Genomic DNA, 57671 nt, shown 5'->3' with positions numbered 1-57671 from the left:
TGCTGCGCTGATCGTCCTCAGGCATCTTCACGCGCAGGGCGATGCTGTTGATGAACAGGCCGACGGTGCGTTGCATTTCCGGCATCTCCACCGGCCGCCCGGCCACAGTCACGCCGAAGAGCACGTCGCGATCACCGCTCAGGCGCCGCAAAACCAGAGCCCACGCAGCCTGGGCGAAAGTGTTGACGGTCAGTTGATGGGCCTGCGCCAGTTCCCGCAGCCGTGCGCCGTCCTCGACATTGAGGCGGGTGTAGCGGTCGCCGACGATCATGCCGCCGCTTTCACCGGCGTGCTCGCGCAGGAACGGCCGGTCGCTCGGGATCGGCGTGGTGCGCTCGAACCCTTGCAGATTCTGCCGCCACCACTGCCGCGCCTCGGCCAGACTCTGGCGTTGCAGCCAGCCGATGTAATCGCGATAACGCGGCGGCACGCTCAACTGCGCTTCACGACCTTCACCGAGGGCGGTGTAGATCTCGAAAAAGTCGTTCATCAGCAGCGAACGGCACCAGGCGTCGATGAGAATGTGGTGGTTGCTCATCATGAACCAGTAACGCGCCGCGCCGACCTTGATCAGGCGCAGGTGGAATGGCGCCTGATTGAGCAGATCGAACCCGGCCTCGCGCTCGCTTTTCAGCAGCGCTTGCAGCTTCGGTTCCTGCTCGGTCTCGGCGACGGCGCTCCAGTCCAGATACTCGATCGGCGTGCGCCCCGGCGTGTGAATCACTTGCAGCATGTCTTCGCCGACGTTCCAGCAGAACGACGCGCGCAGTGCTTCATGACGGGCGATCACCGCTTGCCAGGCCTGGGCGAAACGCTCGGGATCGAGCTCGCTGTTGATGCGGTAACGATCCTGCATGTAGTACAGGCCGGTACCCGGCTCGAGCAGGGTGTGCAGCAACATGCCTTCCTGCATCGGCGTCAGCGGGTAGACATCTTCGATGTGCGCGGCCGGCACCGGCAGCGCATCGAGTTGCGCCTGAGTCAGTTTCGCCAGCGGGAAGTCCGATGGCGTCAGGCCGCCGGCTTCGTCTTGCAGACAATGGGCGATCAGGCTTTGCAACTCAACGAGGTAGGCGGCGGCCAGATCGTTAATGGTTTGCGCCTCGTAACGCTCGGCACTGAAAGTCCAGCGCAGCAGCAGTTCACCACCGTAAACCTGACTGTCGACACTCAGCTCGTTGGGCAACGGCGCCTGCGGATCGTGGGCGGCACCGACCGCTTCATCCAGCGGACGGAACAGCGCATCGCTGCCGAAGCTCTGGTCGAACTGGCCGAGGTAGTTGAAGGTGACCTGCGCCTGCGGCAGCGCGGCCATGTTCTGGCGGCAGCCGTCATCAGCCAGATAACGCAACACGCCATAACCGAGACCTTTATGCGGAACGGCGCGCAATTGTTCTTTGATCGCCTTGATCGAAGCGCCCTGCCCGGCGGCCTCTTCGACATTGTGCGGAGTCAGGCGCAGCGGATAAGCGCTGGTGAACCAACCGACGGTGCGGGTCAGATCAATCTCGTCGAACAGGGTTTCGCGACCGTGTCCTTCCAGTTGAATCAGCGCCGAGGGCTGGCCGCTCCAGCGGCACAGCACACGGGCCAGCGCGGTCAGCAGCAGGTCGTTGACCTGAGTGCGATAAGCGCTCGGTGCCTGTTGCAGCAACTGCCGGGTGCGCTCGGCATCGAGGCGTACGCTGACGGTTTGTGCATGGCGATTCTGCCTGCCGCCCTGCGGGTTTTCGCAAGGTAGATCGGCGCTTGGCCCGGCCAGTTGCGTTTGCCACCAACCGAGTTCTTCACGCAGGGATTCGCTGCCGGCGTAGGCCTGCAAACGCGCGGCCCAGTCCTTGAAGGCGCTGGTTTTCGCCAGCAGTTTCAGCGGCTGCGCAGCGTCGAGTTGGCGATAGGCGGTTTGCAGATCATCCAGCAGCACGCGCCAGGAAACGCCGTCGACCACCAAGTGGTGGATGGCGATGAACAGGCGTTGCTGATCATTCGCTACATCGACCAGCACTGCGCGCAGTAACGGGCCGTTTTGCAGATTCAGGCTGCGTTGCGCGTCGGCGAACAGGGCTTCGCACCGGTCCAGCGAATCGACGTTGAATTGCCAGAGCAGATCATCACTCGACAGCACTTGATGAGTCGCTTGCCATGCATCATCGGTTTCAGTGAAACGCAGACGCAGCGCATCGTGCTGCTCAATCACCGCCAGCAAGGCTTGCTGCAATCGTTGCGGTTCGAAGCGCACAGTCGGCTCCAGCAACAGCGCCTGATTCCAGTGCTGACGCTGGGGAATGTCCGTATCGAAGAACCAGTGCTGAATCGGCGTCAGGCGCGATTCACCGACCACCAGGCCTTGCTCGGCAGTCACTTGCTGAGTGCGACTGGCAACGGCGGCGAGCGTCTGCACGGTCTGATGCTGGAACAGGTCGCGCGGGCTGAAGTGGATGCCCTGCTGACGCGCGCGGCTGACCACCTGAATCGACAGAATCGAGTCGCCACCGAGTTCGAAGAAGTTATCGTTGAGGCCGACCTGCCTGACGTTGAGCACATCGCACCAGATCTGCGCCAGGGTCTGTTCCAGCTCGTTGCTCGGCGCGACATAGTCCTGACGATTGAGCTGCGGGTCCGGCGCCGGCAAGGCGCGACGGTCGAGTTTGCCGTTGGCGGTCAGCGGCATGCTTGCCAGCAGCATCAGGTGGGTCGGCACCATGTAGTCCGGCAGTTGCGCCTTGAGGTGCGACTTGAGCGCTTCGCGCAGTTCAGCCTGTTGCGCTTCGCCGTGTCCGGCGACCTCCGTAACGAGGTAACCCACCAACTGCTTGCCACTCGGCGCATCCAGCGCCAGCACCACTGCTTCGCGGATCGAAGGGTGATCGAGCAGGCGCGTTTCGATTTCGCCCAGTTCGATGCGGAAACCACGGATTTTTACTTGATGGTCGATCCGGCCCAGATACTCGACCAGACCATCGGCACGCTGGCGCACCAGGTCGCCGGTGCGGTACATGCGCCCGCCATCAGCGGCAAACGGGTCAGCGACAAAACGCTCGGCGCTGATGCCCGGACGGTCGTGATAGGCCTGAGCCAGACCGGCGCCACCGACGAACAATTCACCGGTCGCGCCCTGCGGCACCAAGGCCAGATCGGCATCAAGAATGTACGCGACCCGCGCACCGATCACGCTGCCGATCGGCACACTGCCAGCGCCCTCTTCCAGTACCTGCGGCGCCAGACTGGCCAGCGGCATGACCACGGCTTCAGTCGGGCCATAGGCGTTGAAGAACTGCGCTGGCTGGAACGCCGCGCGGATGCGCTGTAGATGCTCGCCAGTCAGCGCTTCGCCGCCGGTGATGATCATCCGCACCGGGAGGACTTCATTCTGCGTGGCAAGGAACTGCGCCAACTGGCTGCCGTAGCTCGGCGTGAAGCCGAGGACGTTGATCCGATGCGCACGAATCAAGCCGCAGATTTCTTCCGCGTCCCACTGCCCTTGCGCCCGCAGCACCACCTGCGCACCGCTGAGCAGCGGCACCAGCAAACGTTCGGTGGCGGCGTCGAAGTTGATCGAATAGAAATGCAGTTCACAGTCGTCCGGGCGCATGCCGAAGCGTTCGATCACGGCCTGGCAGTGCATGGCAATTTCGCCGTGGGAGACCACCACGCCTTTTGGTTTGCCGGTCGAGCCCGAGGTGTAAATCAGGTAGGCCTGATGCTGCGGCAGGCTGATAAACGGCAACTCGCTGGCCGGGTAGTCGGCCAGTGCCGGGCTGTCATCTTCCATACACCAGCGCGCCACGTCTGACGGCAAGTCACCCAGGGCCTGGAGCATCGCCCGATCGCTGAGCAGCAGACCGATGCGGCTGTCTTCGATCATGTAATGCAGACGGTCGAGCGGGTACTCCGGATCCAGCGGCACATAGGCGCCGCCAGCCTTGAGAATCGCGAGCAGGCCGATGACCATTTCCAGCGAACGCTCCAGCGCCAGACCGACCCGCACTTGCGGGCCGACGCCGCGCTCACGCAGCGCCCAGGCCAGACGATTGGCACGGGCATCAAGTTCGGCGTAGCTCAGGGTCTGCCCGGCGAAGGTCAGCGCCGGCGCGTCTTTGCGCGCCAGTGCCTGTTCGGCAAACAGATGATGGATGCACTGGTCGAGACGATGTTCGCCCGGCTCGACGCCAAGGCTGTCGAGCAGGTGCTGTTGCTCGGTGTTGTCGAGCAACGGCAGTTCGCTGAGGCGTTGCTGCGGATCAGCGATCAACGCTTCAAGCAGGTTGCGCCAATGCCTGGCCATGCGTTCGATGGTCGGCTCGTCGAACAGATCGGTGCTGTAAGTCAGGCAGCAGCCGAGGCGATGGTCGAGGTCGGTGACTTCCAGATTGAGATCGAACTTGGTCGCCCGCGCATCGTTGGCCAGATACTCGACAGTCATCCCAGCGAGGGTGCGGCTCTGCTGGAATTCCCAGCGCTGCACGTTGCACATCACCTGGAACAGCGGGTTGTAGGCCGCACTGCGTGGCGGCTGAAAGGCTTCGACCAAATGATCGAACGGCAGATCCTGATGGGACTGGCCTTCGATCACGGTGTGGCGCACCTGCTCGAACAGTTCGCCGACCGACATCTGCCCGTCGAGCTGGCAACGCAGCACCTGAGTGTTGAGGAACGCGCCGATCAGCCCTTCGCTTTCCGGGCGGATGCGGTTGGCCACCGGCGCACCGATGCGCAGGTCGGTCTGGCCGCTGTAGCGGTAGAGCAGCGTGGCGAGCGCGGCGGTCATGGTCATGAACAGGGTCAGGCCGTTTTGCGCATTGAACGCCCGCACCCGCGCAGCGAGATCGTCACTCAGATCGAAACGGAACAGCTCGCCCTGATGGCTCTGTACCGGTGGACGCGGACGGTCGCCGGGCAGTTCCAGCAGCGGATGTTCGCGACCGAGCTGCGCGGTCCAGTAATCGAGCTGGCGCTGGCGCTCGCCGGACTCCAGCCACTGACGCTGCCAGACGCTGTAGTCGAGGTATTGCACCGGCAGCGGCTCGAGCGGCGAGGCGCGCTCATCGACGAACGCTTCATACAGCGCACTGAGTTCACGGGCAAAGATGTCCATCGCCCAGCCTTCGGTGACGATGTGGTGCAGGGTCAGAACGAAGTAATGCTCGTGCTCGGCAGTCTTGACCAGACAGGCACGCAGCAACGGGCCGGTTTCCAGATCGAACGGCTGGTGCGCTTCTGCATCAGCCAGTTGCTGGACTTGTAGCTCCCGGACTTCTGCCGGCAGGCTGGAGAAATCCTTCCAGCCCATGCGCACGCCGGTCTCGGCATGCACCTGTTGGCGGGCGACGCCGTCAACGCTAGGGAAGGTAGTGCGCAGGGTTTCATGGCGCAGGATCAGCGCCTGCAACGCCGCCTCGAAATGCTCGACATGCAGCACGCCGCGCAAGCGCGCCATGCCGCCGACGTTGTAAGCCGGGCTGTCCGGTTCCATCTGCCAGAGGAACCACATGCGCTGCTGTGAATAGGACAGCGGCACCGCTTGGCTGCGGTCGATTTTTGCAATCGGCAACTGTTGATTGGTGCGGCCGCTGGCCTGGATCAGGCGAATCTGTTCGGCGTAATCGCCCAGTTCGCTGTGCTCGAACAAGGTGCGCAGCGGCAGTTCGACGTCACAGGCCTGACGTGTGCGCGAAATGATTTGCGTGGCCAGCAGCGAATGACCGCCGAGGGCGAAGAAATCATCGCGCAGGCCGATCTGCTTCAGACCCAGCACTTCGCGCCAGATCGCGGCGATTTGTTGCTCCAGTTCGCTGACCGGTTCGATGTGTTCACGCACTTGCCATTGCGGCTCGGGCAAGGCGCGGCGATCGAGTTTGCCGCTGGGGCTCAGCGGCATCGCATCAAGGCGCAAAAGTTGCGCCGGGACCATGTATTCCGGCAGCTCAGCGACCAAGGCGTTGTTCAGTCGAGCGATTTGTTGCTCGGCATTTTCCTGCGGATCGCTCGCCGTGAAGTAGCCGATCAGTTGTCCACCGGCAGCGGTTTCGCGCACCAGCACCACGGCCTGGGCGACGCCATTTTGCGCCAGCAGTCGCGCCTGGATTTCTTCCGGTTCCACGCGAAAGCCGCGCAGTTTGACCTGCTGATCGAGGCGACCGAGGTATTCGATCACGCCATCCGAGGACCAGCGCGCACGGTCGCCGGTGCGGTACAAGCGGGCGCCATGCTCGCCCAGTGGATCGACGACAAAACGCTCGGCGGTCAACGCCGGACGCCCGAGATAACCACGCGCCAGACCGATGCCGCTGATGCACAGCTCACCCGCCACACCCGCCGGCACTGGATTGAGATCGACATCGAGAATGCGGCAGACCACATTGCCCAGCGGCCGGCCAATCGGCGAGCGCGCACCATCGGCGGCACTGCAATGCCAATGGGTGACGTTGATTGCGGTTTCAGTCGGGCCATAACGGTTGTGCAATTGCACCGCTGGCAATTGCGCGAGTACCCGGTTGCGCAACTCGGCGGGCAAGGCTTCACCGCCGGAAAACACCCGGCGCAGGCTCGTGCACTCGGCACGCAGCGGCTCGTCGACGAACAACGCCAGCAGTGGCGGGACGAAGTGCAGCGTGGTCACGCCGTATTGCTGGACCCGTTGCGCGATGCGATGCGGGTCACGGTGTTCGCCGGGGGCGGCAAGCAGCAGACGCGCGCCGCTGATCAGCGGCCAGAAGCATTCCCACACCGAGACGTCGAAACTGATCGGCGCTTTTTGCATCAGCACGTCGGTTTCGTCGAGGCGGTAAGTGTCCTGCATCCATTGCAGGCGCTCGGCCAGCGCGGCGTGGGTGTTGCCGACGCCTTTCGGTTGCCCGGTGGAACCCGAGGTGTAAATCACGTAGGCGAGGTTGTCGCCGTGCAGTCGCAGTCCCGGTGCCTGGCTCGGCCATTTATCCAGGTGCAGCGCATCCATGGCGATCACGCTGACGCCATCGCTGGCCGGCAGACGCTCGAGCAATTGCGTCTGGGTCAGGAGCAGTTCGACGCCGCTGTCGCGGAGCATGTACGTAAGACGCTCGGCCGGATAATCCGGATCAAGCGGCACATAGGCGCCGCCGGCCTTGATGATCGCCAGCAGACCGATCAGCAGTTGCGGCGAACGCTCGGCAGCAATGGCCACGCACACGTCCGGGCCAACGCCTTTGTCGCGCAGGTAATGGGCGAGCCGGTTGGCTTGCGCGTGCAGCTCGGCAAAATCCAGACTACCGCCGTCCCACAGCAGTGCGGTGCGTTGCGGGGTGTTGCGCAATTGTTGCTCGAGCAGTTCCGGCAGCCATTGTTGCGCCGGGGTGCACGGAGCGACGCTCCAGTCTTTCTGCTGATTCTGCTCGTTGACCGTCAGCAATCGCAGATCGCCGATGGCCTGCTGCGGCCGTTCGCAGACTTCGCTGAGCAGATTGTGGAAATGCTCGGCCAGGCGCTCGATGGTCGCGGCGTCGAACAGTTCGCTGGCGTAGTCGAACGACAAGCTCAGGCGACCGTTGCGATCCTCTTCGCTGTGCAATTGCAGATCGAACTTGGCCTCGCGGCTGTGCCACGGCAGTTCTTCGGCGAGCAGACCGGGCAGACGCTTGAGTGCACTGAGGTCGCGCTGCTGATGGTTGAACATGACCTGGAACAAGCCCTGATCGCGGGCCTGCGGGAACGCTTCGAGCAATTGTTCGAAGGGCAGATCCTGATGGGCCTGGGCGCCGAGTGCGGCCTGGCGGGTCTGGTTCAGCAACTCGGCAAATGTCAGGCGCGAATCGATTTGCGCACGCAACACCTGGGTATTGATGAAGAAGCCGATCAGGCTTTGGGTTTCCAGGCGCGGACGGTTGGCGTTGGGCACGCCGATGCGAATGTCGCGCTGACCGCTGTAGCGGTGCAGCAAACTTTGCAACGCAGCGAGCAGAAGCATGAACGGCGTGGCCTGGTGGGCCTGCGCAGTCTGGCGGATCGCCTCGCTGAGTTCGGTACTCAAGCGCACGCTGTGGCGCGTGGCGCTGTGGTTGTGTCTGGCCGAGCGCGGGTGATCGGTGGCCAGTTCCAGTGGCGGATGTTCTTCGCCCAGTTGCGCTTTCCAGTACGCCAGTTGCCGCTCGCCCTCGCCTTGCGCCAGCCATTGCCGCTGCCAGTTGCCGTAATCGGCGTATTGCGTGGGCAGCGCTGCCAGTGTCGCCGTTCCACCTTGGGTAGCGGCGGCATATAAGCGCGAGAATTCGTCGAGCAGGATATTCAGCGACCAGCCGTCAGCGATGATGTGGTGCAGGGTCACCAGCAGTTGATGTTCTTCGTCATCGAGACGCACCAGTGTCACCGCCAGCAACGGGCCTTTTTCCAGATCGAACCGAGTGCGCGCCTCGTCTTCGCGAATCTGCTCGGCACGGGTTTCACGCTCGGGAATTGGCAGGTCGCTGATGTCGATCAGTTGCAGATTGAGTTCGGCAGCGGCGAGCACTTGCTGCAATGCCACGCCGTCGCGCTCGAAGAAACGCGTGCGCAAGGATTCGTGGCGTTCGATCAGATGCTGAAAGCTGTTGCGCACGGCGTTTACGTCGAGTTCGCCACGCAGGCGCAGACCACCGGGAATGTTGTAGGCGCTGCTCTGTGGATCGAGTTGCCAAGTGATCCACAGACGATTTTGTGCCAGCGACTGCGGCATCGGCTCGCTGCGCGACAAGGTGCTGATCGGACCTGGAGCGCTCCCGCCGTCCTGTTTTAGCTGCGCCACAGCGGCAGCGAAGGTGGACAGGGTTGGCGCTTCGAACAGCAGGCGCAGGCTCAGCTCCACATCGAGTGCTTCGCGAACCCGCGCAACCACTTGCGTGGCGGCGATCGAGTTACCGCCGAGCAGAAAGAAATGGTCGTCGCCACTGACCTGCTTGACGTTGAGTTGCTCGGCCCAGATTTGCCCGATCAACGCTTCAAGGTCCGAAGTGCTGCTGGTCGCATTTTCCGTTGCCGCTGTAATCGAAGGGAACAGCGCGTAACTGTCGAGACTGCCATCAGCCAGACGATTGCGGCACGCCGAGCGCTGCAGTTTGCCGCTGGAGGTTTTCGGCAACGCGCCCGGATTGAGCAGCACCACCACGCTTGGCGCCTCCTGATACGCCTCGGCCACGGCTTGGCGAATGGCTTTGATCAGCGCATCTGGCGCAAGGATTTTCTGCACGCTGCGGCTGATTTCCGCAGCGATGCCGATGCCCTCTTCGCCGTTGTGAGTGACCGCGAACGCCGCCACGCGGCCCTTGCGCACCACTTCGACTTCGCGCTCGACGGTCTGCTCGATGTCCTGCGGATAGAGGTTGTGTCCGCGGACGATGAGCATGTCTTTCAGGCGCCCGGTGACGAACAACTCGCCCGCACGGATAAAACCCAGGTCGCCGGTGCGCAACCAGGTGCGGCCGGCGTGCTGGACAAAAGCCTTGGCGCTGGCTTCGGGGTTGCGCCAATAACCGTGGGCGATGCTCGGGCCGGCGGCCCAGACTTCGCCGACGGCGTTGTCGGCGAGTTTTTCGAGGGTATTCGGTTCGACGATCAGCACCGCGTGCTCAGGCTGGCTGATGCCGCAGCTCATGATCGCGCTACCATCGCCCGGCTCGGCGCGGTTTTGCGCCAGCGCCTGATCGTCCACGCGCAGCGCCGGGATGCCGGTGCCGCGCGGTGTTCCGGCGACAAACAGGGTGGCCTCGGCCAGACCGTACGAAGCCATGAAGCTGTTGTCGCTGAAACCGCAGGCGGCGAATTTTTCGGCGAAGCGCTCGAGGGTATCGAGACGGATCGGCTCGGAACCGGAATAGGCCACGCGCCAGCGGCTCAGATCGAGGCGCTCAAGGGCCGATTCGCTGACCCGCTCACTGCACAAACGGTAGGCGAAATCCGGGCCGCCGCTGATGGTGCCGCCGTATTCGGCGATCGCTTCCAGCCAGCGCAACGGCCGGCCGAGGAAGTAGGCCGGCGACATCAGAATGCACGGCACGCCGCTGAATATCGGTTGCAGCAGACCACCGATCAAACCCATGTCGTGGTACAGCGGCAACCAGCTGACGATGACGTCGTCCGGATTGACGTCGATGCCGAAACCGTGACGGATCAACAGTTCATTGGCGACCAGATTGCCATGGCTGACCTGCACGCCCTTGGGCAGCGCGGTGGAGCCGGAAGTGTATTGCAGAAAAGCGATGTGCTCGGCTGGCAGGCTCGGTTCAACCCACTGTTCGGCCAGTGCGCTGTCGAGGGTGTCGACACACAATAGCGGCGGCGCGCCGTCGATTTGTTGCAAGGCATCGCGCAGGTCGGCGCTGGTCAGCAATAGCGTGGGCTCGGCGTCGGCGATGATCGACAGCAAACGCTCCTGATGATGACGACGCGCGGATTCCGGCGGATAGGCTGGTACCGCAATCACACCGGCGTACAGGCAACCGAAAAACGCCGCGACATAATCCGCGCCACTGGGAAACAGCAGCACCGCACGCTCACCGAATCCAGCCTGAGCCTGCAACGCAGCAGCGATGGTGCGCGCGCGTTGATCCAGTTCGCGATAGCTGAGCACCACAGCCTGATCGGCGTTTTCGGCGAGAAAGCGCAAGGCCAGTCGGTCCGGCGTCAGGGCCGCGCGACGCTTGAGGGCATGGACCAGGGTGCTGGGGAGTTCGAACGCGTCGGTCATGAGGTTTCCTGCCTGAATTCGGCTTGCAAGTGGAATCGGGTGGCTGCGTCACACCTATCGAGAGGCGTGCGGGGCGCGGTCTGTGCCGACCGCGCAAGGCATCGGAATGCGCTGAGGCCGGGGATCTGCACCCGGGCCATTCACCAATGAGAACGGATGGAGTGGGGAAATAATTAGTCGGCAGGCGCGACGTCCAGCGGGGCTGGGGTGCGGCGGCGTGTCGCAGTTGGCAAAACACATCGCCTTACAGCAATACCTCTCTTTCTCATTTGACAATCATTATCATTCAACATAATTTGTCGCTCGATGTGTAGGACGGCGCCGTCCCCCGAGGCCCTCCCACTAACCTATTGGCAGCAAGGTGATTTCCATGACGGAACAAGTATCCACAAGCAGGTGCGATTCACCGCTACTTCAGGCATTCGTCGACAATCGACTGATTCTGGTCAAGATTGCAGCCCGCATTACCGGTTGCAGGTCTCGTGCCGAAGATGTGGTTCAGGATGCGTTTTTCCGACTGCAATCGGCCCCGCCGATCACGTCGTCGATCAAGGCTCAGCTGAGCTACCTGTTCCAGATCGTGCGCAACCTCGCCATCGATCACTACCGCAAGCAGGCGCTCGAACAGAAATACTCAGGCCCGGAAGAGGAAGGCTTGAACGTGGTGATTCAGGGCGCTTCGCCGGAAACTTCGCATATCAACTTCTCGACCCTCGAACACATCGCCGATGCGCTGACCGAACTGCCCAGCCGCACCCGTTATGCCTTCGAGATGTACCGTCTGCACGGCGTGCCGCAAAAGGACATCGCCAAGGAACTGGGCGTATCGCCCACCCTGGTCAACTTCATGATTCGTGATGCGCTGGTGCACTGCCGCAAGGTCTCGGGCAGTCGGCGGGATGCAGTGATTGCGGGTCGTCGCTGAGACCGCGTCGTCTGATCAAAAAAGATCGCAGCCTTCGGCGGCTCCTACATGAGAATGCATTCATCTGTAGGAGCTGCCGAAGGCTCGGGCCGCGATCGGACGATCTTTTGCTTGATGCGATATCAGGCCAATGGGCACCGATCAAAAAACCGCTCCCGCCCCAGAATCATCAATGCCGCGCGCTTGTGCGGGAAATCGAATTCCTTCTCGCAGTGAAAGCACTGGTTGTGCATATGGCCGATCATCTTCGCGTTGTCGGCACGTGGCTCGGCGACCACGCGCTGGGTCCGTGGATCATCGAGAAACAGGTAATGCACCAGCGCCGATAACCAGCTCGCCACTTTGTGCGGGCCGCGATGACTTTCCTCGCCGACCAGCATGTGAATGCCACGGTCGTAATCGTCGGCATCGTAGAACGGCGCGATGCGATCTTCCTTGGCCCAGTAGGCTTCGAAATAGGCGAATGGCTGATCGTCGAAACAGCCGATCAGGGTCAATGTGTGCGGGTCGGCATCGAGCTTGTTCAGGTATTCGCGATGCTGCTCAAGGCTGCCCTCCTCCTGCCAGAAACTCGCCACGCGCGGGCTGTTCTGCCAGCGATTGAAGCGCGACAGATCTTCCTCGATTTCCAGCGTTCGCAAGGAAATCCATGCGCCGAGCCGCGCATCGAAACGCCGATAGACTTCACCACGCGGCTTCACCGGTCGCAGCGGATGGCGCTTGCCGTGGCTGATGACCATTTGCTGCGGATAGCTGCCGGTCAGTGAAGTGCCCAGCCACGGCTGCGGCAGTTGCCAGAACAGCGTGCGCTCGCAGCGATACTCACCGGCGACTTCGGTATTGATCAGCAGGCCACTGCGCAAGGCTTCGGTCGGTGGCTGATCGAGTTGCCAGGTCAATTGCTGGCACGCCGGGGCACGGGCGAACAACCAATAACAGGCGGCCCACAAGGCTTGCCCGGGCGGCAGGGCAAAACGTTCATCAAGCTGGATCGGGCCATTGGCCTCGCGGTCCAGGCGCAGCCGAATCAGCGGTTGCCCGTCCAGGCTCAGGCTCAAGCGGCTCTCGGTAGCATCAGCGATCAATTGACTGCCCGAGGGCAATGCCAGGGCAGTCAGGTCATTCAGATTGGACATGGGTCGGGCTCACGTAATCGTCGACAGTTCGACGAAGTGACGTGAGCCGGGAAGGGAAATTTAAGCGCGGGACGAAAACAGCGCTTCAGTGATGCGGCACCGGCACTACCGCAATCCTGTAGGGTTCGAAAATCTTCAGCAATTCGCCATTGTCACGCAGACGCTGCAACAGATTGCCGAAGGCGTCGCCGGTGATCGGAGCGCTTGGCCGCAGAATCGCGTAATGGTGATAGATCTGATCGGTGCGCTGCGAAGCCAACAGCTCATCGCGGACTTTCTCGTTGCGCAGCAGGTAATCGAACAGATAGGAACGGGTCACCAGGGCAATGTCGGCGCGCCCGCGCAGGACCATCAACAGGTTGCTGTCGTGGGAATAGGTCAGCGTGGCGTTGTAGTTGTGCGCGAGGTATTTCGGGTCGGCGTTGAAGTCGGCGAATTCGTAGTGATAACCGCTGAACAGCGCCAGACGTTTGCCCGACAGGCTCGAGAAGTAGTTTTGCTGGCGGCCGTCTTCGCGTTGTGCAACGAAGATTTCGGCGTCTTCCAGGCCCATGTCGACATCGTCGTGGGGAATGTCCTTCCAGCCCCACTCGGGATTTTCAAAGATCGCCATATCGATGCGACCCTGCTTGAAATCACCGAAACGGCGCGGGATCGAGGTCGGCACCAGGACGAACTGATAGTCGCTCTGCGAGCGGTTCAGCGCCTCGATCAATTGCGGCAACAGGCCGGTGTCGGCGCCGTTTTCCGGGCGGATCGTATAGGGCGGGAAATGCGCGGCGCCGACCCGGACCAATTGCGCTGACTGAGCGGGCAATACCCATAACGCAGCCAGCGCAGCGAGCATCAGCCCGGCGGCTGTCCGAATTGGCGAAGACTTCAAAACACCCCACTCCCCGAAAAAAAATAGCGATCAATGCATTCAAGCTAGGCGGTTTCGCCGACTTAGCCAGTTTGTCGGCCGGTCCGACAACCGTTCAACGCGCTTCGAGGACCAGAATCAGCGCTTCATCGGCGAGCTGATCGAGGCTCAAACTGCCGCCGGCACGGAACCAGGTGGTGGTCCAGGACAGTGCGCCGGTAAGGAAACGTCGGGTGATAAAAACGTCGCCGCGAATATAGCCGGCGTCCTTGGCCTCGCTCAGAACCTGCAGCCAGATGTCTTCATAAACGTCACGTAAAGCAAGGACTTTAGCCTGGCCGTCTTCGGACAATGAGCGCCATTCGTACACCAGCACCGCCATCGCCTCGCCGCTGCCGCCCATGATCGACTGCAACTCGCAACGAATCAGCGCCAGCACTTTTTCGCGCACGTCGCTGGCTTCGGCCAGGGCTGCGCGCATCAGCGCGGTGTTGTAGCGGATGGTTTCCTCCATCACCGCGCGGAGAATTTCATCCTTGCTTTTGAAGTGATGAAAAATACTGCCCGACTGAATGCCCACAGCGCTGGCCAGATCGCGCACCGTGGTGCGCTCGTAGCCTTTGTTGCGAAACAGGTGAGCCGCCACTTGCAGCAATTTGCCGCGGGCGCTGTCCGGGTCGGTCAACTGGCCCTGGTCGACCAGTTCGCGCATGACCCGCAGGGCTTTTTGCTCGTCCACCCGTTCTCTCCTACAGTCGATCAGTGTGTTGCCCCCTGTAACCGCAGGGTTGCGCGCAATTTAAGCCGCGCGCGGGCACCAAGCAAGCGCTTGGGCAGAAGAATGTTTCGCCTGTTTACAAACCAAGCGCTTGCTTGGTAGCCTCCAGACACTTCTGTCGCAGGTCCCTGAGTCGGAGATAAAAATGCCAACCACCGTGCGAATCGGCTGCGCCAGTGCTTTTTGGGGCGACACCTCCACCGCTGCCGCCCAGCTTGTCTCCGGCGGAAACCTGGATTATCTGGTGTTCGATTATCTGGCCGAGATCACCATGTCGCTCATGGCTGGTGCGCGTCTTAAAGACCCGCAGGCCGGGTTCGCGGGTGACTTCGTTGAAGTGCTGGCGCCGCTGCTGACGCAGCTGTCCGAACAGAACATCCGCGTGATCAGCAATGCCGGCGGGGTCAATCCGCAGGCTTGCGCGGCGGCCCTGCAAGCGGCCTGCGACCAGGCTGGGGTCCAGCTGAAGATTGCCGTGTTGCTCGGCGATGACCTGCAAGGACAGCTCAAAAGCCCCGCCGACGTCCGCGAAATGTTCAGCGGCGCGCCGCTTCCGCGGATGTGCGTGTCGACCAACGCCTACCTCGGCGCGCCGGGGATTGTCGAAGCGCTGCGCCTGGGTGCCGACATTGTCATCACCGGCCGGGTGGTCGACAGCGCCGTGGTCAGTGCGGCGCTGGTTCACGAATTCGGCTGGTCGTGGCATGACTACGACAAACTCGCCCAGGCCGCGCTGGCCGGGCACATCATCGAATGCGGCGCGCAGTGCACCGGCGGTAATTTCACCGACTGGCGCGAGGTGCCGGATTACGAGCACATCGGTTTTCCGATCGTCGAGGTCAGCGCCGATGGCCAGTTCCTCGTCAGCAAACCCGAAGGCTCCGGCGGCCTGGTCACGCCGCTGACCGTCGGCGAGCAGATGCTCTACGAAATCGGCGATCCGCAGGCCTATCTGTTACCCGATGTGATCTGCGATTTCACTCAGGTCAAACTTCAGCAACAAGGCAAAAACATCGTGCAGGTGCACGGGGCCAAAGGCCTGCCGCCCAGCGACAAATACAAGGTCAGCGCCACGTACCCGGACGGTTTCCGCTGCACCGCCAGTTGCCTGATGGCCGGCATCGACGCAGTAGACAAGGCGCGGCGGGTCAGTCAGGCAATCATCGACAAGACCGCCGAGATGTTCAGCCTGCGCGGCTGGGCGCCGTACAGCGAAACCCATGTCGAACTGCTCGGCAGCGAAGCCACCTACGGCCCCCACGGCCAGCGCCGCGACAGCCGTGAAGTGGTGATCAAAATCGCCGTGCGCCATCCTGACAAACGCGCGCTGGTGCTGTTTTCCAAAGAGATCGCCCAGGCCGCGACCGGTATGGCGCCGGGTTTGACCGGCATCGTCGGCGGTCGTCCGACCGTATACCCGGTCATCCGCCTGTTCTCATTTCTCATAGATAAAAATGCCTGCACGCTGCAAATCGACATGGCCGGTGAGCGCCATCCGTGCACCCTCCCCGACCCAGTGGCCCTCGACAGCGCAGATTTGCCGCTCGCCCATCAGCCACCCAGACCCCAGGGCCGCGCCGATGCCAGTGTGCCGTTGGTGAAACTGGCGGTGGCGCGCTCCGGCGACAAGGGCAACCACAGCAATATCGGCGTGATGCCGCGCCATCCCGATTACCTGCCGTGGATCGCCGAAGCGCTGACCACCTCGGTGGTGGTCGACTGGATGCGCCACGTCCTCGATCCGCTTCTCGGGCGTGTCGAACGCTGGTATCTGCCCGGCACCCAAAGCCTCAACTTTCTTTTGGAAAACGCCCTCGGCGGTGGCGGTGTCGCCAGTCTGCGCATCGACCCGCAAGGCAAAGCCTTCGCCCAGCAACTATTGGAAATCCAGATCCCGGTGCCGCAGAGCATCGCCGAACAGCTCGACTAGAGGATGGTGTGCATGGCTTACGCGTCGATTTTTCGCGCCGATCTGTTCAGCGGCCAGAACCTGATTGTCACCGGTGGCGGCAGCGGCATCGGTCGCTGCACCGCCCATGAACTGGCGGCGCTCGGCGCCAATGTGCTGCTGGTCGGGCGCAAGCCGGAAAAGCTCGAAAAAGTCGCCGCCGAAATCACCGAGGACGGCGGCCGCGCGCACTGGAAGGCCTGCGATATCCGCGATGAAGAAGCGGTCAAGCAACTGGTCAAAGAGCTGATCGCCGAACACGGGCCGATCCACGGCCTGGTCAACAACGCCGGGGGCCAATACCCGTCGCCCTTGGCCTCGATCAATCAGAAGGGCTTCGAAACCGTGCTGCGGACCAACCTGGTCGGCGGCTTTCTGATGGCCCGCGAAGTGTTCAACCAGTCGATGAGCAAACACGGCGGCAGCATCGTCAACATGCTTGCCGACATGTGGGGCGGCATGCCCGGCATGGGCCACTCGGGCGCCGCGCGTTCGGGCATGGACAACTTCACCAAGACTGCCGCGTTCGAGTGGGGTTACGCCGGGGTCCGGGTCAACGCGGTGGCGCCGGGCTGGATTGCGTCCAGCGGCATGGACACTTACGAAGGCGCATTCAAAGCAGTGATTCCGACCCTGCGCGAGCATGTGCCGCTCAAGCGTATCGGCACCGAATCGGAAGTCAGTGCGGCAATCGTGTTCCTGCTCAGCCCGGCGGCGGCTTTCATCAGCGGCACTACGGTGAAAATCGACGGCGCCGCCAGCCTCGGCAGTCGCGCCTGGCCGCTGCACAAGGCCAGCCACAGCGAATCGTTCAATGGTTTTCACCGCGCGTATTTACCAGAAGTGTTGCGTCCCGACGTGCTCAAGGACAAGGAATAAGCCATGGCGCAGATTCAGTCGCAACTCGATCCGCACAGCGAAGCGTTCGCGCGCAACCGCGCGGCCATGCTCGCCGCCATCGAGCAGGTGCAGCAGCTCGAACAGAACCTGTTGAACAAGGCCGCCGAAGCCAAAGACAGATTCAGCAAACGCGGGCAACTGTTGCCCCGCGAACGCCTGAACCTGCTGCTCGACCCCGGCGCGCCGTTCCTCGAACTGGCCAGCCTCGCCGGCTACAAGTTGCATGACGACAAGGACGGCAGTTCGGCCGGTGGCGGGCTGATTGCCGGCATCGGTTATGTCTGTGGCGTCCGCGCGATGGTGGTCGCCAACAACAGCGCAATCAAGGGCGGCACGATCTCGCCGAGCGGCCTGAAAAAATCCCTGCGCCTGCAACAGATCGCTCGGGAAAACAAACTGCCGATGATCACCCTCGCCGAAAGCGGCGGTGCCAATCTCAACTACGCGGCGGAGATTTTTGTCGAAGGTGCGCGCAGTTTCGCCAATCAGGCGCGCATGTCAGCGATGGGTTTGCCGCAGATCACCGTGGTGCACGGCTCGGCCACCGCAGGCGGCGCCTATCAACCGGGGTTGTCCGATTACGTGGTGGTGGTGCGCGGCAAGGCCAAGCTGTTTCTCGCCGGCCCGCCATTGCTCAAAGCGGCGACCGGCGAAGTGGCCAGCGATGAAGAACTCGGTGGCGCCGAAATGCACGCGCAGGTCGCCGGCACCGCTGAATATCTGGCCGAGAACGATGCCGACGGCATACGCCAGGTCCGCGACATCATGCGCATGCTGCCCTGGAACGAGCAATTGCCCTGGCTGCCGCAGCCGCAATTCAAAGAGCCGCTTTACCCCGTCGACGAACTGCTCGGGCTGATCCCGGACGATGCAAAAAAGCCCTACGACGTGCGCGAAATCATCGCGCGGATTGCCGATGAATCGGACTTTCTCGAGTTCAAAGGCGAGTTCGATCAGCAAACCCTTTGCGGCCAGTTGAAAATCCAGGGCCGCGCCTGCGGCTTCATCGGCAACAACGGCCCGATCACCCCGCAAGGTGCGAGCAAGGCGGCGCAGTTCATCCAGTTGTGCGACCAGAGCCAGACGCCGCTACTGTTTTTCCACAACACCACGGGTTTCATGGTCGGCACCGAATCGGAACAGCAAGGGGTGATCAAGCACGGCTCGAAACTGATTCAAGCGGTGGCCAACGCACGGGTGCCTAAACTGACCATTGTCGTCGGCGGTTCCTACGGCGCCGGCAACTACGCCATGTGCGGGCGCGGGCTCGATCCGCGCTTCATCTTCGCCTGGCCCAACAGCCGCACGGCAGTGATGGGCGGCGCACAGGCCGGCAAGGTCTTGCGCATCGTTACCGAAGCCAAACAGCTCAAGGACGGCATCGAGCCCGATCCGAAAATGCTCGACATGCTCGAACAGATGACCGCGCAGAAACTCGACAGCCAATCCACCGCCCTGTATGGCAGCGCCAACCTGTGGGACGACGGCCTGATCGATCCGCGCGACACCCGCACCCTGCTCGGTTACTTGCTGGATATCTGCCACGAAGCCGACATGCGCACGCTGCAACCCAACAGCTTCGGCGTCAGCCGCTTCTGACCGCCACGGATCTTACGGAGAACAACAACAATGATCTTCACCCCGGAACACGAAGCCCTGCGCCGCACCGTCCGCCAGTTCGTCACGAACGAGATCAACCCGCACGTCGAAGAATGGGAAAAGGCCGGGCGCTTTCCCATCCACGAAATTTTCCGCAAGGCCGGTGAGCTGGGCCTGCTGGGCATTTCCAAGCCGGAAAAATTCGGCGGCATGGGCCTCGATTACAGCTATTCGATCGTCGCCGCTGAAGAGTTCGGCACCATTCATTGCGGCGGGATTCCGATGTCGATTGGCGTGCAGACCGACATGTGCACACCCGCCCTCGCCCGCTTCGGCTCCGACGAACTGCGCGAAGAATTCCTGCGCCCGGCGATCACGGGCGAACAGGTCGGCTGCATCGGCGTTTCCGAAGTCGGCGCCGGCTCCGATGTCGCCGGACTGAAAACCACGGCACGCAAGGACGGCGATGACTACGTGATCAACGGCAGCAAAATGTGGATCACCAACTCGCCGAGCGCCGATTTCATCTGCCTGCTCGCCAACACTTCCGACGACAAGCCGCACATCAACAAGTCGCTGATCATGGTGCCGATGAACACCCCGGGAATCAGCCTCAGCTCGCACCTTGACAAGCTCGGCATGCGCAGCTCGGAAACCGCGCAGGTGTTCTTCGACAACGTGCGCGTGCCCCAGCGCAACCGCATCGGCCATGAAGGCGCGGGGTTCATGATGCAGATGCTGCAGTTTCAGGAAGAACGTCTGTTCGGCGCGGCAAACATGATCAAGGGCCTGGAATATTGCATCGACAGCACCATCGAGTACTGCAAGGAGCGCAAGACCTTCGGCAACGCGCTGATCGACAACCAGGTGATCCACTTCCGCCTCGCCGAATTGCAGACCGAAATCGAATGCCTGCGCGCGCTGGTCTATCAGGCCACCGAGCAGTACATCAAAGGCCAGGACGTCACGCGCCTGGCGTCGATGGCCAAGCTCAAGGCCGGGCGTCTCGGCCGGGAAGTCAGCGACAGCTGCCTGCAATATTGGGGCGGCATGGGCTTCATGTGGGACAACCCGGTGGCCCGTGCTTATCGCGATGTGCGTCTGGTATCGATTGGCGGCGGCGCCGACGAAATCATGCTGGGGATCATCTGCAAACTGATGGGCATTCTGCCGGGGAAAAAGAAATGAGCCGCCTGCCCGATTGCCAGACGCTGTTGCTGGAACTGCATGGCGGCGTGCTGCACATCACCCTCAACCGCCCGGACAGCCGCAACGCGATGAGCCTGCAAATGGTCGCCGAACTGCGCGCGCTGCTGACGGCGGTGCACGATGACCGCACAGTGCGGGCCTTGGTGCTCAGCGGTGCCGGCGGGCATTTTTGCGCCGGCGGCGACATCAAGGACATGGCCAATGCCCGGGCTCAGGGCGCGGACGCTTACCGCGAGTTGAACCGGGCGTTTGGCGCGCTGCTGGAACAAGCCCAACATGCGCCGCAAGTGCTGATCACGGTGCTGCAAGGCGCCGTGCTCGGCGGCGGCTTCGGCCTGGCTTGCGTCAGCGATATTGCGATTAGCGATCACAAGGCGCAGTTCGGCTTGCCGGAAACCAGCCTTGGCCTGATCCCGGCGCAAATCGCACCGTTTGTGGTGCAACGGCTCGGCCTGACCGAAACCCGGCGACTGGCGCTGACGGCGGCGCGTTTCGATGGCGCCGAGGCGCAGCGATTGGGGCTGGTGCATTTCGTTGAACAGGATGCGCAAGCGTTGGCCGAGCGACTGGATGAGGTCTTGCAACAGGTGCTGCGCTGCGCACCCGAAGCGAATGCGATGACGAAAAAATTGTTGCTGGCGAGTGCCGGACAGCCATCGAGTGACTTGCTTGATGAGGCGGCGCAGTGGTTCAGCGCGGCGGTGACTGGAGACGAGGGAATCGAGGGGACCATGGCATTCATGCAGAAACGCAAACCGGGGTGGGCCTGAAAAAGCATCGCGGGCAAGCCCGCTCCCACACGGATTTTCATTCGCTCAAAAAACCTGTGGGAGCTGGCTTGCCAGCGATGAGGCCATCACAGTCAACGCCAAAAAACTCAGGAACCCCACCATGCCCACCCTCCACAAAATCCTGATCGCCAACCGCGGTGAAATCGCCTGCCGCATCCAGCGCACGGCGCAGGCGCTGGGTTATCGCACCGTCGCGGTTTTCAGCGACGCCGACGCCGATGCGCTACACGTGCAAATGGCCGACCAAGCCGTACATATCGGCCCGGCGCCGGTGCAGCAGTCCTACCTCAACATTGCGGCGATACTCGACGCCGCCCGCCGCAGCGGCGCCGATGCAATTCACCCCGGCTACGGCTTCCTCTCGGAAAACGCCGATTTCGCCCGCGCCTGCGCCGAAGCCGGGCTGATTTTCATCGGCCCCAGCGCCGAAGCGATCGAACTGATGGGCAGCAAACGCCTGTCGAAAATCGCCATGCTCGACGCGGGCGTGCCGTGCATTGCCGGCTATCAAGGCGCAGCGCAGGACGACGCGACGCTGCTGGCCGAAGCCGAGCGCATCGGTTATCCGCTGATGATCAAGGCCAGCGCCGGCGGCGGCGGACGCGGCATGCGCCTGGTGCACGAGGCCAGCGAACTGCCGGCGCAACTGCGCACCGCGCGGTCCGAAGCAATGAACGGTTTCGGCAGCGACGAGTTGATTCTCGAACAGGCATTGATCGAACCGCGCCACGTCGAAGTGCAGCTATTCGGCGACCAGCACGGCCATCTGGTCTACCTAGGCGAACGCGATTGCTCGATCCAGCGCCGCCATCAGAAAGTCATCGAAGAAGCGCCGTGCCCGGTGATGACCGCCGAGCTGCGCCAGGCCATGGGCGAAGCGGCGCTCAAGGCCGGGCGCGCGGTGGATTATGTCGGCGCCGGCACCGTGGAGTTCCTCCTCGACGCACGCGGGCAGTTCTACTTTCTGGAGATGAACACCCGTCTGCAGGTCGAACATCCAGTGACGGAATTGATCACCGGCCTCGATCTGGTCGCGTGGCAACTGCTGGTTGCCGAGGGCCAGCCGCTGCCGCTGACGCAGGAACAGGTCCGCCTCGACGGTCACGCCATGGAAGTGCGCCTCTACGCTGAGGATCCCGCTGCGGATTTTCTCCCGCAAACCGGCCGAATTGCCGCATGGCAACCGGCTTCGGATCACGGGGCGCGGATCGATCACGGTCTGCTTGAAGGCCAGTCGGTGAGCCCGTTCTACGACCCGCTGCTGGGCAAACTGATCGCCCACGGCGCAACCCGCGAAGAGGCGCGACGCAAATTGTTGCGTGCGGTGCAGGACACCGTGCTGCTTGGCGTGCAAAGCAACCAACGCTTGCTCGAAGGCCTGCTGCAACATCCGCAGTTCATCAGCGGCGACTTCAGCACCGCTTTCATCCAGCAACATTTTTCCAGCCATGCCTGCCTCAGCCCTTACGTACCGACGACGGCGCAACTGGCGATTGCCGTGGCGTTGTTCTATCAGGCCAGCGCCCTGCCCCATCGCGCCCCATTGAATGGCTGGCGCAACAACGCCAGCGTGCCGTTGCACTATCGACTCGGCAGTGACGAACAGGACTGGGCGCTATCAGTGCTGGCGCGCAAACCCGGCGAGTTGGTCGTGCAGGCTGGCGAAAGCACTGTGGCGGTGAAAATCATTGAGCACGCCGCGCAATCGATCACCGTCGAAGTCGACGGTCTGCGCCAGCGCCACGCCTATCGTCTGCACGATCGGCAGCTGTGGCTGTTCACCCATCCGGGCAGCCTGCGCCTGGAGGATCGAACTCATGCGCCGATCGACAGTCAGACCAGCGTCGCCTCCGGCACCCTGAAAGCCCCGATGGACGGTGCCATTGTCGATGTGCTGGTCAGCGAAGGCAGTACGGTCAGCAAGGGTCAATTGCTGGTGGTACTGGAGGCAATGAAAATGGAGCATCCGTTGAAGGCCGGCATCGATGGCGTGCTCAAACGGGTGCAAGTGAAGGTCGGCGATCAGGTAAAAAATCGTCAGGTTCTGTTGCAGGTCGAGTAGTCGCCCGGGCACAAGCGCGGGGTTTGACTACGCTCTGATAAATCAGAACGCGGAAATCAGGAACCCTGCGATGCCCCATTGGCTGGTCATAGATCTGGAAGCCACCACAGACGAGGGTGGCTGGCCGGTCACGGAAATGGAAATTATCGAGATCGGTGCGACCCTGGTCGACCGCGCCGGGCGCGAGCAGGATCACTTCCAGCGCTTCGTCAAACCGACCCGCCGGCCATTGCTGACGCCGTTCTGTCGGGAGCTGACACACATCACCCAGGCCAACATCGATTCGGCGCAACCGCTGAGCGAGGTCTGGCCGGCCTTTGAGCGTTGGCTGGCGCAGCATCAGGCCCGCCTTGAAGGCTGGGCCAGTTGGGGCGGTTACGATCGCCAGCAATTGCTCCAGGAGTGGCAGCGCCTGCACATCGACAGCGGCCTGAGCAAAGTCCCGCACATGAACCTCAAACAGCGCTTCGCCAAGGCTCGGCGCCTGGAACGACCGCTGGGGCTCAACGGCGCGTTGCAACTGGCGGGCATGCAGTTCAACGGCCAACAACATCGCGCGCTGGAAGATGCCCGCAATACTGCACGGTTATTGCCGCTGGTCCTGCCGCTTTAGACGCGTGACGGCGCGAAAAGCCTTGTGCATACTGGCCGCCCCCTTTTAAGCCCTTTTCGAGGAATCCGCCCATGTTTAAAGTCAACGAGTACTTCGACGGCACCGTCAAGTCGATCGCCTTTGGCACCGCTGAAGGTCCGGCGACCATTGGCGTCATGGCCCCGGGCGAATACGAATTCGGCACCAGCCAGCGCGAGATCATGCACGTGGTGTCCGGCGCGCTGAACGTGAAACTGCCAGACAGCAGCGACTGGGAAAACTTCGCCGCCGGCAGCCAGTTCAACGTTCCGGCCAACAGCAAGTTCCAGCTGAAAGTCGAAGTGGATACCGCTTACCTGTGCGAATACCGCGGCTGATCCCGCCGGCTTCACAGCGCAAAAAAATGCCCGCGTCCAAAAGACCCGGGCATTTTTCGTTTCAGCGGCAGCCTATTCGAGAATCTCCACCGGCATGCCGACTTCCAGGCGACCGTTACCGTCGTTGACCAGATTCTGTCCGAACATCGCGCCATCGGCGGTTGAGCGATGTTTCTGTAACGTCGCGAACGGCTCGCGATCGGCGCTGCGCTCACCGGTTTGCGGGTCGACAGTGGTCATGATGCAACGCGCGCACGGCTTGACCACGCGGAATTCGATATCGCCGATGCGAATGCGTTTCCATTGGTCCTCGGCGTAAGGCGCGCTGCCTTCGATGACCAGATTCGGACGGAAGCGCAGCATCTCCAGCTCTTGCCCTACCGTTTCCGAGAGCGCCAGCCGCGAAGCTTCGCCGATCAGCAGCAATGGATAACCGTCGGCGAACGCCACTTGATCGTCGTCCTTGCCGAAACCCGACTGCGTGGTGCGTGCCCGCTCCAGCGGCATCTGCACCAGACGTGTCGGCTTGCCGAGGAAGTCGCTGACAAACCGCGCGGCTTGATCACCGGCGTCCGGCACCCGCAGGGTGTCACGCCAGATCGTCACACCGCGCAGCTCGGCGTCGGCAGCGGGCAGCGCGACTTCGATAGATCCCTGCTCGGGAGCGCTGAGGGTCAGACCGCCGCTGGCATTCCACAAAGCAGACAACTGACTCATCTTCGCTTCGGCGCGCTGGGTCAGAAAGCGCCCGCTGGCCTCGTCCACCAGCATCCAGCGTCGGTCGCCCGCCAGCCCGAGCTTGTCCAGCTCGATGCTTTGCAGGATTTCGCCTTTGCCGGATTTCAACGGGTAACGATAAAGCGCGCTCAGACGCAGCATGGCCAGCTTCCTTGGAGGAAAAACGCCACCCTATACGAGCTTCAATACCGAATCAAAGCCGTCATTAATGTAAATACACTTCTGTGGGAGCGAGCCTGCTCGCGAAGAGGCCGGCACATTCACCATCAATGTGTCCGACCCTGCGCTTTCGCGAGCAGGCTCGCACAGGAAGCAAGATGTGCGTGTTTCAGGCCGGCACGGCGTCGAGCATCAGACGCTGGCGTACCACGTCGACCAGTTTGTCCGGCTGGAATTTGGAGAGGAAGTTGTCGCAACCGACCTTCTTCACCATCGAGTCGTTGAAACTGCCGGACAGCGAGGTGTGCAGTACGACGTACAGGCCACGCAGGCGAGGGTCGTTGCGGATCTCCGTGGTCAGGCGATAGCCGTCCATTTCCGGCATTTCCGCATCGGTGAAGATCATCAGCAGTTTGTCGGTCATGTGCACGCCGGTATCGGCCCAGGCCTTGAGCATGTTCAAGGCTTTCAGACCGTCGCTGGCAATGTGCATCTTCACCCCGAGCTGGCCGAGGGTATCGCGCAATTGCGATAGCGCTACGTTGGAGTCGTCCACCAGCAACACTTCGCGGCCACGGGCGCGCTCCAGTACCGGGTCGTCGAGTTTCTCGCGCGAGACCTTGGCGTTGTACGGGACGATTTCAGCGAGGACTTTCTCGACGTCGATGATCTCCACCAGTTGATCGTCGACCTTGCTGATCGCGGTCAGATAATGCTGGCGGCCAGCACTGGTCGGCGGCGGCAGAATGGCTTCCCAGTTCATGTTGACGATGCGGTCGACACCGCCAACGAGGAAGGCCTGCACCGAACGGTTGTATTCGGTGACGATGATCGTGCTGTTCGGGCCCGGCACCAGTGGGCGCATGCCGATTGCCTGGGACAGGTCGATCACCGGCAGGGTCTGCCCGCGCAGATTGACTACGCCGCAGACGAAAGGATGACGCTGCGGCATCAGGGTCAGCTTGGGCAGTTGCAGCACTTCCTGAACCTTGAACACGTTGATCGCGAACAGCTGGCGTCCGGCCAGGCGAAACATGAGGATTTCCAGGCGATTCTCACCCACCAGTTGCGTGCGTTGGTCTACCGTGTCGAGAATGCCGGCCATCAATGACTCCTGGGCTTGTTCTGATGAATTCACTAGGGGGTTTATCGGCTGCATTCAGCTAATCTTGATTGCTGTAAAGCGCGTCGCTAAAAATGCCATAAACGGCCATTGATGTCACACTGACATCATGCTTTACTGGCAATCGTGATTTCATCTGCTAGATTCATTGCGGCGCGACCTCGGTTTGCACGTTAGGTTCCCGCGCCTAAGGGATTCCCCTAGGATCAATCAGGCCCAACCTGATATTCGCCATTTCCAATAGCCATTACTGTGACGCCATTCTCATTGCATGAACGGAGTCAGGCTATTGTGTGCGATCGCAATTCAGTGGCAACCCACCCTCTGGAACCCCTCGGTCCGTGCACCTGCACCGCCGGGCGCGATCTGCCGACGATTCACGATCGTCGCCACACACGGCCATCCGTCAACCAACACGACGTGGTGGAGATGAACATGCCAATCGACCGTAAAGACTGGGCGCAACGCTTCCCCGAATTTCTGGTCGAGGCCGAAACGCTTCTCGCCAAGTCCGAAGAATGCCTGAGCCATCTGCAACTGATCAGCAATGACAAGGATGCCATCGACTGCATGCTCGGCACTCTGCTGAAGCTGGCCGGCCGCGCCGAAGCCTTGGCACTGGAAGCAATCTCCGAGTTTTCCCTGCACATCTACAGTCTGCTGAATCTGACCCAGGATCGCGTCGATCTGCACGAACAGGCCCTCGATGCCTTGCGAGACTGTTTCACCCTGATGGCATGGCAGCTTGAGCTGGTCGATCATAAAACCGGACAACTGAGCCTTGATGGCAGCGAGCAGACAGCCCTGCTTGAGGCCTTCGCGGCACAAATGGGCCAGGACACGTTCGAACCGAAGATGATGAGCAAACGTTTGCTCTCTGCGCCCTTTACCGCGCATCAGGCTTAAGCCTGCAATCCGCGATATTGTCGTAAATGAATGCTTCGTACCTGAAAGCGACAATCCGGGGCAAATAATCTGCCCGACCAACGGCTGATTTCCAGATGCCGCCATCAGGGTTTTCCCTGTGTGTTCCCCGAGACACTTCCAGGCAAAATCGAAGTCGTCCAACTACAAGAATTCCAACTTTTTCCAATATGGAACTTGCGTCCACGATCCGGTATTTCCTGACTGAATGGACATATATAGCGACCGCGACCAACGGTATGTTAAGTGGTATTATGCCGCCGGTTAATTACCTGCCGTTTAATGGCACAGTGACTCCAGCGTTTCATCAGCAATGTTATTGCCGGTCAATGATTGCTTAACGAATGCGGTATGAATCAATAACATAATTGACAGTATTTCCACACAGAGATCCGCCAGTCACCGGTCGGTCTGCCCGCAGCGAACATCCATTGGCTCCATCCGTTATGTACGCCAGTCTCAAGTCACTCATTACATGGCCACCTTCTCGGGAAAACGCCCGGCGCTTCACACTTGTTCTGTGTGTTCTGGCGACCTTGGGCAGTCTGCTGGCGTATGTTGTTTCCGCACGCCTTCCCTTGGGATTGCTGGCACTCGACGTTGCCGCCACCGCGTGCGTCTGGGTGCAATATCGCTTGTCGCGCAAATCGATCAAGTTTCAGCCACAAGAGCTGGCTGATCGACTGCTGCAAGTCCAGGAAAACGAGCGCCATCGCCTCAGCCGTGAATTGCACGACGATATCGGCCAGTTGCTCACCGCCGCCAAGCTGCAAAGTGACTGGCTCAAACGCCGCCTGCCGGAAGATCTGCAGGAACAATGCAAAGTCCTCTGCGACACGCTGGATGAAACCCTGACCAAGGTGCGTGACGTCTCGGCGATTCTCAATCCACGTCAATTGACCAGCCTGGGACTCGAAGCCAGCCTGCGTGCGCATTTGCTCAAGACACTGGCCAACACGCCGGTCAACTGGAGTCTCGATTGCCAGCAGCGGCTCAACGGCATCCCCGAGGAAATGGCCGTCGCCGCGTTTCGCATTGCCCAGGAAGCCGTGACCAACATCCTCCGGCACGCACAGGCAAAAAACCTGTTGATTCGGGTACAGCGATTGCCGCAAGGTCTGACGCTGTTGATCAGTGATGACGGCCTGGGTTTTGCCCCGGCGGCCGATCCGGCCAGAGAAGGTCAACGCGGCATGGCCGGAATGGCCGAGCGCATCGAACAGTTGGGCGGCACATTGAGCGTTATTAGCGAGCCGGGCAAAGGCACTCGAATCGAAGCACTTTTCCCGTGGGCGCCTCGGGCACTCGAACGGGCCAGTACGAATAAGGTTATGCGTTGACTTGTAACTTACTTCTAGTGGATGACCACTCGCTGATCAGAGCCGGCGTGCGTGCTCTGGTTCTGGATATTCCCGGTTACGCGGTAATCGGCGAAGCCAGTGATGGTTCGCAATTGCTCGAAATGGTCGAGCAACTGAGCCCCGACATCGTATTGCTGGACATCTCGATGAGGGAAACCGGTGGCCTGGAAGCGCTGCAACGCCTCAAGCGTGTGCGGCCGCAGAGCAAAGTGCTGATTCTGTCGATGCACACCGATCCGGCGCTGATCATGCAGGCGCTGGAGTCCGGTGCCCATGGCTACCTGCTCAAGGACACCACGGCCACCGAGCTCGAGCACGCGCTGGAAGCCCTGCGCAACAACGAACGCTACCTCAGCCCGGCCATCGCTCATACGGTGATCAATCAGGCACTGACCCGCAACCAGAAAAGCCAGCCGGACATCGCCGATTCGCACAATCTGACCGCGCGCCAGCTGGAAATCCTTCGGCTGATCGTGCGCGGTAAATCGACCCGGGAAATTGCCAACGGCCTGGGCTTAAGCGTCAAGACCGTGGAAACCCACCGCGCACAGATCATGAAGCGCCTGCAAATCTACGACGTGGCGGGCCTGGTGCTGTTCGCTGTGCGTGAACAGATCATCAGCCTTGATGACTGATTGACGGTTGTTGGCCCAATAACGGCGAGTCCTTCGGCAGATGCACCTGCAACGCTGCAGGTTTCGCAACAAATCGCAGACTGTCGCCTTCCAGCGGCTCGCCATCGAGATTGATGCTCAGCCCTTCGGCGACCTTGATCTCGACCCACGGCAAACGTGCCCGCACAAACATGTTGTCGAGGCCGAAGCCCTCGCTCAGCAGATTCTTCAACGTGCCGACCAGCTCCTGCGGTGCCGGCAGAATGCTGATGTCCAGCAAACCATCGTCGACTCGCGCCTCGGGGCACAGCACATGGCCGCCACCCGCCTGCCGTCCGTTGCCGATTCCCAGTGCGAGCAGTTCACCCTGCCAATGAAAGTCCGGCCCCTGCAACTCGCCATAAGCGGCATGCAGCTCGCTGAACCGGGTCAGGCCGGTAAACAGATAAGCGGCACCGCCCAAGACTTTTTTCAAGTCTTCCGAGGTATTGGCGGTCACCTGGCTGCCGAATCCGCCGGTCGCCATGTTCAGGAAAATCTGCCCGCCCACCTCGCCCAGGTCGATATCCGAGGGCTGAACGTCCAGTAGCTCAAGGGCTTCGGCCGGCTCCAGGGAAATACCGGCGGCACGGGAAAAATCGTTGGCGGTGCCCAGCGGCAGGAGGATTAGACTGGCTTTCTGCGGATGCTGCGCCAGCGCTTCGGCAATATCGCGCAAGGTGCCATCACCGCCACCGGCGATGATTTTGCTGTAGCCGGCCGCCAACGCTTCCTCGACCAGACGCTGGGCGTCGCCAGCCTCCCACGTCACTCGCACAGCCAGTTCCCAGCCTTGCTCACGCTTGGCTTCGACGGCAGCGCGGACATCTTCGTTGAGTGCCTGTTTGCCATGCAAGATCAGCAGTGCCCGGCGTTCACTCATAACGTCACTCCAAGAATTGAAATCGATTGAAACATCTTGACCACTGCGCGCGTTAAAAAAGCCGCAGGGATGGCAATTAATTGCTTTTCAAACGGCCAGCGTCCTACACAGCGGTATTTTTTCGTACGGAACAAGAGGAATCGGCTTAATTGACCCCGTCCGATCATTGGGTCACCGTGTGCCGGCAGCACCAACTTTCAACTCAATAACACAAGGATGTGCCGGTAATGAACGGATACCCCGCGATTCATTTCCATGAATCGAGCAATGGAATAATCAGCAAGCGTGCAGTTGCTACGACCAGCGAGTACTTCCATGCGCAACCATGAAACCAAGGCACCGGTGAGTCCGGTCGCCGCTCTCGCCGAAAGTCGTGCCAGCAAGAAACCAGACTTCTGTAACAGCGCCAAGACCCCTGGAGAGTTTGATATGGAACCCCGAGTCAGCGAGCTGGAGACTCACTTCAAATACATGCGCCGCGACATGGACGAAGTGCTCAATGATGTGCGGACGATCAAACACCGTCTGGCGTATTCGGCGGGTGCCACCGCTGTCATCCTTGGACTGCTGGGATGGGTGGCCAACAGCCGATTCGACCAGTTGGTGACGTTGATCAGCAACTGACCGAATCATTCGTTGCACGCGCCGTGCTTACTCGCCGACGCGTGCATGGGCAAGACCGGCTACCCCAGCAGGTCACTGAGGGGAATGAAGCTCACTGCGTCACCCTCGCTCAGCGTGCGGCCCTCTCGGACTTCCACCAACCCGTCGGCCCACGCGGCGCTACGCAGCACACCCGAACTCTGGTTGCGGTAAATGATCGCCCGCCCCTGTTCCAAGCGCCCGCGCAGATATTCACGACGGTTGCCGGCCACCGACCAGACAAAACCTGCTGGCACTGCAAACTTGAGCGGTTCGACGGCTTGCACACCCAGGCGACGCAAAAGATAAGGCCGCGTCAGCAGGGCGAACGTCACCAGCGTCGAGGCGGGATTGCCGGGCAGGCCAATCACCGGCACGTTGCGAAAATGGCCGAAGGTCAACGGCTTCCCGGGCTTGATCGCCAGTTTCCACAGGTCCAGCTCGCCTTCTTCACGCAGGGCAATGCCGAGGAAATCCGCTTCACCGACCGAGACCCCGCCGGTAGAGAGGACCAGATCGACATTTTGCAGCTCACCCAGCCGCGCCCGCGTGGTGGGTAGATCGTCCGGAAGAATTCCGCCATCGATGACTTCGCAGCCCAGACGCTGCAGCCAGCTGCACAGAAGTACGCGATTGCTGTTGTAGATCTGGCCCGGACCCAATGCCTGACCGGGTTCAACCAGCTCGTCGCCGGTGGACAGAACCGCCACCCGCGGCTTGCGCACGACGTTAACCCCGGCACAGCCAAGCGAAGCAGCCAGGCCTTGCTCAATCGGTCCGAGCCGGGTTCCAGCTTGCAGCACCAATTCGCCGACCGTGGTTTCCTGCCCTTGCGGACGAATGTTCTGCCCGGCTTTCAAAGGTTCAAGAAAGCGCACTCGGCCGTCGGCCTGAACTTCGGCGTTTTCCTGCATCTCGACACAGTCGGCGCCCGGCGGCAGCGGTGCCCCGGTGAAGATGCGTGCGCAGGTGCCTGGTTCCAAAGGTTGTGGAGATCGCCCGGCGAAGACCTTTTGACTGACCGGCAGCGGCTCGCCTTGCCAATCCGCCAGGTTCAAGGCGTAGCCGTCCATGGCGCTGTTCGGCCACGGCGGCAGATCCAGCGTCGAGATCAGATCTTCCGCCAGCACCCGCCCTTCGACTTGCGCCAGCGGCAAGTGCTCGCGCTCGACAATGCGCGACGCATCGGCCATGGCCAGCAAACGCTCGAGCGCCGTTTCGACAGGCAGCAAACTGCCGGTCTTGCCTGGCTTACCCACGGGATTCACAAGGCGCCGCCTGCTTCAGATGGGTGACGAAGTTGCAGGGACGATGACGGGCGTCCAGTTGCTCAGCAAGAATGCCATCCCAACCGGTGCGCACCGCATTGGTCGAACCCGGCAGGCAGCACACCAGCGTGCCGTTGGCCAGACCAGCCAAGGCCCGGGACTGCACGGTCGAAGTGCCGATATCGGCTACGGAGATCTGGCGGAACAGTTCGCCAAAACCGTCGACCTGCTTGTCGAGCAGGCATGCCACCGCTTCCGGCGTGCTGTCACGCCCGGTGAAGCCGGTGCCGCCGGTGATCAACACAACCTGAACCACATCGTCGGCAATCCAGTTGGCGACTTGCGCGCGAATTTTGTAGAGATCATCTTTAAGCAAAACCCGCTCGGCCAGCGCGTGACCGGCCGCGATCAAGCGATCAACGAAGACCTGGCCGGAGGTATCGGTTTCCAGGGTTCGGGTGTCGCTGACAGTCAGCACCGCAATATTGAGCGGCACGAAAGGTACATCAGCCTTGGCTTTCATAGGCTCTTCCAGTTGTAGGGAAAACAGCCCGGTGTTATATCACAGCGGCTCATTTTTCCGCCGCCCCTCTGGAGAGTCGTCATGCCCTCGAACAACCCGTTGCCACCCTGCTCCGTCCTGCTTCTGGCCGGTGGACGCGGTCAACGCATGGGCGGTCAGGACAAGGGCCTCATCGAGTGGCTGGGCGAGCCGTTGATCGCGCATCTGCAGCGCAAGGTACGGCCGTTGACCGACGATCTGATCATCTCCTGCAACCGCAATCGCGAGCGTTATGCCGGGTTTGCCGATCAGTTGGTGATGGATGATGAAGGCGATTTCCCCGGGCCGTTGGCCGGGATTCGGGCAGGGCTGAAGGCTGCACGGCACTCGCATTTGCTGGTGTTGCCCTGCGATGTGCCGCGAATCGACGAGGCGCTGCTGAAGGACATGCTGGTGACTGCCGATCAGCAACATGAAAAACCTTTAATGCTGCGCCATGGCGAACATTGGGAACCGCTGCTGTGCGTGATTCCGGTGGCGCTGTTGCCAGAGTTCGAAGCGGCATGGAATGCTGGCGAACGCAGCCCGGGGCGGGTAATGCGCAGCCTCGGTTCCGTTGCATTGCAATGCCCTGACAACGATCCGCGACTGGCCAACCTCAACACCCCCGAATTGTTACATCTGCACAACACTGTGTCAGACTGACACTATCCAAGGAACTCTCACGCCTTGTTTACGTCTCAAGCTCAGTAACCAGAAGATTTCCCATTCGGAGACACACTCATGACTCAACGGACCCTCGCCACTTTCATGCTCGCACTGGGCCTGGCAACCCTCGCAGGTTGCTCCTCGCCAACAGTGATCACCTTGAATGACGGTCGCGAAATCCAGGCCGTCGACACCCCGAAATACGATGATGATTCGGGCTTCTACGAGTTCCAGCAGCTGGACGGCAAAGAGACCCGCATCAACAAGGATCAGGTTCGTACCGTTAAAGAGCTGTAAGGCTCCGCGTCGTTACCGGATACAGAAAAGCCCGCATTGTCATGCGGGCTTTTTCATGGGCGCTCGGAAAGCAGTTTCAGCATTACCACTGCAAGGTGATTTGACTCTCGAACTCCCGCAATTCCCCGGTCACCGGGTCAATGAAGCGCAGGCCCTGCGCAAGCAGCTTCAACGGGTTGGCGTAGTCGTCCTCGACATCTTTCAACACAGTCGGATAAAACGGATCGTTGCAAATACTCGCTCCCAGCGCCGTCATGTGCACCCGCAGCTGATGCTTTTTGCCGGTCACGGGATACAGGCCATAGCGCCACAGATCACCATTTTTCTCACGCACTTTGACCGCCGTTTCGGTATTGCTGGCGCCAGGCCCTTCCTGCATGCGGAAAAACGGCTCGCCATCGACCAGGCGGCTCTTGTGCACCAAAGGGAAATCCAGCTCGGGCAGCGCCGGGGCGATCGCTTCGTAGCGCTTGTCGATCTGCCGGGTCGGGAACAATGACTGATAGGCCGAGCGGGTCTGCGGATTGGCCGAGAAGATCACCAGCCCTGCGGTGTGCCGGTCAATGCGGTGCAGCGGCACCAGATGCGGATTGTCCAGCCGACGGATCAGCCGCCGCAGCAGGGTTTGTTCGACATATTCTCCGGCCGGGGTGACTGGCAGAAAGTGAGGTTTGTCGGCCACCACCAAGTGTTCATCGGCATAGAGAATCGACTCGAGAACCGGGATCGGCTTTTCGTCCGGCACCTCACGAAAGTAATGAATGCGCAGCCCTTCCCTGTACGGCAAGTCCAGCGCAATTGGCTGGCCCTGCGCATCCAGCACCCGTCCGCGAGCAATCCGGTCAAGCCACTGTTCGCGGCCGATGGCACTGAAGTGCTCGCACAGGCAATCGAGTACCGTCAGCCAGGAACCGGGCGGCAGGTACAAGGTGCTGGCCTGATTGTGCGCAGCGGAAAATACGGGACTGGACATACGAAACAGAATTCCTCAATGCAAGCCGGCATTATCCAACAGTGAGGCAAAGCCACCTAGCGCAGTTTCATCAGGCCGGAATCGACTTGAGTGCCGCCGCTTCGGTGAACTCCTTCAGCCAGCGCAACACATCGACCGCTTCCCAACGCCCTGGATCGTACAACGCGTATAACAGTCCCTGATAACCGACCACATCCAGCTGCTTGTGATAACCGGCGCGTTGAAAAAGGGCTTCGATTTCGGCAAAGCAGGTATTGAAATGCAGCTTGTTGAATGGCGTCTTGCCTTCCGTGACCAGCCCGTCCAGGCGCAATTCGAGGACGGCCTCGCGCACCACGCCCACCGACATCCGGTTAACGCTGCTCTTCAACTGTTCGACATTGACCACGGTTCATCCCTCTGACTCGATTGCTGTATGGACATACAGTAACCGAAGAATTCAGCGAGCGCCAACGCAAGGATGTATCGCTGCGACCAGCGGAAGGATCAAGGCAAAATCAACAGCCTAAAAATGCCACTACCTGGTCGCCACTGAACGGCCAATCCAGCTCAGCGCCAGTGTCGACCCGCCGCAGTACCGGGATGCGCAAGCTGTATTTTTCGAACCACGATTCGTCTTCGGTGATGTCCACCAATTCAACCAGCAGACCATGCTCGACGAAGGGCATCAGCTCGGCTTCGGCAACTTCACACAGATGACACCCGAGGGTGCCGAACAGCTGACATTCTGGAGACATGACGGCATTACCGGAAAACAAGTGAGCCCATTCTAGGACGCCACTAAACCCTCGTCGACCCGGCGCCGCCCAAAGGACCCAGCGCTCCCGGCGCAAAATCCTGACGCAAATCATTCAGCGCAAATTGCAAATGCGTCATCCTCGCGGACTTTTTGCCTCTACGCTTCAGAGGCCAACGCCCTGACAGCGGAGTGTCCCGTGTTTGCAAATCTGTTGATCATCCTCGCCTCATCCCTGGTGGTGATTGCCCTGTTCCGGCGCCTGCGACTGCCGCCGGTGCTGGGTTACCTGTGCGTGGGATTACTGGTCGGGCCGAACGCATTCGACTGGGTCAACGAGAGCGAACATCTGCCCGATGTCGCCGAGCTGGGCGTGGTGTTTCTGCTGTTTTCGCTGGGTCTGGAGTTCTCCCTGTCGAAGATGATTGCGCTGCGTCAGGTGGTGTTTCGCCTCGGCAGTCAGCAAGTGCTGATCAGCACAGCGCTGCTCGGCACACTGTTGATGGGCCTGGGCATGCCGCTGATGCCGGCGCTGTTGCTCGGTGCAGGGTTATCGCTGTCATCCACGGCGATCGTGACCAAGGAGCTGGGCAGTCTTGGTGAAGTATTCAGCAGCCACGGCCAGAACGCGGTCGGCGTGTTGCTGTTTCAGGACGTTGTCGCGGTATTGCTGCTGACACTGGTTCCGGTCTTCGCCGGCACCAGCGAGCAGGCCTGGTATTGGGCCTTGCCGCTGACCTTGGGCAAAACCGTGGTGCTGTTCTTCGGCCTGCTGCTCGCCAGTCGCTGGTTATTGCCACGGCTATTTCATGAGGTGGCGGCTTCGCGCTCTGCGGAGCTGTTCGTCCTGCTGGCGCTGGTAATCGTGCTGCTGACTGCCTGGCTCACGCACTTGCTGGGGCTGTCGCCTGCACTCGGCGCTTTCCTCGCCGGCATGTTGCTCGGGGAAAGCCATTACCGGCACCAGATCGAAGCCGACATCCGGCCCTTTCGCGACATTCTGCTCGGCGTGTTCTTCGTCAGCATCGGCATGCTGATCGACCTGCAATTGTTTGTCAGTCACAGCCTGTTGATCATCGGCCTGACGCTGGGCCTGATGCTGATCAAAGGCATCGTGGTCGCGCTGCTGGTGAAGTGGCGCGGCAGTGACAGCGAAACCGCATGGCGCAGCGGCCTGGCCCTGGCCCAGGGTGGCGAATTCTGTTTTGCCTTGATGGCGCAGATGCAGCAAAACAGCCTGTTGCCGGCCGAACCGGGCGCCCTGCTGCTCGCGGCGACCTTCTGTTCGATGCTGCTCACGCCACTGCTGTTGCGTGCGGCGCCGCGCATTGCCGCCGTGCTGCACCGCAAGCCCAATCAGGAGGCGCAGATCGAACAAATCAGCGCGCTCAACGCCGACCTCGACCAGCACGTGGTGATCTGCGGCTACGGTCGCGTCGGCCAGTCCATCGGCCGCTTCATGGGCAATGCCGGGCAAGCCTATGTTGCGCTGGACAACGATCCGGTGCGGGTGCAGGAAGCCGCATCTGCGGAAAGCGACGTGCATTACGGCGACTCGGCGCGTGGCGATCTGCTTACTGCGGTTGGCCTGTTGCGCGCCAGGCTGCTGGTGATTGCCGTGGATCAAAGTGACGTGGCGTTGCGCATTTTGCGTGAAGCCCGCCGCCTCAACCGACAGGTGCCGATTCTGGTACGCACCCGTGACGACAGCCAATCGGCGGAACTCAGAGCCGCCGGCGCCACCGAGGTGGTGCCGGAGCTTCTGGAGTCGAGCCTGATGCTCGCTTCACACGCGCTGATCATGCTCGGCCTGCCCGCGCACAAAGTGCAGGAGAAGGTCGATCAAGTGCGCATCGATCGCTATCGCCTGCTCCACGGTTTCTATCCCGGAGCCAATGATGAGGAAATCTAGTCCTGACTCACCGCGCCGATCTTGTGCAGCGACAGGTCGGCGCCGTAATACTCTTGTTCCTGACTCAGGCGCAGCCCATGCAATGCCTTGATCGCGCCGTAGACGACGAAGCCGCCGACCAGCGCGACCGCGACGCCAAGCGCAGTGCCGATCAACTGGCTGATCAGGCTGACGCCGCCCAGGCCACCCAGCGCAGACTGACCGAAGATGCCGCAGGCAATCCCGCCCCACACGCCACACAAACCATGCAGCGGCCATACGCCCAGCACATCATCAATGCGCCATTTGACTTGCGCAGCGGTAAAGCACCAGACAAACAAGGCTCCGGCGATCGCGCCGGTTACCAGCGCACCGACCGGATGCATCAGGTCGGAGCCGGCGCAAATCGCCACCAGCCCGGCCAACGGGCCGTTGTGCAGAAAGCCCGGGTCATTGCGCCCGACGATCAACGCGGCGACGGTGCCACCGACCATGGCCATCAGCGAGTTGACCGCGACCAGGCCACTGACACCTTGCAGGGTCTGCGCGCTCATCACGTTGAAGCCGAACCAGCCGACAATCAGGATCCACGAGCCCAGTGCGAGAAACGGAATGCTCGACGGCGCGAACGCGACCAGGCGCCCATCGCGATAGCGACCATTGCGCGGGCCGAGCAGCAGAACAGCGGCCAATGCCAGCCAACCGCCCACGGCATGCACCACCACCGAGCCGGCGAAATCATGGAATGCCGCGCCAAACTGCGCCGTCAGCCAACCTTGCAAGCCGAAGTTGCCGTTCCAGATCAGCCCTTCGAAAAACGGATAGATAAACGCCACGATCAGCGCCGTCGCGCACAACTGCGGGACGAAACGCGCGCGCTCGGCAATGCCGCCGGAAATGATCGCCGGGATGGCGGCAGCGAAGGTCAGCAGAAAGAAAAACTTCACCAGTCCATAGCCATGGTCAGCCGTGAGCACCGCTGCCGGTTGCATGAAGGTGACGCCATAGGAGATCCAATAGCCTATAAAGAAATAGGCCAGGGTCGAGACGGCGAAGTCGCTGAGGATTTTCGCCAGCGCGTTGACCTGGTTCTTCTGCCGGACCGTGCCGACCTCCAGAAAGGCGAAACCGGCGTGCATCGCCAGTACCATCACCGCACCGATCAGAATGAACAACGTGTTGGAGCTGTGAACCAGCGTGTCCACAGCGCTTTGCAGATTTTCCATTAGGAGGCAGACCCAAGGCTAAAAGGCACCAAAGCGGTTCATGCGGGCATTTCATGCACCAAATTACGACTCACCAGTCATTCAACGGCAGGGTCGATGAACTGATTTGGCGCATGAATCGATGTCCGAACACGAACCGCCGGCAAATGAATTAGAGTTTTTCTGCTTGGACGCCCGGCAACAGCGCACCTACGCCGAGCGACGCACCACGACACAGCAAAAGTTGTACCAGGCATTTGCACTGAACCTTCGCGCAAGGCTCATACTCGAACGCTTCAAAGCCACCTACGGAGATCCACCCATGGCCAGCATCAAGGCAAAGACTGCTCAAGAAATCCTGATGAACGACTTCCAGACTCTGGTCGCCGACACCGAACGCCTGCTCGAGCACACCAAGACCCTCGCTGGTGATCAGGCCGATGAGCTGCGTGCCCAGATCCACGACAGCCTGCTGCGTGCCCGGGAAACCCTGAAAGTGACTGAAGACACCCTGCGCGAACGCGGTCAGGCGGCGGTCACCGCTACTGAAGACTATGTATCGGCCAACCCATGGCAATCGGTGGGCATCGCTGCCGGCGTCGGCTTTCTGATCGGCCTGCTGGCAACTCGGCGCTGATCATGTCGATCGGTGAATCCGGCCCGACTGCGGGCACCGCCTCCTCCACGCGTCGCCTCGGCGCCGCCGTTCTGGGCCTGCTGCACAGTCATGTCGAGTTGTTCGGCATCGAATTGCAGGAACAGAAATCACGCACCGTCAGCCTGCTGCTGTTCGCGGGCTTGGCACTGGTGTTTGCCCTGCTGTTGCTGGTAGGTCTGTCGACGCTGGTGATGATCATCTTCTGGGACACCTACCGCCTGGCAGCGATCATCGGCCTGTGCGTGTTTTACACGCTGGCGTCGATCTTCTGCGGCCTGCGCCTCAAAGCGGCGATTTTCGATGAGTCCTCACCTTTCCACGGCACGCTCGAAGAGCTGGCCAACGACCGGGAGCGTCTGCTGCCATGAGCCTGCCTGAACTTCCGCACAACAGCTCGCGCCGGGAAATGCGCAAGGCGCTGATCCGCCTGCGCATGGAAATGCACCGTCAGGAAATCCGCCACGAGACCGCGCAAGTGTTGCAACCGTTGCAGCGCATGCGTGGCATGAAGCAGAACGTGCAGGACGGTTTCGGCATCAAGCACGCGCCGTTGTGGGGCGTGGCGGCGGTGACGCTGCTGGGTTTCCTCACCGGCAAAGGCTCGAAACGCAGCAGTGGTGGCGGTTTGACGCGACTGCTGCGTCTGGGCACGACGCTTGGGCCGCTGATCAGACTGGTCATTCACAGCTCGGGCAAACGCTGAAGCGCCCATCTGGCTACATTCTTGCAATAGCGCCGGGATGAATCTCCTTATCGGGAGATTCCATCCCGCGTGCCTATCCGGCAAGCGCGGCCAAACCAAAAACAAGATTAAGGACTTGCCGTGATCGACGGGCAACCGCTCGCCTGTTTTCAGCCTTTCATCGATACCGCCACCGGCCGCATTGCTGGTGTGGAAGCACTCGGTCGCTTGCGCCAGAGCGATGGTCAACTGACCTCGGTCGGGCCATTGTTCGCCGACCCACGGACCCCGGCCACCGCCTTGCGCCGTCTCGATCGGCAGATCCGTGACCACGCCCTCAGCCGCCTGCATGAAGCGCCGGCGGAGTGGTTTCTCAGCCTGAACATGTCGCCACGCTGGATCAGTCGCCTGCGCGCCGATCAAGCGCTGCCAAGCCTCAAGCAATTGGCGCGACACCAGGTTGATCCGCAGCGCATCGTTTTCGAAATCACCGAACTGGGCGGTAACAGCGAACGCCTGGCCCACGTGGTCGGGCGCTACCGTGACGCAGGGGCGAGAATCGCCATTGATGATTTCGGCGCAGGCTATTCGCAGCTGGATCGGGTACTGGCCCTGCAACCGGACATTCTCAAGCTCGACATGCGCCTGTTTCAGGCTGCGGCCCTCGGCGGACCGAGCAGTGACGTGGTCAAAGCACTTGCGCAGATGGCCGAAAAAACCGGCTGCTGGATCATCGCTGAAGGCGTCGAAACCGAAGCGCAGCTGAATTTCGCGCTGGAGTGCGGCTCGCGCTATGTGCAGGGATTTCTCTTCGCCCGAGCACAAGAAGAATTCTTCGCTACCGATGCCTTCGTCGCGCATTTCGCGCAATTGCGGCAACGCTACGTGAAGCAGAAACTCAGCGAGCGCGGACGGCTGATGCAAATGCGTCAGCAGCTCAGCGAGCTGATGGCGATTCTGCAGCAATGGGCGCAGGCCCGCGCCCCGCTCAGTGCATTGCCGCAATTGCAGGCGTTTCCCTGGCTGCTGCGCTTTTATCAGTGCGACCGCCACGGCACGCAACTGACGCCCAACCTGGAATGGCGCCATGACGGCTGGTTTGCCGATGATCGCTATCTGGGGCACAACTGGTCGTGGCGACCGTACTTCTATCATCTGCTGGCCGAAGGCTGGGAAGAACGCCGCCTGACCCTGTCCAACACCTACCGCGACGCCACAAGCAACCAGTATTGCCTGACTGCCGGACAGTTCTTCGATAACGGTGAACGGCTGCTGCTGATCGATATCGATGCGGCGGGTCTGTAGTTCCGCTTGCAGGCGCGGGGCCGAACCGGGAAGCTAGGGCGATCAGTCACCAGACGGAGAGATTCAGCCTTGGATTGGCCAACCCTGCTCAACCGCGAACGCCTCGGCAAGCCGCTGCACAGCCCGCAAGAACTCGGCCGCAGCCCTTTTCACAAAGACCATGACCGCATCATTTTCTCCGGGGCCTTCCGCCGCCTCGGGCGCAAGACCCAAGTGCACCCGGTCACCAGCAACGATCACATTCACACGCGTCTGACTCACTCGCTGGAAGTCAGTTGTGTCGGCCGTTCGCTGGGCATGCGTGTCGGTGAAACCTTGCGCAGCGCGCTGCCAGACTGGTGCGACCCGGCCGACCTCGGCATGGTCGTGCAGTCGGCCTGCCTGGCCCATGACATCGGCAATCCGCCGTTTGGCCATTCCGGCGAAGACGCCATTCGCCACTGGTTTCAACAAGCCGCCGGGCGCGGCTGGCTCGATGGCATGAGCGAAGCCGAGCGTGGTGACTTCCTCAATTTCGAGGGCAATGCTCAAGGCTTTCGCGTGCTGACGCAGCTGGAATATCACCAGTTCGACGGCGGCACACGCCTGACCTACGCGACGCTGGGCACCTATCTGAAGTACCCGTGGACCGCGCGCCACGCCGACTCCCTCGGCTACAAGAAACACAAATTCGGCTGCTACCAAAGCGAACTGCCGCTGCTCGAACAGATCGCTCACAAGCTCGGCCTGCCGCAAATCGAAGACCAGCGCTGGGCACGCCATCCACTGGTCTACCTGATGGAGGCCGCCGATGACATCTGCTATGCGCTGATCGATCTCGAAGACGGTCTGGAAATGGAGCTGCTCGAATATGCCGAAGTCGAGTCGTTGCTGCTCGGGCTGGTGGGCGACGATTTGCCGGAAACCTATCGCCAGCTCGGCCCGCAGGATTCCCGCCGGCGCAAACTGGCGATCCTGCGCGGCAAGGCCATCGAGCACCTGACCAACGCGGCAGCGCGAGCATTTGTCGAACAGCAGGATGCTCTGCTCGCCGGCACACTGCACGGCGATCTGGTCGAACACATGCACGGGCCGGCAAAGCGCTGCGTGTTGAACGCCAAGGACATCGCGCGCAAAAAAATCTTCCAGGACAAGCGCAAGACCCTGCATGAAATCGGCGCGTACACGACGCTGGAGATTCTGCTCAATTCGTTCTGCGGTGCCGCGCTGGAGCAGCACAACGGCCGCACGCCGTCGTTCAAGAGCCGGCGTATTCTCGATTTGCTCGGCAACAATGCGCCGGATCCGCAGGGTTCGTTGCACAGCTCGTTTCTGCGCATGATCGATTTCATCGCCGGCATGACCGACAGTTACGCCAGTGACATGGCACTGGAAATGACCGGGCGTTCAAGCCACTGAGTCTGGTGGGGTCAGCCGGTCACTGATCTGACCGGCTGACCACCATGAGAGTTTTCGCTGAATGCCCCTGTGAACCAGGTGAGATTCAACTACGCTTGACCCATTAACCCGATCAAATAAACACCGCTAATTAAACGCAACTTTAAACATCGACAAATAATTGAATATCAATATTGGCCTTCGGATCATTTCAATCTTCGGCCAATTGATTGCTCGCCCTTCCTTACGCCGAACCTAATTTCAACGTAGTCTCTTTCCTCATTACGCGTAGGATTAATCCGATAACGTAGTCGCGACACTACCAGTCCATGCGAGTGCTCATGCATCTGAGCTAAGGTGCGCGCTTTATTCATGCTTGCATGGGACTCTATTTATGAACTCCGTTTTTATTGTGGACGATCATCCGGTCATCCGCCTCGCCGTGCGAATGCTCCTGGAACATGAAGGCTACAAGGTCGTCGGCGAGACCGATAACGGTGTCGATGCCATGCAGATGGTCCGTGAATGCATGCCCGACCTGGTCATTCTCGATATCAGCATTCCCAAGCTGGACGGCCTCGAAGTACTGGCCCGCTTCAACACCATGGGTTCCAATTTCAAGATTCTGATTCTGACGGCGCAGTGTCCTACGCTGTTCGGTATCCGCTGCATGCAATCCGGTGCATCGGGATATGTCTGCAAGCAGGAAGACTTGAGCGAATTGGTCAGCGCAATTAAAGCGGTACTTTCCGGTTATAACTATTTCCCCAGTCAAGCGCTTAATCCGGTGCGCGCCGACGACACTCGATACGCTGAACTTGAACTGTTCAAATCCGTCAATGACCGCGAACTGATGGTATTGCAGTTATTTGCTCAGGGACGTACCAACAAGGAAATAGCCAAGGGCATGTTTCTGAGCAACAAGACCGTCAGCACTTATAAAAAGCGTCTGATGCAAAAACTCAAAGCCAGATCCCTTGTAGAACTTATCGAGATGGCCAAACGTAACGCACTCGTGTGAGACCCCACATGCCCAGCCGTCTGAAGGACTACCTGATCACCTTGAGCGCCGTTCTGTATCTGAGCGCCAATGCCCTCGCCGCGCCAAGCGCTACACCGGACTATGCGTTGCTCAGCCGCTCGGCCACCGAGGCCGTTCAAACTGTCCTGCAGCCGTCACAACGGCAATGGCTGCAGACTCGCAGCGAACTGAAACTGGGTACCTCCGCACCTGATTACCCGCCATTCGACATGACCGTCAGTGGCCAGGACTACGAGGGACTGACCGCCGATTACGCAGGGATTCTCGGTCAGGCCACCGGTTTGCCGATTCGCGTGCAACGCTTTCCCTCGCGCGAGGCTGCAATTCGCGCCTTGCTCGATGGCCAGATCGACCTGCTTGGCACAGCCAACGGCTACGAAGCAGGCAATGCCAACCTCGCGCTTTCCAGACCCTATGCGGTCGATCAGCCGGTACTGGTAACCCGCGAGGACGAAACCCGCTCGCTGACCGAAGGCCTCGCCGGGCTGCGCCTGAGCATGGTGTATCACTACCTGCCGGTGCCCGAGATCAAAGCGCTGTATCCCAAAGCGCTGATCACCTGCTATCCGTCCTACCAGAACGCAATCAACGCGGTGGCCTTCGACCAGGCCGATGTGTTTCTCGGCGACACCCTCTCCACCCATTACATGATCAACAAGGGCTATCTCAACAATGTCCGTATGGCCAACTTCGGCAAGCAGGAAGCCCATGGCTTCAGCTTCGCCGTGCGGCGCAGCAATCCGCAGCTGCTGGGCATCATCGACACGGTGCTCGCAGCGATCCCGGGCAGTCAGCGCGACGACATCGCCAAGCGCTGGAGCGCCGGCAGCGACCTGCTGCTCACTGACAGAAAACTGCAGCTGACTGATCGTGAGGAAAACTGGCTCAAGCAGCATCCCGTCGTCAGCGTGGTGGTCAATGAAGCTTACGCACCGTTGACCTTCTTCGACAGCGCCGGCAATTTCCGCGGCATCAGCGCCGACCTGCTCGAGCTGATCCGCTTGCGTACCGGCCTGCGTTTCGAGGTTCAGCGCAGCCGCAACGATGCGGAAATGATCAGGCAGATCGACAACCACAAAGCCGATCTGATTGCCGCCCTGCTGCCCAGCGCCGAACGTGAAAAAAACCTGAGCTTCAGTCGCCCGTATCTGGAAAATTCCTACGTGCTGCTGACCCGCAAAAGCGCCGACAGCCCGACCAATCTGGGCCAACTCAAAGGCAAGCGTCTGGCGATCGCCCAAGGCAATCCGCTGGTCGCCTACTTGCATGAGAATTTTCCGGGCATCGAACTGATCGAAACCCCCGACACGTTCAGCGCCGTGTCGATGCTCGCCGACAACCATGTCGACGGTGCGGTGAACTCGCTGGTGATCGCCAACTATTTCATCTCCTCGCGCATATTCGATCGGCCACTGCAAATCACCACCACGATCGGCACCAGTCAGGCAGCCTTCTCGCTGGCGACCGCACGTGACAACACCGAACTGGCCTCGATCATCAACAAGGCGCTGCTGAGCATCGCTCCCGAGGAGCTCGGCGTGATCAACGGCCGCTGGCGCGGTTACTCCACGGCATCACAGAACATCTGGCAAAACTACCAGCGCCTGTTCTACCAAGTGGTCGCAGCCGCCGGCCTGATCCTGCTGCTGTTGTTGACCTGGAACGCCTACATGCGCCACCAGATCAAACAACGCCAGGCTGCCGAACGTGCACTGAACGATCAACTGGAGTTCATGCGCTCGCTGGTCAACGGCACGCCGCACCCGATCTACGTGCGAGATCGCCAGGGTCTGCTGCAAAGTTGCAACGACAGTTATCTCGAAGCGTTCAACGCCAGACGCGAGGACATCATCGGCAAAGGCGTGATGCAGGGCACCCTGAGCAACGCATGCGAGGCCGAGGCATTCCAGGCCGATTACCAGAGAGTCATTGCCGAAGGCACTCCGTTGATCCTCGACCGGCCCCTGCACATCGGCAACCGCCGTTTGACGATTTACCACTGGATTCTTCCCTACCGCGACTCCAGCGGTGACGTTCAAGGGATTATCGGCGGCTGGATAGACATCAGTGAACGCCGCCAATTGTTTGAAAAACTGCGTGCAGCCAAAGAACAGGCGGACGAGGCGAACCGGGCCAAAAGTACCTTCCTGGCAACCATGAGCCATGAGATCCGTACGCCGATGAACGCCGTGATCGGCATGCTCGAACTGACCCTGCGACGCATCGATCCGCAACACCCCGATCGCGCATCGATCGACACGGCCTACCATTCGGCCAAGGATCTGCTCGGGCTGATCGGCGATATCCTCGACATTGCCCGCATTGAGTCTGGACGTCTGAGCCTGTCCCCGGAGTGGATCAATCTGGTCGACACAGTAACCTCCGTTGCCCGCATCTTCGACGGCCTAGCGCGGCAGAAAAACCTTGCCTTGCAAGTCGTCTTCAACCCGCCGCACCCGGCTGTGGATGTGCATCTGGATCCGCTGCGCTTCAAGCAGGTGCTGTCCAACCTGGTCAGCAACGCTATCAAGTTCACCGAAAGCGGCCACGTGCGGATCACCCTCGACCTGATCCCGGCAGACGCTGCTGGTCGAACATTGATGCAGCTGACCGTGCAGGACAGCGGCTCAGGCATCAGCGCCGAAGATCAACAGCGCTTGTTCGAGCCATTCTCGCAGGCGGAAAACGGCAGTCGGCAGGCAAAAAACGGCGCCGGACTGGGGCTGGTCATCAGTCGCAACCTGTGCGAAATGATGGGCGGACAACTGCAGTTGAGCAGCCAGCCCGGCATCGGCACTCAGGTGTGCATATCGCTGCCGCTGGACAGCCTGCCGGCAAAGGCGAATCCGCCGAAAAGCGAACCGTTGATCAAGCCTGCGACAACGCCGTTACATGTCCTGGTTGTCGACGACCATCCGGCCAACCGTCTGCTCATGTGTCAGCAACTGGAATTTCTCGGACATCGCTTCAGCATTGCCGAAGATGGCTGCAGCGGCCTCGAACGGTGGAAGGCCGATCATTTCGATCTGGTGATCGTCGACTGCAACATGCCCTTGATGAACGGCTACGAGATGACCCGTGGGATTCGCCAGCTTGAACTGCAAAATCATCGCCCGCCGTGCACCGTGCTGGGTTTCACCGCCAATGCCCAGCCGGAAGAAGTCCAGCGCTGCAAGCTCGCCGGCATGGACGACTGCCTGTTCAAACCGTTGAGTCTGACCCTGCTCGGACAGTGGATCGACGGCATCACGCCGGCTTCACCGGCCTCGGTGTTCGATCTGCAAAGTTTGAGCTTGCTGACCGGCAACAACCCGGCGCAGACCCGACGCATGCTGGTGGAGCTGCTCAAGAGCAGCCGCCTCGACCGCGAGGAACTGCTCAGGCTGTCGCCCGAGGATGATCGCGAAGCGCTGGCGGTGGTTGCGCACAAGATCAAGGGCGCAGCACGCATCGCGCAGGCCTCGCGGTTGATCGAATGTTGCGATGAGCTTGAGACCGCTTGCCAGCAAGCGCTCGCGCCACAGGAGATTGCCCGTCGCTGGGCGGCAACCAGCCAAGCGATGCTCGAACTGGCGCAGGCCCTGCAACAGCAATTGTCCCTGGCCGATCAAGGCACAGTCAGCGAGTCTTAACTATGCTTGGACGCTGAGCAGTGAGTTAAACATTCATGGAGAGCCTGCAATGCACAGCCCACTGCGCCCCGAGCAACGCCGGTTGCCGCTGCACGTGCACATCAGCGTCATGTTCACCTTTCTTTTATTGCTTACGGGCGTGGTGCTGGGCCTGTTCAATTACCACCAGACCACGCAGATCATTCTGTCGAGCAGCGAAAAGCTGTTTGACCGCATTGAGCAGGATGTACGCCTCGATCTGCAGGCAACCTATCAGCCGATCCGCAACCTGCTGAGCCTGCTGGCGGACACCCCGGCGGCCCACGCGAGTGATCTGGAACACCGCCTGCCGTTGCTCAAACCCTTCAGCCAGTCGCTCACCGATAACCCGGCGCTGGCATCGCTGTATCTGGGTTATACCAATGGTGATTTCTTCATGGTGCGCGCGCTGCGCACTCCGGCTCTGAAGGCACAGCTTCAGGCGCCGGAAGCGGCGGCCTATCAAGTCTGGAGCATCGAGCACGAGCCGCAAGGCACTGTACGCTCGCAATCACTGTTCTTTGATCAGGCCCTGACGCCGCTCAGCCGCCGCGATCATCCAGGCGAGCCATACGATCCGCGCAGCCGGACCTGGTTCAGCGACGCCCTGCAACAGGCCGGGCAAATCACCACCGAGCCCTATGTATTTTTCTCGACCCACAATGTCGGCACCACGCTGGCACGGCGCAGCGGCGAGAACGCGGTGATCGGCGCCGACCTGACCCTCGCTTCGCTGTCGACCGCCCTGGGCAAGCACCGAGTCACGCCTTCGACAGAGATCGCGTTGTACGACACCGACGGCAACGCCGTGGCCTATCACGACAGCCATCGCCTGATCGTCGATGACCGCACTGCGCGTCTGGCCAGAGTGGCCGATCTCAGCCCTGAGCTGAACGCGCTGCTCAGCTCCGACATTATCGGCAAGCGTCTGCAAGTAAACGATCGGCAATGGATCGTCGCGCGCACCAGCATCGAGGAAGGCGGGCCGAAAGGTCTGCAACTGGCGCTGCTGGTGCCGGAAGACGAATTGCTGGTGGATGCGTTCCGGATGCGCTGGCAAGGCGCGCTGATCACCCTGGCCATCCTGTTGCTGTGCCTGCCATTGGGCTGGGTGATTTCGCGGATTCTGGTCAAGCCGCTGCATGCCCTGGTCAAGGAAGCCGACGCGATCCGCAGCTTCGACTTCAGTTCTCCGCTGGCGCGCCGCTCGCCCGTACTGGAAGTCGATCAATTAAGCCTGTCGATGGCGCGGATGAAAGAAACCCTCGGCAGTTTCTTCCGCATCACCGACAGCCTTTGCGCCGAAACCCGTTTTGCCCCGCTACTCGAACGCGTGCTGTTCGAAACCGTGCAGATCGCTCAGGCGCAGGCCGGTCTGATCTACCTGCGCGAAGCCGACGGCGCGCGCATGGAGCCTTATGGACTGGTCATCGATGGCGTACCGCAGAAGCTGGAGGCGTTCGACATTCAGGGACGCGAGTTGCATAAGAACACCGGCCCGGCGTGGTTCGAGCAACTGGCCAGCGCCAACAATACCGTCAGCCATCTGGGCTTCGATCAGGCCGGCGACTTGCAGAAAATCCTCCTGGCCATGGAATCACCGCGCATTCACCTGATCGGCATCCGCCTGCACAACCAGCACGATGAAACCATCGGCCTGCTGATTCTGCTGGTCAATGACAGCGGCGCGCCGGGCGATCTGGAAAAGCTGCGCCCCGACCGTATCGCCTTCTTGCAGGCGGTGTCCGGCGCAGCGGCGGTGAGCATCGAAAGTCAGCGTCTGCAAGCGCGGCAGAAACAACTGCTCGACGCCTTCATCCAACTGCTCGCCAGCGCGATCGATGCCAAGAGCCCCTACACCGGTGGCCATTGCCAGCGGGTGCCGGAGTTGACGCTGATGCTCGCCCAGGCTGCTGCGGCAAGCCATGACCCGGCGTTCAGCGGCTACCAGCCGAGCGAGGATGAATGGGAGGCGTTGCACATCGCTGCGTGGCTGCACGATTGCGGCAAGGTCACGACGCCGGAATACGTGGTCGACAAAGCCACCAAGCTCGAGACCATCAACGACCGCATCCACGAAATCCGCACCCGCTTCGAAGTGCTCAAGCGTGACGTGTGGATCAACTACTGGCAGACGCTGGCAAGCGGTGCAGACGAAGCGGCGCTGGCCCGCGCCCGTGATAGTGAGTTGCTGATGCTCGATGACGACTTCGCCTTTGTCGCCCGCTGCAATCTCGGTGGCGAGGCCATGGCCGAGGCCGATCTGCTGCGCCTCGAGCAAGTCGCGCAACGCAGATGGCTGCGCACACTTGATGATCGCCTCGGTGTGTCCTGGGAAGAAAACCGCCGCCGGGCAAAAACACCGGCGCCGACACTGCCCGTCAGTGAAACACTGCTTGCCGACAAACCCGAGCATCTGATCGAACGCGACAAGAACGAGCTGATCCCCGAGGACAACCCCTGGGGCTTCAAACTCGATGTACCCGCGTACAAGTACAACCGCGGCGAGTTGTACAACCTGAAGATCGCCCGTGGCACGCTGACCCGCGAAGAGCGCTACATCATCAACCATCACATGGTGCAGACGATCATGATGCTCAGCCACCTGCCCTTCCCCGGTCACCTGGACAGCATTGCCGAGATCGCCGGCGGTCATCATGAAAAAATGGACGGCACCGGGTATCCGAAACGGCTGAAGCGCGAGGAGATGAGCCTGCCGGCGAGGATGATGGCGATTGCCGATATTTTCGAAGCGCTGACTGCCGCCGATCGCCCTTACAAGAAAGCCAAGTCGCTGAGCGAAGCGCTGGCGATCATGGCGACCATGTGCCGTGAAGCGCACATCGACGCGCCGTTGTTCGGCCTGTTCATCAATGAGGGTGTGTACATGCAGTACGCGACGCGGTTTCTCGATCCCGCGCAAATCGACAGCGTGGATACGGCCAGCCTGTTGCACAAGGCTGGCCTCAGCGGTTGATCAGCAGTCGGTCAGGCGCAGGAAAATCGCCGCCAGTTGCTCAATGCCGGCCTGATCCTCGGCGCCGAAACGCGCCAGCTTCGGGCTGTCGAGGTCGAGCACGCCGATCAGGCGACCGTCCTTGATCAACGGCACCACCAGTTCGCTGTTGGACGCGCTGTCGCAGGCGATGTGGCCCGGGAAGGCATGCACATCCTCGACGCGCTGGGTTTGCAGGCTGGCAGCAGCAGCGCCGCAAACACCGCGCCCGAACGGGATGCGCACGCACGCGATCTGGCCCTGAAACGGGCCGAGCACCAGCTCTTCGTTGCGATTGAGGTAGAATCCGGCCCAGTTAAGATCATCGAGCTGGTTGAACAGGAATGCGGAAAACTGCGCGGCATTGGCGATGAAGTCGCGTTCGTCCGCCAGTAGCGATTCCAGTTGCGCGGCCAACATACCGTAGCCTTCGAGGCCCTGGCCGCTTTGTTGCAAATCAATCATGCCTTGTGCTCCAGCAATTTCAGTCCCACCCAGTAGCGGGCGAATTGATACGCGCAACGTCCGTTGCGATTACCGCGGCCGGTGGCCCAGCGCACGGCGAGGATGTCCAGTGCTTCGTCGCGCTGCCAGCTCAGGCCGGCCTTGGCGGCCAACTGGCCAATCCAGTGCTCGACGACGTTGAGAAAATGTTCCTGGGTAAACGGGTAGAACGACAGCCACAGACCGAAACGGTCAGACAGGGCGATTTTGTCTTCCACCGCTTCGCTCGGGTGCAGTTCGCCGTCGACGCGCTTCCAGTTTTCGTTGTCGCTTTCCTTTTCCGGCACCAGGTGGCGGCGGTTGGAAGTGGCGTACAGCAAGACGTTGTCGGGGGCCTGCTCGAGCGAACCGTCGAGCACGCTTTTCAGCACGCGGTAGTCGCCTTCGCCGGATTCGAACGAGAGGTCATCGCAGAACAGCACGAATCGTTGCGGCAATTTGGCAATTTGCTCGACCACCCGTGGCAGGTCAGCCAGGTGATCGCGTTCGATCTCGATCAGACGCAGGCCGGCACCGGCGTGCTCGGCCAGCAACGCACGCACCAGCGAAGACTTGCCGGTACCGCGCGAGCCCCAGAGCAAGGCGTGGTTGGCCGGCATGCCATCAAGAAATTGTTGTGTGTTGCGCCCCAACTGCTCCAGCTGCCGGTCGACGCCGATCAGGTCGGACAGACGCATGTCGAGGCTGACTTCCAGCGGCAACAGGTAGCCGCTGCGACCGTCACGCTGCCAGCGCGCTGCCAGGCATGTGTTCCAGTCAATGACGGGGCGCGGTGCCGGCAACAGTGGTTCGATTCGCGCCAGAACCGACTCGGCGCGTTCAAGAAAAGCATTCAATCGGGAATCCACGTCTTCTCCTCGGGCACTTTCACAGTGATGATGACGATCCAGCGACGACATACAGATAAAATCGCCTCAGCAAGCCTTGTTACAAGGCGATTCGGGAACCTCGGTATCCCTGCATGATCGACTATGCTTGAGCAGCGAAGGGAAACGGAAGTGGTTCAACAACCCATGGATATCAAATTCACCCACCGGCTGTCTTACAAGCAAGCCAGGCTTACCGTGCTGGTCGGGTTCATTCTGGGCACCCTGCTCAGTCTGCTGCAGATCGGCATCGATTATGCCAGCGAAGACGCTTCCATCAACCGGGAAATCCTCGCACTGCTGGAAATCAGCCACAATCCGGCCTCGCGCATCGCCTATAACATCGACGCCGAACTGGCGCAGGAGCTCACCCTCGGCCTGCTGCGCTCGCCGGCGATCATCGCCGCGCAATTGATCGACAACAACGAGACCGTCCTGGCCAACGTCAAACGCCCGGAACTGCAGAGCAGCTATCGGCTGATCAGCGACTTCCTGTTCGGCGCCAAGCGTCATTTCGAAGATCGCCTGTACCTCGACCATTTGCCCAACGAATCCCTCGGCGTCCTCAAACTGGAAGTCGACACTTACGCCTTTGGCAGCCGCTTCTTGCGCCGCGCGGAAGTCACTCTGCTCAACGGTTTCGCCCGCAGTCTGCTGCTGACCGGCATCCTCCTGGCGCTGTTCTACGTGATGCTGACCAAGCCACTGGTGCGGGTCATCCGTGAGCTCAGCGGCCGCGACCCGCGCAGCGCCGAGCCGACCACGCTCGAGTGCCCGGCCGGCCACGGCAACGATGAGATCGGGGTGCTGGTCAAGGTCGCCAATCAGCAGTTCGAGAACATCGCCACCGAAATCCAGCAACGGCGCACCGCGGAAAACCGCCTGACCGAATACCTCGCGCAACTGGAAGACATCGTCTCGGCGCGCACCGCCGAGCTCAAGGCAATCAACGCCCGCCTCAGCCAATCCAACGAAGAACTGGAAGTAGCACGCCGCACCGCGCTGGACATGGCCGAAGCGCGTTCGGCGTTTCTGGCCAATATGAGCCATGAAATCCGCACACCGCTCAATGGTTTGCTGGGGATGATCGCGCTGTCGCTGGATGGCCCGCTCAACGCCGAGCAGCAGCAACAGCTGTCGATCGCCCACGACTCGGGCAAGGTGCTGGTGGAACTGCTCAACGATATTCTCGACCTGTCGAAATTCGACGCCGGGCAACTGGAGCTGGAAAACATCCCGTTCGACCTCGGCTCGCTGATCGAAGACACCGCCAACCTGCTCTCGCAGAACGCCGCGCCGAGCGTCGAGCTGACCTGCCTGATCGAGCCGCACTTCCCGGCGCTGGTACTGGGCGACCCGACCCGGGTGCGGCAGATCGTCAGCAACCTGCTGTCCAACGCGCTGAAATTCACCCGCTTCGGTCGGGTCGATGTGCGTCTGTCGGCGTACAAGGGTGGCGTGCGCATCGAAGTCTGCGACACCGGCATCGGCATTGCCCAGGAAGCGCAGGTGAAAATCTTCCAGCCGTTCACCCAGGCAGGCGCCGGTATCACCCGTCAGTACGGCGGCACCGGGCTGGGACTGGCGCTGACGTACAACCTGTGCGAGGCGATGCAGGGTCGGCTGACCATCAGCTCCGAAAGCGGCTTCGGCAGCCAGTTCTGCGCCGAACTGCCACTGCCCTCTCACACCCGCGCGCTGCCGCCGATACCGTTACGCGGCAAGGTTCTCGCCATCACCGCTGCCAGCAGTGGCTTGGCGGAATTGCTGAAAAGCCTGTTGCCGGTGTGGGGCCTGGAATACACGCAGCGCACCATTGATGATTCGCTGCTGGGCCTGAATCCGGATGTGCTGATCACCGATTGTCCGGAATGCCTGTTCGGTCTGCGCCCGAGCATCACTGCGCCGATTCTGCTGGTGACTGCTTACGGCAGTTTTCTGCCCAGCGAAGAAGCCGCCGCCCTCGCCCCCTTGCAGCAGCAAGCCCGGCCGCTGGCGCGCAACGCGCTGTACCAGCATCTGCGACGGATTCTGCAACCGGAGGTCGCCGCCCTCACCGAAGCGCAAGCGGACGCCTCGCCATCCGCGCGCCGGGGCAAGGTGCTGCTGGTCGAGGACAACCCGGTCAATCAACTGGTGGCAAAAGGCATGCTTGGCAAGCTTGGCTGCGATGTGGTGGTGGCGGGGCATGGCGCCGAGGCGCTGGATCAGCTGGAGTTCGCCGATTTCGATCTGGTGTTGATGGACTGCAACATGCCGGTGATGGACGGCTATGAAGCCAGTCGGCAGATTCGCCAGAGCGGGCGCTGGCCGAATCTGCCGATTGTCGCGCTGACCGCCAATGCCATGTCCGAGGAACGCGAACGCTGCCGCGCGGCGGGCATGAGTGACTATCTGGCCAAACCGTTTCGCCGCGAAGAACTCGCCGCGCTGCTCGATCAGTGGATGCCGACTACGCCAGCGCTTTGATTTCTCCGAGCAAGTGATCGAGGCCGGCGCGCAAGTCGTTGAGCCGGTCCAGATCAACGCCACTGTCGCAGAGCAGGCGAGCTTTCAGCGGACCGACCCGCTCGCGCAATGCGGCTCCGGCAGGCGTCAGGCTCAGGTGCATCTCACGTTCGTCGCGCGCCGAGCGCCGACGCCGGACCAGATCGATCTGCTCCAGACGCTTGAGCAATGGCGTCAACGTCCCCGAGTCCAGCGCCAGACGTTCGCCCAAGGCCTTGACCGTCGGTTGCTCCGGCGCAGCATCCTGCCATTCCCACAGCACCAGCATCGCCAGGTACTGCGGGTACGTCAAGCCCAACTGATCGAGCATCGGCTTGTAGGCACGAATCACCGCCCGCGAGGCCGCGTACAGCTTGAAGCACAACTGGCTGTCGAGCTTCAGCGAGTCACCCGGCTGGCTCATTTCAGCAAAGCTTCGATCTCGCCGCTCAGGTCCTGCGGCTTGGTCGTCGGGGCGAAACGCTTGACCAACTGGCCATCCTTGCCGATCAGGAACTTGGTGAAGTTCCACTTGATGCCCTGCGAGCCGAGCAGGCCCGGGGCGCGCTTCTTCAACTGCACGAACAGCGGGTGAGCATCGGCGCCGTTGACGTCGATCTTCTTGAACAGCGGGAAGCTGACGCCGAAATTCAGTTCGCAGAACTCGCTGATGGCGCCCTCATTGCCCGGCTCCTGTTTGCCGAACTGGTTGCAGGGGAAACCCAACACCACCAGCCCCTGGTCCTTGTAGGTCTGCCAGAGTTCTTCGAGGCCCTTGTATTGCGGGGTGAAGCCACACTTGCTCGCGGTATTGACCACCAGCACGGCTTTTCCGGCGAAATCGGCCAAGGTCTTTTGCTCGCCCTTGATGGTGGTGCACGGGATATTCAGCAGGTTGTTGCTCATGGGTCGGCTCCGCAATGGTCAGGAAGCGCAAACATAACGAGCAATTGAATTGTGTGCAATCTAATTGCTTGATAAAAAGGCGACGCGATGTCGCCTGTTTCGGTTATTCCCGCGGCTCGAGATTCAGGCACACCGAGTTGATGCAATAACGCAAGCCAGTCGGTGGCGGGCCATCCGGGAACACGTGCCCCAGATGCGCATCGCATCGCGCGCACTTCACTTCAGTGCGGATCATGCCGTGGCTGGTGTCGCGGATCTCAGTCATCGCGCTATCGCCGATCGGCGCGTAAAAGCTCGGCCAGCCGCAGCCGGAGTCGAATTTGGTCTTGGAGTCGAACAGCGGCTCGTCGCAGCAGACACAGTGGTAGACACCGTCGGTTTTGGTGTCGTTGTATTTGCCCGAGAACGGACGCTCGGTGGCACTCAGACGGCAGACGTTGTATTGCTCGGGGTCGAGCATGGCACGCCATTCTTCCAGGGTTTTCTGCAACTTTTCCATCATCACACCTCAGCGGCTGAAAAAGCCCGATCTGTACCTTTTCCACGGATCGGGCGGCACGTATGATTGCGCCTCGTCACGCGCCAGTCTGGCAGCCAGACCGGGCGCATTCAAACGGATTCTGAGCGCAAAAGCGCCAGACCTCCGCCTGTGCGAAGACGCAGCAATCCCAGTACGGTTGTCCATTTGCCGCCTGGATCGTTCATTTTCGGGATCACATCGCCATGCAGTTCAGCAAATCGAACAAGCTCGCCAACGTCTGCTACGACATTCGCGGCCCGGTGCTCAAGCACGCCAAACGACTGGAAGAGGAAGGCCAGCGCATCCTCAAGCTGAACATCGGCAACCCGGCGCCGTTTGGTTTCGAAGCGCCGGACGAAATCCTCCAGGACGTGATCCGCAACCTGCCGACTGCGCAGGGCTACAGCGACTCCAAAGGCCTGTTCAGCGCGCGCAAGGCGGTGATGCAGTACTACCAGCAGAAGCAGGTTGAAGGTGTCGGCATCGAAGACATCTATCTGGGCAACGGTGTGTCCGAGCTGATCGTGATGTCGCTGCAGGCGCTGCTCAACAACGGCGACGAAGTGCTGGTGCCAGCCCCGGACTATCCGCTGTGGACCGCTGCCGTCAGCCTCGCTGGCGGTAACGCTGTGCATTATCTGTGCGACGAAGGCGCCGACTGGTTCCCGGATCTGGCCGACATCAAGGCCAAGATCACCCCGAACACCAAGGCCATGGTGATCATCAACCCGAACAACCCGACCGGTGCGGTGTACTCGAAGGAAGTGTTGCTGGGCATGCTGGAAATCGCCCGGGCGCACAATCTGGTGGTGTTCTCCGACGAGATCTACGACAAGATTCTTTATGACGACGCCGTGCACATCTGCACCGCTTCGCTGGCGCCGGACCTGCTCTGCCTGACCTTCAACGGCCTGTCGAAATCCTACCGCGTGGCCGGTTTCCGCTCCGGCTGGATTGCCATTTCCGGGCCGAAACACAACGCGCACAGTTACATCGAAGGCATCGACATGCTGGCCAATATGCGCCTGTGCGCCAACGTGCCGAGCCAGCACGCGATCCAGACCGCGCTGGGCGGCTACCAGAGCATCAACGATCTGGTGCTGCCGCAGGGTCGCCTGCTGGAGCAGCGTAACCGCACGTGGGAACTGCTCAACGACATTCCCGGCGTCAGCTGCGTGAAGCCGATGGGCGCGTTGTATGCGTTCCCGAAAATCGACCCGAAGGTCTGCCCGATCCATAACGACGAGAAATTCGTGCTTGATCTGCTGCTTTCCGAGAAGCTGCTGGTGGTGCAGGGCACAGCGTTCAACTGGCCGTGGCCGGACCACTTCCGCGTGGTCACCCTGCCCCGCGTCGATGATCTGGAAATGGCCATCGGCCGCATCGGCAACTTCCTCAAGTCCTACCGCCAGTAATGCGCCAGCAGTGCGCAACGGATTGGCTGTTGCGCACTGTCTGATTCAGCAACACATCTTTGCTCAGCGCCTTTGCAGCCCTTCTACACTTGCGATGCGAGCCGTACAGACGTATCTGACCTAATGGCGGCGGGGCGAAAGGCTGTGTCATCCGTGTCGGAATCGAGGGTGGGAATTTTCTTTTTCCTCAAGAAACCGCTGTAGGACACAGTTTGAAATAGTCACTCGGTTGAATAGCCCGGTGCCGCACCTTATATACCCCGCAGTACGCTACATCTTTAGCTTGAGGAGAGTTCTACAACCATGATGCGCATCCTGCTGTTTTTGGCCACTAACCTGGCGGTCGTGCTGATAGCCAGCATCACCCTGAGCCTGTTCGGCTTCAACGGGTTCATGGCGGCCAACGGGGTCGACCTCGACCTCAGTCAGCTGCTGGTTTTCTGTGCGGTCTTTGGTTTCGCCGGCTCGCTGTTCTCGCTGTTCATCTCCAAGTGGATGGCGAAGATGAGCACCGGCACGCAAATCATCAGCCAGCCACGCACCCGTCATGAGCAATGGCTGCTGCAAACGGTCGAGCAATTGTCCCGCGAAGCCGGGATCAAGATGCCTGAAGTCGGGATTTTCCCGGCCTACGAAGCGAATGCTTTCGCTACCGGCTGGAACAAGAACGACGCGCTGGTCGCGGTCAGCCAGGGCCTGCTCGAGCGTTTCTCGCCCGATGAAGTGAAAGCCGTACTGGCCCACGAAATCGGTCACGTCGCCAACGGCGACATGGTCACGCTGGCGCTGATCCAGGGCGTGGTGAACACTTTCGTAATGTTCTTCGCGCGGATCATCGGCAACTTCGTCGACAAGGTCATCTTCAAGAACGAAGAAGGCCAGGGCATCGCCTACTACGTCGCGACCATCTTCGCCGAACTGGTGCTGGGCATCCTCGCCAGCGCAATCGTCATGTGGTTCTCGCGCAAGCGCGAATTCCGTGCCGACGAAGCCGGCGCCCGCCTGGCCGGTACCAGCGCGATGATTGGCGCTCTGCAACGTCTGCGCGCCGAGCAGGGCCTGCCGGTGCATATGCCCGACACCCTGAACGCCTTCGGCATCAACGGTGGCATTAAACAGGGCTTCGCCCGCATGTTCATGAGCCACCCGCCGCTGGAAGAGCGTATTGACGCACTGCGTCGTCGCGGTTGATTCGACCGAAGTGAAAAAGAAGGCCCGCAGCGATGCGGGCCTTTTTTTGTTTCTTTAGATCATGCGTTGTCGGCAAAGTCCCAGTCGCGAGCAGGCTCGCTCCCACCTTTGAAATGCATTCCCCTGTGGGAGCGAGCC

Annotated in this window: 44 protein-coding genes and 2 pseudogenes (1 of these 46 running past the window's edge); 28 read left to right on the top strand and 18 right to left on the bottom strand. The window is 60.9% G+C overall.

Going from position 1 to position 57671, the window contains the following annotated elements:
- Positions 1-10693: the 5' portion of a non-ribosomal peptide synthetase gene (locus tag F8N49_RS02260; protein WP_151550703.1), read on the bottom strand. 2306 nt of this gene lie to the left of the window's left edge; the window shows 10693 of its 12999 coding nt (coding positions 1-10693); the start codon lies at positions 10691-10693; its stop codon lies off the left edge, out of view.
- 370 nt (positions 10694-11063) lie between these two features.
- Between F8N49_RS02260 and F8N49_RS02255 the strand changes: the two genes are divergently transcribed.
- Positions 11064-11618: an RNA polymerase factor sigma-70 gene (locus F8N49_RS02255; RefSeq protein WP_008088195.1), complete on the top strand. Its 555-nt coding sequence runs from the start codon at positions 11064-11066 to the stop codon at positions 11616-11618.
- A gap of 122 nt (positions 11619-11740) precedes the next feature.
- On the opposite strand, the gene F8N49_RS02250 is transcribed toward F8N49_RS02255, so the two are convergent.
- The 3 genes from F8N49_RS02250 to F8N49_RS02240 all read right to left on the bottom strand — a co-directional run bounded on the left by F8N49_RS02250 (position 11741) and on the right by F8N49_RS02240 (position 14355).
- Positions 11741-12754 carry a GNAT family N-acetyltransferase gene (locus tag F8N49_RS02250; RefSeq protein WP_151550702.1) on the bottom strand — a complete coding sequence of 338 codons (1014 nt, stop codon included), beginning with the start codon at positions 12752-12754 and terminating at the stop codon, positions 11741-11743.
- An 85-nt stretch (positions 12755-12839) separates the two neighbouring features.
- Positions 12840-13601: an ABC transporter substrate-binding protein gene (locus F8N49_RS02245; protein WP_256675380.1), complete on the bottom strand. Its 762-nt coding sequence runs from the start codon at positions 13599-13601 to the stop codon at positions 12840-12842.
- 130 nt (positions 13602-13731) lie between these two features.
- Positions 13732-14355 carry a TetR/AcrR family transcriptional regulator gene (locus tag F8N49_RS02240; protein WP_122707222.1) on the bottom strand — a complete coding sequence of 208 codons (624 nt, stop codon included), beginning with the start codon at positions 14353-14355 and terminating at the stop codon, positions 13732-13734.
- 184 nt (positions 14356-14539) lie between these two features.
- Between F8N49_RS02240 and F8N49_RS02235 the strand changes: the two genes are divergently transcribed.
- The 9 genes and pseudogenes from F8N49_RS02235 to F8N49_RS02200 all read left to right on the top strand — a co-directional run bounded on the left by F8N49_RS02235 (position 14540) and on the right by F8N49_RS02200 (position 23872).
- On the top strand, positions 14540-16324 hold the full coding sequence (locus tag F8N49_RS02235) for an acyclic terpene utilization AtuA family protein (RefSeq protein ID WP_151550701.1): 1785 nt from the start codon (positions 14540-14542) through the stop codon (positions 16322-16324).
- Between the two features lie 12 nt (positions 16325-16336).
- On the top strand, positions 16337-17221 hold the full coding sequence (locus tag F8N49_RS02230) for an SDR family oxidoreductase (RefSeq protein WP_073472477.1): 885 nt from the start codon (positions 16337-16339) through the stop codon (positions 17219-17221).
- Positions 17222-17224: 3 nt separating this feature from the next.
- Positions 17225-18841 carry a geranyl-CoA carboxylase subunit beta gene (atuC, locus tag F8N49_RS02225; RefSeq protein WP_151550700.1) on the top strand — a complete coding sequence of 539 codons (1617 nt, stop codon included), beginning with the start codon at positions 17225-17227 and terminating at the stop codon, positions 18839-18841.
- 30 nt (positions 18842-18871) lie between these two features.
- Positions 18872-20029, top strand: coding sequence for a citronellyl-CoA dehydrogenase (atuD, locus tag F8N49_RS02220; RefSeq protein WP_073472473.1), 1158 nt, complete (start codon positions 18872-18874; stop codon positions 20027-20029).
- Positions 20026-20820: an enoyl-CoA hydratase/isomerase family protein gene (locus F8N49_RS02215; protein ID WP_151550699.1), complete on the top strand. Its 795-nt coding sequence runs from the start codon at positions 20026-20028 to the stop codon at positions 20818-20820. The genes atuD and F8N49_RS02215 overlap by 4 nt, the downstream gene beginning before the upstream one ends.
- 121 nt (positions 20821-20941) lie before the next feature.
- Positions 20942-22457: pseudogene (locus F8N49_RS02210) on the top strand (acetyl/propionyl/methylcrotonyl-CoA carboxylase subunit alpha); the annotation flags it as partial.
- 101 nt (positions 22458-22558) lie between these two features.
- Positions 22559-22903 (top strand): annotated as a pseudogene (locus F8N49_RS28500) (acetyl-CoA carboxylase biotin carboxyl carrier protein subunit); the annotation flags it as partial.
- 70 nt (positions 22904-22973) lie between these two features.
- Positions 22974-23516, top strand: coding sequence for an exonuclease domain-containing protein (locus tag F8N49_RS02205; protein ID WP_110646803.1), 543 nt, complete (start codon positions 22974-22976; stop codon positions 23514-23516).
- A gap of 71 nt (positions 23517-23587) precedes the next feature.
- The gene (locus F8N49_RS02200) at positions 23588-23872 is read left to right on the top strand and encodes a pyrimidine/purine nucleoside phosphorylase (RefSeq protein WP_122700117.1); all 285 of its coding nucleotides are present in this window, start codon (positions 23588-23590) and stop codon (positions 23870-23872) included.
- A gap of 72 nt (positions 23873-23944) precedes the next feature.
- On the opposite strand, the gene F8N49_RS02195 is transcribed toward F8N49_RS02200, so the two are convergent.
- Together F8N49_RS02195 and F8N49_RS02190 are read right to left on the bottom strand one after the other, a co-directional pair.
- Positions 23945-24751 (bottom strand): MOSC domain-containing protein, encoded by an 807-nt coding sequence (locus tag F8N49_RS02195; RefSeq protein WP_151550698.1) that lies wholly within the window; start codon positions 24749-24751, stop codon positions 23945-23947.
- Between the two features lie 187 nt (positions 24752-24938).
- A complete protein-coding gene (locus F8N49_RS02190) occupies positions 24939-25874 on the bottom strand; it encodes a chemotaxis protein CheV (protein WP_016770829.1) in 936 nt (311 codons plus the stop codon).
- Positions 25875-26327: 453 nt separating this feature from the next.
- Here F8N49_RS02190 and F8N49_RS02185 point away from each other — a divergent pair, with 453 nt between their 5' ends.
- The 3 genes from F8N49_RS02185 (at position 26328) to F8N49_RS02175 (ending at position 28812) form a co-directional block, all read left to right on the top strand.
- Positions 26328-26798 carry a hypothetical protein gene (locus F8N49_RS02185; protein ID WP_122707647.1) on the top strand — a complete coding sequence of 157 codons (471 nt, stop codon included), beginning with the start codon at positions 26328-26330 and terminating at the stop codon, positions 26796-26798.
- Between the two features lie 464 nt (positions 26799-27262).
- A complete protein-coding gene (locus F8N49_RS02180; protein ID WP_122700119.1) occupies positions 27263-28156 on the top strand; it encodes a sensor histidine kinase in 894 nt (297 codons plus the stop codon).
- Entirely contained in the window at positions 28153-28812 is a 660-nt protein-coding gene (locus F8N49_RS02175) for a response regulator transcription factor (protein WP_041478445.1), read from the top strand. The genes F8N49_RS02180 and F8N49_RS02175 overlap by 4 nt, the downstream gene beginning before the upstream one ends.
- Here F8N49_RS02175 and yegS read toward each other — a convergent pair.
- Positions 28796-29713 (bottom strand): lipid kinase YegS, encoded by a 918-nt coding sequence (yegS, locus tag F8N49_RS02170; protein ID WP_122700120.1) that lies wholly within the window; start codon positions 29711-29713, stop codon positions 28796-28798. The two genes, F8N49_RS02175 and yegS, sit on opposite strands and share 17 nt — an antisense overlap.
- Positions 29714-30028: 315 nt before the next feature.
- Between yegS and F8N49_RS27835 the strand changes: the two genes are divergently transcribed.
- Positions 30029-30337 carry a hypothetical protein gene (locus F8N49_RS27835; protein ID WP_016770834.1) on the top strand — a complete coding sequence of 103 codons (309 nt, stop codon included), beginning with the start codon at positions 30029-30031 and terminating at the stop codon, positions 30335-30337.
- Positions 30338-30396: 59 nt separating this feature from the next.
- On the opposite strand, the gene glp is transcribed toward F8N49_RS27835, so the two are convergent.
- Together glp and moaB are read right to left on the bottom strand one after the other, a co-directional pair.
- Positions 30397-31623 carry a gephyrin-like molybdotransferase Glp gene (glp, locus tag F8N49_RS02160; RefSeq protein WP_151550697.1) on the bottom strand — a complete coding sequence of 409 codons (1227 nt, stop codon included), beginning with the start codon at positions 31621-31623 and terminating at the stop codon, positions 30397-30399.
- Positions 31607-32146, bottom strand: coding sequence for a molybdenum cofactor biosynthesis protein B (gene moaB, locus F8N49_RS02155; RefSeq protein ID WP_016770598.1), 540 nt, complete (start codon positions 32144-32146; stop codon positions 31607-31609). The genes glp and moaB overlap by 17 nt, the downstream gene beginning before the upstream one ends.
- An 81-nt stretch (positions 32147-32227) precedes the next feature.
- On the opposite strand from moaB, the gene mobA reads away from it, so the two are divergent.
- Both mobA and F8N49_RS02145 read left to right on the top strand, forming a co-directional pair.
- Positions 32228-32830, top strand: coding sequence for a molybdenum cofactor guanylyltransferase MobA (gene mobA / locus F8N49_RS02150; protein WP_151550696.1), 603 nt, complete (start codon positions 32228-32230; stop codon positions 32828-32830).
- Positions 32831-32908: 78 nt separating this feature from the next.
- Positions 32909-33130 (top strand): YgdI/YgdR family lipoprotein, encoded by a 222-nt coding sequence (locus F8N49_RS02145; RefSeq protein WP_016770600.1) that lies wholly within the window; start codon positions 32909-32911, stop codon positions 33128-33130.
- 82 nt (positions 33131-33212) lie between these two features.
- Here the strand turns inward: F8N49_RS02145 and F8N49_RS02140 are convergent, their stop codons facing one another.
- From F8N49_RS02140 to F8N49_RS02130, 3 genes are all read right to left on the bottom strand, one after another.
- A complete protein-coding gene (locus tag F8N49_RS02140) occupies positions 33213-34103 on the bottom strand; it encodes a pseudouridine synthase (RefSeq protein WP_151550695.1) in 891 nt (296 codons plus the stop codon).
- Between the two features lie 70 nt (positions 34104-34173).
- Positions 34174-34491: a transcriptional regulator gene (locus tag F8N49_RS02135; protein WP_122751444.1), complete on the bottom strand. Its 318-nt coding sequence runs from the start codon at positions 34489-34491 to the stop codon at positions 34174-34176.
- Between the two features lie 109 nt (positions 34492-34600).
- Complete coding sequence (locus tag F8N49_RS02130; protein WP_024013696.1) at positions 34601-34840, bottom strand: glutaredoxin family protein; 240 nt, start codon at positions 34838-34840, stop codon at positions 34601-34603.
- Positions 34841-35038: 198 nt separating this feature from the next.
- Between F8N49_RS02130 and F8N49_RS02125 the strand changes: the two genes are divergently transcribed.
- The gene (locus F8N49_RS02125) at positions 35039-36751 is read left to right on the top strand and encodes a monovalent cation:proton antiporter-2 (CPA2) family protein (protein WP_016770839.1); all 1713 of its coding nucleotides are present in this window, start codon (positions 35039-35041) and stop codon (positions 36749-36751) included.
- On the opposite strand, the gene F8N49_RS02120 is transcribed toward F8N49_RS02125, so the two are convergent.
- Positions 36748-37956 carry an ammonium transporter gene (locus F8N49_RS02120; protein ID WP_073472450.1) on the bottom strand — a complete coding sequence of 403 codons (1209 nt, stop codon included), beginning with the start codon at positions 37954-37956 and terminating at the stop codon, positions 36748-36750. The two genes, F8N49_RS02125 and F8N49_RS02120, sit on opposite strands and share 4 nt — an antisense overlap.
- Positions 37957-38257: 301 nt before the next feature.
- On the opposite strand from F8N49_RS02120, the gene F8N49_RS02115 reads away from it, so the two are divergent.
- The 8 genes from F8N49_RS02115 to F8N49_RS02080 all read left to right on the top strand — a co-directional run bounded on the left by F8N49_RS02115 (position 38258) and on the right by F8N49_RS02080 (position 49626).
- On the top strand, positions 38258-38572 hold the full coding sequence (locus tag F8N49_RS02115) for a YqjD family protein (protein WP_016770842.1): 315 nt from the start codon (positions 38258-38260) through the stop codon (positions 38570-38572).
- 2 nt (positions 38573-38574) lie between these two features.
- On the top strand, positions 38575-38961 hold the full coding sequence (locus tag F8N49_RS02110) for a phage holin family protein (protein WP_008079909.1): 387 nt from the start codon (positions 38575-38577) through the stop codon (positions 38959-38961).
- Positions 38958-39296 carry a hypothetical protein gene (locus tag F8N49_RS02105; protein WP_151550694.1) on the top strand — a complete coding sequence of 113 codons (339 nt, stop codon included), beginning with the start codon at positions 38958-38960 and terminating at the stop codon, positions 39294-39296. Before F8N49_RS02110 ends, F8N49_RS02105 begins: the two co-directional genes overlap by 4 nt.
- Positions 39297-39416: 120 nt before the next feature.
- Positions 39417-40580: an EAL domain-containing protein gene (locus tag F8N49_RS02100; RefSeq protein ID WP_016770845.1), complete on the top strand. Its 1164-nt coding sequence runs from the start codon at positions 39417-39419 to the stop codon at positions 40578-40580.
- Between the two features lie 69 nt (positions 40581-40649).
- Entirely contained in the window at positions 40650-41978 is a 1329-nt protein-coding gene (locus tag F8N49_RS02095) for a deoxyguanosinetriphosphate triphosphohydrolase (RefSeq protein WP_016770846.1), read from the top strand.
- 373 nt (positions 41979-42351) lie between these two features.
- Complete coding sequence (locus F8N49_RS02090; RefSeq protein ID WP_016770847.1) at positions 42352-42978, top strand: response regulator transcription factor; 627 nt, start codon at positions 42352-42354, stop codon at positions 42976-42978.
- 8 nt (positions 42979-42986) lie between these two features.
- Positions 42987-46631: a transporter substrate-binding domain-containing protein gene (locus F8N49_RS02085; protein WP_151550693.1), complete on the top strand. Its 3645-nt coding sequence runs from the start codon at positions 42987-42989 to the stop codon at positions 46629-46631.
- A 49-nt stretch (positions 46632-46680) separates the two neighbouring features.
- Complete coding sequence (locus F8N49_RS02080) at positions 46681-49626, top strand: HD domain-containing phosphohydrolase (RefSeq protein ID WP_151550692.1); 2946 nt, start codon at positions 46681-46683, stop codon at positions 49624-49626.
- Here the strand turns inward: F8N49_RS02080 and F8N49_RS02075 are convergent, their stop codons facing one another.
- Complete coding sequence (locus F8N49_RS02075; RefSeq protein ID WP_122707252.1) at positions 49627-50109, bottom strand: GAF domain-containing protein; 483 nt, start codon at positions 50107-50109, stop codon at positions 49627-49629. It lies immediately after the preceding gene.
- Positions 50106-50996, bottom strand: a complete 891-nt coding sequence (locus tag F8N49_RS02070) for an ATP-binding protein (protein ID WP_064120239.1) — start codon at positions 50994-50996, stop codon at positions 50106-50108. Before F8N49_RS02070 ends, F8N49_RS02075 begins: the two co-directional genes overlap by 4 nt.
- Positions 50997-51161: 165 nt before the next feature.
- Between F8N49_RS02070 and F8N49_RS02065 the strand changes: the two genes are divergently transcribed.
- A complete protein-coding gene (locus tag F8N49_RS02065; RefSeq protein ID WP_073472439.1) occupies positions 51162-53483 on the top strand; it encodes a response regulator in 2322 nt (773 codons plus the stop codon).
- Here the strand turns inward: F8N49_RS02065 and F8N49_RS02060 are convergent.
- The 3 genes from F8N49_RS02060 to msrB form a co-directional block, all read right to left on the bottom strand.
- On the bottom strand, positions 53467-53925 hold the full coding sequence (locus F8N49_RS02060) for a MarR family winged helix-turn-helix transcriptional regulator (RefSeq protein WP_151550691.1): 459 nt from the start codon (positions 53923-53925) through the stop codon (positions 53467-53469). The two genes, F8N49_RS02065 and F8N49_RS02060, sit on opposite strands and share 17 nt — an antisense overlap.
- On the bottom strand, positions 53922-54407 hold the full coding sequence (locus F8N49_RS02055) for a glutathione peroxidase (RefSeq protein ID WP_071173117.1): 486 nt from the start codon (positions 54405-54407) through the stop codon (positions 53922-53924). The genes F8N49_RS02060 and F8N49_RS02055 overlap by 4 nt, the downstream gene beginning before the upstream one ends.
- A gap of 103 nt (positions 54408-54510) precedes the next feature.
- Positions 54511-54906, bottom strand: coding sequence for a peptide-methionine (R)-S-oxide reductase MsrB (gene msrB, locus F8N49_RS02050; RefSeq protein WP_095182199.1), 396 nt, complete (start codon positions 54904-54906; stop codon positions 54511-54513).
- 224 nt (positions 54907-55130) lie between these two features.
- Here msrB and F8N49_RS02045 point away from each other — a divergent pair, with 224 nt between their 5' ends.
- Positions 55131-56342 (top strand): pyridoxal phosphate-dependent aminotransferase, encoded by a 1212-nt coding sequence (locus F8N49_RS02045; RefSeq protein ID WP_151550690.1) that lies wholly within the window; start codon positions 55131-55133, stop codon positions 56340-56342.
- Positions 56343-56645: 303 nt separating this feature from the next.
- Positions 56646-57533, top strand: coding sequence for a protease HtpX (htpX, locus tag F8N49_RS02040; RefSeq protein ID WP_007908619.1), 888 nt, complete (start codon positions 56646-56648; stop codon positions 57531-57533).
- Positions 57534-57671 lie beyond the last annotated feature (138 nt).

This window comes from Pseudomonas sp. GXM4, assembly GCF_008923895.1.
GTDB lineage: Bacteria > Pseudomonadota > Gammaproteobacteria > Pseudomonadales > Pseudomonadaceae > Aquipseudomonas > Aquipseudomonas atacamensis.
The sequence above is the reverse complement of the archived record's forward strand: the minus strand, read 5'-3'. Positions and strand labels throughout refer to the sequence as shown.

Excerpts from the sequence above, each read along its gene's own strand:
- F8N49_RS27835 (WP_016770834.1), top strand. The coding sequence starts at position 30,029 with ATGCGCAACCATGAAACCAAGGCACCGGTGAGTCCGGTCGCCGCTCTC.
- F8N49_RS02190 (WP_016770829.1), bottom strand. The coding sequence starts at position 25,874 with ATGGCCGGCATTCTCGACACGGTAGACCAACGCACGCAACTGGTGGGT.
- F8N49_RS02230 (WP_073472477.1), top strand. The coding sequence starts at position 16,337 with ATGGCTTACGCGTCGATTTTTCGCGCCGATCTGTTCAGCGGCCAGAAC.
- F8N49_RS02075 (WP_122707252.1), bottom strand. The coding sequence starts at position 50,109 with ATGATTGATTTGCAACAAAGCGGCCAGGGCCTCGAAGGCTACGGTATG.
- F8N49_RS02205 (WP_110646803.1), top strand. The coding sequence starts at position 22,974 with ATGCCCCATTGGCTGGTCATAGATCTGGAAGCCACCACAGACGAGGGT.
- F8N49_RS02105 (WP_151550694.1), top strand. The coding sequence starts at position 38,958 with ATGAGCCTGCCTGAACTTCCGCACAACAGCTCGCGCCGGGAAATGCGC.
- F8N49_RS02180 (WP_122700119.1), top strand. The coding sequence starts at position 27,263 with ATGTACGCCAGTCTCAAGTCACTCATTACATGGCCACCTTCTCGGGAA.
- F8N49_RS02130 (WP_024013696.1), bottom strand. The coding sequence starts at position 34,840 with ATGTCTCCAGAATGTCAGCTGTTCGGCACCCTCGGGTGTCATCTGTGT.
- msrB (WP_095182199.1), bottom strand. The coding sequence starts at position 54,906 with ATGGAAAAGTTGCAGAAAACCCTGGAAGAATGGCGTGCCATGCTCGAC.
- F8N49_RS02045 (WP_151550690.1), top strand. The coding sequence starts at position 55,131 with ATGCAGTTCAGCAAATCGAACAAGCTCGCCAACGTCTGCTACGACATT.
- F8N49_RS02055 (WP_071173117.1), bottom strand. The coding sequence starts at position 54,407 with ATGAGCAACAACCTGCTGAATATCCCGTGCACCACCATCAAGGGCGAG.
- F8N49_RS02215 (WP_151550699.1), top strand. The coding sequence starts at position 20,026 with ATGAGCCGCCTGCCCGATTGCCAGACGCTGTTGCTGGAACTGCATGGC.
- F8N49_RS02115 (WP_016770842.1), top strand. The coding sequence starts at position 38,258 with ATGGCCAGCATCAAGGCAAAGACTGCTCAAGAAATCCTGATGAACGAC.
- htpX (WP_007908619.1), top strand. The coding sequence starts at position 56,646 with ATGATGCGCATCCTGCTGTTTTTGGCCACTAACCTGGCGGTCGTGCTG.
- moaB (WP_016770598.1), bottom strand. The coding sequence starts at position 32,146 with ATGAAAGCCAAGGCTGATGTACCTTTCGTGCCGCTCAATATTGCGGTG.
- mobA (WP_151550696.1), top strand. The coding sequence starts at position 32,228 with ATGCCCTCGAACAACCCGTTGCCACCCTGCTCCGTCCTGCTTCTGGCC.
- F8N49_RS02090 (WP_016770847.1), top strand. The coding sequence starts at position 42,352 with ATGAACTCCGTTTTTATTGTGGACGATCATCCGGTCATCCGCCTCGCC.
- atuC (WP_151550700.1), top strand. The coding sequence starts at position 17,225 with ATGGCGCAGATTCAGTCGCAACTCGATCCGCACAGCGAAGCGTTCGCG.
- F8N49_RS02140 (WP_151550695.1), bottom strand. The coding sequence starts at position 34,103 with ATGTCCAGTCCCGTATTTTCCGCTGCGCACAATCAGGCCAGCACCTTG.
- atuD (WP_073472473.1), top strand. The coding sequence starts at position 18,872 with ATGATCTTCACCCCGGAACACGAAGCCCTGCGCCGCACCGTCCGCCAG.
- F8N49_RS02085 (WP_151550693.1), top strand. The coding sequence starts at position 42,987 with ATGCCCAGCCGTCTGAAGGACTACCTGATCACCTTGAGCGCCGTTCTG.
- F8N49_RS02060 (WP_151550691.1), bottom strand. The coding sequence starts at position 53,925 with ATGAGCCAGCCGGGTGACTCGCTGAAGCTCGACAGCCAGTTGTGCTTC.
- yegS (WP_122700120.1), bottom strand. The coding sequence starts at position 29,713 with ATGAGTGAACGCCGGGCACTGCTGATCTTGCATGGCAAACAGGCACTC.
- F8N49_RS02065 (WP_073472439.1), top strand. The coding sequence starts at position 51,162 with ATGGATATCAAATTCACCCACCGGCTGTCTTACAAGCAAGCCAGGCTT.
- F8N49_RS02120 (WP_073472450.1), bottom strand. The coding sequence starts at position 37,956 with ATGGAAAATCTGCAAAGCGCTGTGGACACGCTGGTTCACAGCTCCAAC.
- F8N49_RS02145 (WP_016770600.1), top strand. The coding sequence starts at position 32,909 with ATGACTCAACGGACCCTCGCCACTTTCATGCTCGCACTGGGCCTGGCA.
- F8N49_RS02235 (WP_151550701.1), top strand. The coding sequence starts at position 14,540 with ATGCCAACCACCGTGCGAATCGGCTGCGCCAGTGCTTTTTGGGGCGAC.
- F8N49_RS02250 (WP_151550702.1), bottom strand. The coding sequence starts at position 12,754 with ATGTCCAATCTGAATGACCTGACTGCCCTGGCATTGCCCTCGGGCAGT.
- F8N49_RS02200 (WP_122700117.1), top strand. The coding sequence starts at position 23,588 with ATGTTTAAAGTCAACGAGTACTTCGACGGCACCGTCAAGTCGATCGCC.
- F8N49_RS02255 (WP_008088195.1), top strand. The coding sequence starts at position 11,064 with ATGACGGAACAAGTATCCACAAGCAGGTGCGATTCACCGCTACTTCAG.
- F8N49_RS02245 (WP_256675380.1), bottom strand. The coding sequence starts at position 13,601 with ATGCTCGCTGCGCTGGCTGCGTTATGGGTATTGCCCGCTCAGTCAGCG.
- F8N49_RS02185 (WP_122707647.1), top strand. The coding sequence starts at position 26,328 with ATGCCAATCGACCGTAAAGACTGGGCGCAACGCTTCCCCGAATTTCTG.
- F8N49_RS02110 (WP_008079909.1), top strand. The coding sequence starts at position 38,575 with ATGTCGATCGGTGAATCCGGCCCGACTGCGGGCACCGCCTCCTCCACG.
- F8N49_RS02195 (WP_151550698.1), bottom strand. The coding sequence starts at position 24,751 with ATGCTGCGTCTGAGCGCGCTTTATCGTTACCCGTTGAAATCCGGCAAA.
- F8N49_RS02080 (WP_151550692.1), top strand. The coding sequence starts at position 46,681 with ATGCACAGCCCACTGCGCCCCGAGCAACGCCGGTTGCCGCTGCACGTG.